The organism is Thioalkalivibrio thiocyanoxidans ARh2, from assembly GCF_000385215.1.
GTDB lineage: Bacteria > Pseudomonadota > Gammaproteobacteria > Ectothiorhodospirales > Ectothiorhodospiraceae > Thioalkalivibrio > Thioalkalivibrio thiocyanoxidans.
Genome location: NZ_ARQK01000036.1, coordinates 1 through 47,288 on the forward strand (window position 1 = coordinate 1; position 47,288 = coordinate 47,288).

At 65.6% G+C, this 47,288-nt stretch carries 42 protein-coding genes and 2 tRNA genes; 1 reads left to right on the forward strand and 43 read right to left on the reverse strand.

Annotation, left to right across the window (positions count from 1 at the left end):
- Positions 1–136: 136 nt before the first annotated feature.
- From G372_RS0102950 to rlmE, 40 genes are all read right to left on the reverse strand, one after another.
- Positions 137–1,339: an aminotransferase class I/II-fold pyridoxal phosphate-dependent enzyme gene (locus G372_RS0102950; protein WP_019623569.1), complete on the reverse strand. Its 1,203-nt coding sequence runs from the start codon at positions 1,337–1,339 to the stop codon at positions 137–139.
- Positions 1,326–2,780: a ribosome biogenesis GTPase Der gene (der, locus tag G372_RS0102955; RefSeq protein WP_019623570.1), complete on the reverse strand. Its 1,455-nt coding sequence runs from the start codon at positions 2,778–2,780 to the stop codon at positions 1,326–1,328. Before der ends, G372_RS0102950 begins: the two co-directional genes overlap by 14 nt.
- A gap of 50 nt (positions 2,781–2,830) precedes the next feature.
- Positions 2,831–4,021, reverse strand: a complete 1,191-nt coding sequence (bamB, locus tag G372_RS0102960; protein WP_020008821.1) for an outer membrane protein assembly factor BamB — start codon at positions 4,019–4,021, stop codon at positions 2,831–2,833.
- A gap of 14 nt (positions 4,022–4,035) precedes the next feature.
- On the reverse strand, positions 4,036–4,650 hold the full coding sequence (locus G372_RS0102965) for a YfgM family protein (RefSeq protein WP_018864995.1): 615 nt from the start codon (positions 4,648–4,650) through the stop codon (positions 4,036–4,038).
- A gap of 42 nt (positions 4,651–4,692) precedes the next feature.
- Positions 4,693–5,976: a histidine--tRNA ligase gene (hisS, locus tag G372_RS0102970; protein ID WP_019623571.1), complete on the reverse strand. Its 1,284-nt coding sequence runs from the start codon at positions 5,974–5,976 to the stop codon at positions 4,693–4,695.
- A gap of 221 nt (positions 5,977–6,197) precedes the next feature.
- The gene (locus tag G372_RS0102975; protein WP_019623572.1) at positions 6,198–7,391 is read right to left on the reverse strand and encodes a helix-turn-helix domain-containing protein; all 1,194 of its coding nucleotides are present in this window, start codon (positions 7,389–7,391) and stop codon (positions 6,198–6,200) included.
- A complete protein-coding gene (gene pilW / locus G372_RS0102980) occupies positions 7,381–8,151 on the reverse strand; it encodes a type IV pilus biogenesis/stability protein PilW (RefSeq protein ID WP_018864992.1) in 771 nt (256 codons plus the stop codon). Before pilW ends, G372_RS0102975 begins: the two co-directional genes overlap by 11 nt.
- Positions 8,151–9,284: a dual-specificity RNA methyltransferase RlmN gene (rlmN, locus tag G372_RS0102985; RefSeq protein WP_019623573.1), complete on the reverse strand. Its 1,134-nt coding sequence runs from the start codon at positions 9,282–9,284 to the stop codon at positions 8,151–8,153. The genes pilW and rlmN overlap by 1 nt, the downstream gene beginning before the upstream one ends.
- A 132-nt stretch (positions 9,285–9,416) precedes the next feature.
- Entirely contained in the window at positions 9,417–9,848 is a 432-nt protein-coding gene (gene ndk / locus G372_RS0102990) for a nucleoside-diphosphate kinase (RefSeq protein WP_018864990.1), read from the reverse strand.
- Positions 9,849–10,020: 172 nt separating this feature from the next.
- Positions 10,021–10,644, reverse strand: coding sequence for a class I SAM-dependent methyltransferase (locus G372_RS0102995; protein WP_018864989.1), 624 nt, complete (start codon positions 10,642–10,644; stop codon positions 10,021–10,023).
- A gap of 65 nt (positions 10,645–10,709) precedes the next feature.
- Entirely contained in the window at positions 10,710–12,797 is a 2,088-nt protein-coding gene (pnp, locus tag G372_RS0103000) for a polyribonucleotide nucleotidyltransferase (protein ID WP_019623574.1), read from the reverse strand.
- 125 nt (positions 12,798–12,922) lie between these two features.
- Positions 12,923–13,192, reverse strand: coding sequence for a 30S ribosomal protein S15 (rpsO, locus tag G372_RS0103005; RefSeq protein WP_012982141.1), 270 nt, complete (start codon positions 13,190–13,192; stop codon positions 12,923–12,925).
- 111 nt (positions 13,193–13,303) lie between these two features.
- Entirely contained in the window at positions 13,304–14,263 is a 960-nt protein-coding gene (gene truB, locus G372_RS0103010; RefSeq protein ID WP_019623575.1) for a tRNA pseudouridine(55) synthase TruB, read from the reverse strand.
- Positions 14,264–14,280: 17 nt separating this feature from the next.
- Positions 14,281–14,724, reverse strand: coding sequence for a 30S ribosome-binding factor RbfA (gene rbfA / locus G372_RS0103015; RefSeq protein WP_019623576.1), 444 nt, complete (start codon positions 14,722–14,724; stop codon positions 14,281–14,283).
- Positions 14,724–17,444 (reverse strand): translation initiation factor IF-2, encoded by a 2,721-nt coding sequence (infB, locus tag G372_RS0103020; protein WP_026340316.1) that lies wholly within the window; start codon positions 17,442–17,444, stop codon positions 14,724–14,726. Before infB ends, rbfA begins: the two co-directional genes overlap by 1 nt.
- Before the next feature lie 81 nt (positions 17,445–17,525).
- Entirely contained in the window at positions 17,526–19,013 is a 1,488-nt protein-coding gene (gene nusA / locus G372_RS0103025) for a transcription termination factor NusA (RefSeq protein WP_019623578.1), read from the reverse strand.
- A 59-nt stretch (positions 19,014–19,072) separates the two neighbouring features.
- A complete protein-coding gene (gene rimP, locus G372_RS0103030) occupies positions 19,073–19,528 on the reverse strand; it encodes a ribosome maturation factor RimP (RefSeq protein WP_018864983.1) in 456 nt (151 codons plus the stop codon).
- A 201-nt stretch (positions 19,529–19,729) separates the two neighbouring features.
- Positions 19,730–19,806: transfer RNA gene (locus G372_RS0103035), tRNA-Met, on the reverse strand.
- A gap of 99 nt (positions 19,807–19,905) precedes the next feature.
- Positions 19,906–20,250 carry a DUF2818 family protein gene (locus G372_RS0103040; RefSeq protein WP_018864982.1) on the reverse strand — a complete coding sequence of 115 codons (345 nt, stop codon included), beginning with the start codon at positions 20,248–20,250 and terminating at the stop codon, positions 19,906–19,908.
- A 3-nt stretch (positions 20,251–20,253) separates the two neighbouring features.
- Complete coding sequence (nuoN, locus tag G372_RS0103045) at positions 20,254–21,702, reverse strand: NADH-quinone oxidoreductase subunit NuoN (protein WP_019623579.1); 1,449 nt, start codon at positions 21,700–21,702, stop codon at positions 20,254–20,256.
- 13 nt (positions 21,703–21,715) lie between these two features.
- Positions 21,716–23,230, reverse strand: coding sequence for an NADH-quinone oxidoreductase subunit M (locus G372_RS0103050; protein ID WP_018864980.1), 1,515 nt, complete (start codon positions 23,228–23,230; stop codon positions 21,716–21,718).
- Between the two features lie 52 nt (positions 23,231–23,282).
- Positions 23,283–25,280 carry an NADH-quinone oxidoreductase subunit L gene (gene nuoL, locus G372_RS0103055; protein ID WP_018864979.1) on the reverse strand — a complete coding sequence of 666 codons (1,998 nt, stop codon included), beginning with the start codon at positions 25,278–25,280 and terminating at the stop codon, positions 23,283–23,285.
- 6 nt (positions 25,281–25,286) lie between these two features.
- Positions 25,287–25,592, reverse strand: coding sequence for an NADH-quinone oxidoreductase subunit NuoK (gene nuoK / locus G372_RS0103060; protein ID WP_012982131.1), 306 nt, complete (start codon positions 25,590–25,592; stop codon positions 25,287–25,289).
- A gap of 89 nt (positions 25,593–25,681) precedes the next feature.
- Entirely contained in the window at positions 25,682–26,335 is a 654-nt protein-coding gene (locus G372_RS0103065; RefSeq protein ID WP_019623580.1) for an NADH-quinone oxidoreductase subunit J, read from the reverse strand.
- A gap of 15 nt (positions 26,336–26,350) precedes the next feature.
- On the reverse strand, positions 26,351–26,839 hold the full coding sequence (gene nuoI, locus G372_RS0103070; RefSeq protein ID WP_018864977.1) for an NADH-quinone oxidoreductase subunit NuoI: 489 nt from the start codon (positions 26,837–26,839) through the stop codon (positions 26,351–26,353).
- Positions 26,840–26,849: 10 nt separating this feature from the next.
- Entirely contained in the window at positions 26,850–27,914 is a 1,065-nt protein-coding gene (gene nuoH, locus G372_RS0103075; protein WP_018864976.1) for an NADH-quinone oxidoreductase subunit NuoH, read from the reverse strand.
- A gap of 13 nt (positions 27,915–27,927) precedes the next feature.
- On the reverse strand, positions 27,928–30,324 hold the full coding sequence (gene nuoG / locus G372_RS0103080; protein WP_019623581.1) for an NADH-quinone oxidoreductase subunit NuoG: 2,397 nt from the start codon (positions 30,322–30,324) through the stop codon (positions 27,928–27,930).
- 32 nt (positions 30,325–30,356) lie between these two features.
- Positions 30,357–31,637, reverse strand: coding sequence for an NADH-quinone oxidoreductase subunit NuoF (nuoF, locus tag G372_RS0103085; RefSeq protein WP_019623582.1), 1,281 nt, complete (start codon positions 31,635–31,637; stop codon positions 30,357–30,359).
- A 1-nt stretch (position 31,638) separates the two neighbouring features.
- The gene (locus tag G372_RS0103090; RefSeq protein ID WP_018864973.1) at positions 31,639–32,169 is read right to left on the reverse strand and encodes an NADH-quinone oxidoreductase subunit NuoE family protein; all 531 of its coding nucleotides are present in this window, start codon (positions 32,167–32,169) and stop codon (positions 31,639–31,641) included.
- Complete coding sequence (locus G372_RS0103095) at positions 32,169–33,422, reverse strand: NADH-quinone oxidoreductase subunit D (RefSeq protein WP_018864972.1); 1,254 nt, start codon at positions 33,420–33,422, stop codon at positions 32,169–32,171. Before G372_RS0103095 ends, G372_RS0103090 begins: the two co-directional genes overlap by 1 nt.
- Positions 33,415–34,134 carry an NADH-quinone oxidoreductase subunit C gene (locus tag G372_RS0103100; protein ID WP_019623583.1) on the reverse strand — a complete coding sequence of 240 codons (720 nt, stop codon included), beginning with the start codon at positions 34,132–34,134 and terminating at the stop codon, positions 33,415–33,417. Before G372_RS0103100 ends, G372_RS0103095 begins: the two co-directional genes overlap by 8 nt.
- A 17-nt stretch (positions 34,135–34,151) precedes the next feature.
- Complete coding sequence (locus G372_RS0103105) at positions 34,152–34,628, reverse strand: NuoB/complex I 20 kDa subunit family protein (RefSeq protein ID WP_012982122.1); 477 nt, start codon at positions 34,626–34,628, stop codon at positions 34,152–34,154.
- Positions 34,619–34,975: an NADH-quinone oxidoreductase subunit A gene (locus G372_RS0103110; protein WP_012982121.1), complete on the reverse strand. Its 357-nt coding sequence runs from the start codon at positions 34,973–34,975 to the stop codon at positions 34,619–34,621. The genes G372_RS0103105 and G372_RS0103110 overlap by 10 nt, the downstream gene beginning before the upstream one ends.
- Positions 34,976–35,241: 266 nt before the next feature.
- Positions 35,242–35,326: transfer RNA gene (locus tag G372_RS0103115), tRNA-Leu, on the reverse strand.
- Between the two features lie 22 nt (positions 35,327–35,348).
- The gene (secG, locus tag G372_RS0103120; RefSeq protein ID WP_018864969.1) at positions 35,349–35,729 is read right to left on the reverse strand and encodes a preprotein translocase subunit SecG; all 381 of its coding nucleotides are present in this window, start codon (positions 35,727–35,729) and stop codon (positions 35,349–35,351) included.
- The gene (gene tpiA, locus G372_RS0103125; RefSeq protein ID WP_019623585.1) at positions 35,726–36,493 is read right to left on the reverse strand and encodes a triose-phosphate isomerase; all 768 of its coding nucleotides are present in this window, start codon (positions 36,491–36,493) and stop codon (positions 35,726–35,728) included. The genes secG and tpiA overlap by 4 nt, the downstream gene beginning before the upstream one ends.
- Before the next feature lie 166 nt (positions 36,494–36,659).
- Positions 36,660–38,000 (reverse strand): phosphoglucosamine mutase, encoded by a 1,341-nt coding sequence (gene glmM, locus G372_RS0103130; RefSeq protein WP_018864967.1) that lies wholly within the window; start codon positions 37,998–38,000, stop codon positions 36,660–36,662.
- Between the two features lie 33 nt (positions 38,001–38,033).
- Positions 38,034–38,927, reverse strand: a complete 894-nt coding sequence (gene folP / locus G372_RS0103135) for a dihydropteroate synthase (protein WP_019623586.1) — start codon at positions 38,925–38,927, stop codon at positions 38,034–38,036.
- A 94-nt stretch (positions 38,928–39,021) separates the two neighbouring features.
- Positions 39,022–40,971, reverse strand: coding sequence for an ATP-dependent zinc metalloprotease FtsH (gene ftsH, locus G372_RS0103140; RefSeq protein ID WP_019623587.1), 1,950 nt, complete (start codon positions 40,969–40,971; stop codon positions 39,022–39,024).
- Between the two features lie 44 nt (positions 40,972–41,015).
- Positions 41,016–41,642, reverse strand: coding sequence for a 23S rRNA (uridine(2552)-2'-O)-methyltransferase RlmE (gene rlmE / locus G372_RS0103145; RefSeq protein ID WP_019623588.1), 627 nt, complete (start codon positions 41,640–41,642; stop codon positions 41,016–41,018).
- Positions 41,643–41,715: 73 nt separating this feature from the next.
- On the opposite strand from rlmE, the gene yhbY reads away from it, so the two are divergent.
- Positions 41,716–42,015 (forward strand): ribosome assembly RNA-binding protein YhbY, encoded by a 300-nt coding sequence (yhbY, locus tag G372_RS0103150; RefSeq protein ID WP_018864963.1) that lies wholly within the window; start codon positions 41,716–41,718, stop codon positions 42,013–42,015.
- Between the two features lie 10 nt (positions 42,016–42,025).
- Here the strand turns inward: yhbY and greA are convergent, their stop codons facing one another.
- From greA to carA, 3 genes are read right to left on the reverse strand one after another with little or no spacing between them, the layout of a single operon-like run.
- The gene (gene greA / locus G372_RS0103155) at positions 42,026–42,505 is read right to left on the reverse strand and encodes a transcription elongation factor GreA (RefSeq protein ID WP_018864962.1); all 480 of its coding nucleotides are present in this window, start codon (positions 42,503–42,505) and stop codon (positions 42,026–42,028) included.
- A complete protein-coding gene (carB, locus tag G372_RS0103160) occupies positions 42,502–45,735 on the reverse strand; it encodes a carbamoyl-phosphate synthase large subunit (RefSeq protein ID WP_018864961.1) in 3,234 nt (1,077 codons plus the stop codon). Before carB ends, greA begins: the two co-directional genes overlap by 4 nt.
- 52 nt (positions 45,736–45,787) lie before the next feature.
- Complete coding sequence (gene carA, locus G372_RS0103165; protein ID WP_019623589.1) at positions 45,788–46,921, reverse strand: glutamine-hydrolyzing carbamoyl-phosphate synthase small subunit; 1,134 nt, start codon at positions 46,919–46,921, stop codon at positions 45,788–45,790.
- Positions 46,922–47,288: the final 367 nt, after the last annotated feature.

Consider the following 47,288-nt stretch of genomic DNA (forward strand, 5'->3'; position numbering starts at 1 on the left):
GTGTTTCTTGGGTACTTCTTTGCACGAGCAAAGAAGTACCTCGCGGCGCGCTCGCGAGTGAGCGCTTGGCAGTATGCAGACCGAAGGCACGTAAACACCGGATGCCGAACTAGGACCAGCCTCAACAAGGCGAGTGTCAGGCGAGGAGCGACGCGAGGCGGTCCAGTGCTTCGCGCAAGCGTGACTCGCGCTGGGTGTAGGCGATGCGCAGGTAGCGCTGGCCCGCGCTGGGGCTGAAGTCCGTGCCCGGCGTGAGCGCCACGCCCGCCTCGTCGAGGATGCGTGCACAAAGCGCCTCGGAGTCGTCCCCGTGTGCCGTGCAGTCGGCGTAGATGTAGAACGCCCCGTCGGGGCGGGCCTGGACCTCGAGGCCCAGTGCCGGCAGGGCCTCCAGCAGCACGTTACGCCGCGTCTGCAGTTCGCGCACCTGGCGTTGCAGGATCTCCTCGGTCTCGGGGGCAAAGGCCTCGACTGCGGCCGTCTGCGCCATGGAGGCCGGGGCCACGAACAGGTTCTGCGCGATCCTGCGAACCGGGTCGATCCATGCCTCCGGGACCAACATCCACCCCAGCCGCCAGCCGGTCATCGCGAAGTATTTGGAAAAGCTGTTGATCACGATGACATCGGGATGGAAGGCCGCGGCACTGCGCTGCGGCTCGTCGAACAGGATCTGGCCGTAGATCTCGTCCACGATCACCAGACCGCCCCGCGCCCGCACGACGTCTACGATCGCCGCGAGACGATCGGCGGACAGCCGCGTACCGGTGGGGTTCGCGGGTGAGCCGAGCAGGATGGCCCGGGTCCGCTCGCCCCAGGCCTGCGCTACCGCCTCGGCCGTGGGCTGGAAGGCATGTTCGGCCGCTACCGACAGCCCAACCGGGACGGCCCCGCGCGCGGCGACAAACTGGCGGTTGCAGGCATAGCCCGGGTCTGGGAGCAGGACTTCCTCGCCGGGGTTTACTCCGGCGGCCAGCGCCAGCAGGATCGCGGCGGAGGCCCCGGCCGTGATCACGACGCGCTCGGGGTCGATGTCGGCCTGATGGCGGCGCCGGTAATCGGCCGCGAGGGCCTCGCGCAGTTCGCGGGTGCCATGCGCGGGGGTGTAGCGGGTATCACCGGCCGCCAGCGCCAGTTCCCCGGCGCGCAGCACCGCGGGAGGCGTGGGAAAGTCCGGTTCGCCCACCTCCAGGTGGATGATGTCGCGCCCGGCACGCTCGGCCGCCTGGGCGCGCGCCAGGATGTCCATCACCCGGAAGGGCTCGACCGCGCGGCCGAACGCGGACAGCGCAGGGGCGCCCGGCGCCTCCACGGATGTCCGGCTCGGATCAGCGCCGGACATGGCGCATCATGCGCTTTCGCTTGCGCTGCTGGCGGAGGGTGAGGATATTGCGACGCCCGGCGTACGGGTTGCGTCCGGAGCGAAACTCCATGCGCAGTGGTGTCCCGACCAGCCCCAGGTGTTTGCGGAAGAAGTTCTCCAGGTAGCGCTTGTAGCTCCCCGGCAGGGCATCCGTCTGGTTGCCGTGGATCACGATGACCGGGGGATTCTGTCCGCCCTGATGGGCATAGCGCAGCTTGATCCGGCGACCGCTGACCAGCGGTGGAGCATGCTCGGCGACTGCACTCTCCAGCAGGCGGGTCAGTTCGGGGGTAGAGACCTTGGCGAACGCACTGGTATGCGCCTCCTGCACGTCTTCGAGCAGGTGGCCCACATTGGTGCCATGCAGGGCGGAGATCAGCCGCAGCCGGGCGAAATTGACGAAGCCGAGGCGCCGGTCCAGGTCGTCGCGCACCCGCTCGCGTTCCTCCGGCGCCATACCGTCCCACTTGTTCACCGCGAGCACCAGCGCGCGACCGGAGTCGATCACCAGGCCCAGCAGGTGGGCATCCTGTTCCGACAGCCCGGCCTGGGCATCCATCACCATGATCACGACATGAGCGGCCTCGATCGCCTGCAACGTCTTGATCACGCTGAACTTCTCGATGGTCTCGTGCACACGCGCCCGCCGCCGCACCCCCGCGGTGTCGATCAGGGTGTAATCCTGTCCGTCGCGCGAGAACGGGACAAAGATCGAGTCACGGGTCGTGCCGGCGACGTCCGTGGCCACCACGCGGTCGTCACCGAGGATACGATTGACCAGCGTGGACTTGCCGACATTCGGGCGCCCGACAATGGCCACGCGGATGCCGGGCCAGTCGTCCAGCGCGGCCTGCTGAGAGGCCTCGTCCAGCCCGTCCTCCGCGGCCTCCTCCCCTGCTCCCTCGGCCGCTTCGGACTCGCGCCGTTCGGCGGCCACGGCCCGCCGGACCTTCTGCATCAGGCCCTTGATGCCGCGACCATGGGCGGCGGCGATCGACGTGATCTCGCCCATGCCCAGGGTATAGAACTCGGCGCTCACAGCATCGGCATCCAGGCCGTCGGTCTTGTTCACCACGACCCGGGCCTTGACCCCGGCCGAGCGCAGCTGGTCGGCAATCGCCTGGTCCTGAGGGGTCAGGCCATCGCGCGCATCCACCAGGAACAGGACATGATCCGCCTCCGCGACGGCGCGCCGGGTCTGCTCGGCCATCGCGCGGTCCATCTCGGCGCCCTCGCCCGACAGACCACCGGTATCCACCACCAGGTAGGGGAAGTCGCCGACCTTGCCGATGCCGTACTGGCGATCGCGGGTGAGGCCCGCAACATCGGCGACGAGCGCATCACGCGAGCGCGTGAGCTGGTTGAACAGGGTCGACTTGCCGACATTCGGCCGGCCAACCAGGGCAATGACAGGGATCATCAGGCAACGCTACCGCAACCGCAGGATCCGGGGGTATGTGCCAGCGACGCTCATTCCCCGGAGTCCAGACGCGGATTGACCGCGGTGAGCCGACCGTTGTCGGTCACCACGTAGAGGATGTCGTCCACCAGCACGGGGCGGGTCACGACCGCGCCGGAACTCGCCCGCAGACGCGCCACGATGCGCCCGTCCTCCAGGTGGAACCAGTGCAGGTAGCCTTCGTAATCCCCGACGATGGCGTAGTCACCGACCACGACCGGGGCGGTGACGCCGCGCAGGCGTAGCTGGTCGCTCTGCCAGAGATCGGCGCCATTGCGCGGGTCCACCCCCCACAGGTGGCTCTCGGCATCGGTGACCGCGAGGACGTTCGCCTCGTTCGTCACGTCCCCACCCTGATAGGACGAAAAGTCGCGGGCCCAGAAGATCTCGCCCGAGTCCAGGTCGATGGCGGCCAGGCGCCCCTGATACCCGGATGCGATCGCCGCACCCTGGTAGATCGGCATGTAGCCGTCGACATCGACCATGCGCTCCACTTCCGAACGCCCGGTCGGGATGCCGAGGGTGGTCTCCCACAGCACGTTGCCGCGCTCCCGCCCGAGCATCACCACACGGCCGTTATCGAAGCCCGTGAGCACGCGTCCGGCTGTCATCTGAGGCCGGTGCGCACCGCGCAGGCTCAGCGAGGGCGTGGTCCGCAGCGCGGTCCATTGCGTGGCCCCGGAGGCCGCATCGAGGGCATGCACGCGACCATCGTTGGTGCGTGCAATCACCACCCCCGAGGCGACATCCGAGACCGCCACGACCTCGCTGGACAGACGCGAGCGCCAGCGCTCGCCATCGCCCTGCAGATCCACCGCTATGGCCTCGCCCTCCAGGGTGCCGATCACGGCGATCTCGTCGCCCACACCGACACCCGCCGACACCCGGGCGTCGTCCAGGCGCAGCCGCCAGCGCTGGCTTCCGCTCTCGGGGTTCATCCCCGAGACGCGGCCATCGGCATCCACCATCACCAGCATGTCGTCCGCCACCCCCGGATAGACCTGCCAGAGAAAGCGTTCACCACCGCTCCCGACCGAACGCGACCACAGCTGTTCCGGCTGCGCCTCCGCCTCGAAATCGGGCAGGTCGGCCGGGGGCTCCGTGGTATCGCGTTGCCACAGGCCACAGGCACTCAGCGACAGCATGAGCGCACCGGCAATCAGCAGGCGCATGGCAGTCTTCGTCGGGGCAGGCACGGACATGGAACAGTAATCCTTTAGGCGGAGAGCTCTTCGTACTTCAGGCTCAGGTATTCGGGTGTGTGGCCATGGTCGAGCGCTTCGCGATAGCGCTCGCGGGCCCGGTCGAGATCCCCGCGCGCCCGCGCGAGGTCGCCTTCCAGTTCCAGGCGCAAGCCACGAAAGGCATCGCGGCGCACGTCGTCGAGGGCCGATTGGGCATCATCATACTGCTCCGCCAGAATCATCTGGCGCGCCATGCGCAGGGTGAGCAGTTCCCGGTAGCCCCGATCCGGCGCGGCATCACGAGCGGCGCTCAGGGCCTCGATCGCCCCCTCGTGGTCGCTCTCGGAAACCGCCAGGTCGGCACGGAACACCCAGGCCAGCGAGCGGTACGGTGTTCCCCGGCCCTGCTCGATCAACTGGTCAGCCAGCTCCATCGCACGGGCATTATCGCCGGCCTGCGCCGCGCCCTGCATGGCGATATACATGTCGGAGGCGCCGGCCGCGCGCTCTTCCTGGTGACCGCTCCACCAGTTCCAGCCGATCAGGCCAGCGACGCCCAGCACCAGGCCGGCGATAATGGCGATCGCATTGTCCGACCACCACTGTTTGATGCGCTCGGCTTTTTCTTCGTCGGTGAGGTAACTCATGGTCCTCTCGATTCTCTAGTTTCGATACGTACTGAACGCGCGTCAGGCGTCGATAGCGTGCAGGGCCTGCTCCAAATGGCGCGCCAGCCCCTCGCGCGGTACGGTACTTTGTTCAGCTCCGGGCGATCTTAACGGCTTCACCGTCACGGTGCCCGCGGCGTGTTCGTCAGTTCCGAGCACCAGGGCAAAATGCGCACCCAGGCGATCCGCCCGTTTCATCTGTGACTTGAAGCTGCCGCCCCCGCAGTGCTGGACCAGCCGCAGCCCGGGCAGTTCGCTGCGCAGCAGCTCGGCCAGCGCCAGCGCCGACCCCACCATTTCGTCACCGCCCACGACCAGGTAGGCATCCGGCCCTGGCGGCTGCGGTGCGTCTTCCCGGGCCTCCAGCAGCGCGACCAGGCGCTCCAGCCCCATGGCCATGCCAATAGCCGGGGTGCCACGTCCACCCAGCTGCTCCACCAGGCCGTCATAACGGCCGCCGGCGCAGACCGTGCCCTGGGCCCCCAGGTCGTCCGTGATCCACTCGAACACGGTGTGCGTATAGTAGTCCAGACCACGTACCAGACGCGGGTTGTGGACGTATTCGATACCCAGCACGTCCAGATGCGACCGCAGGGCGTCGAAATGCGCGCGCGATTCGTCGTCCAGGTGGTCCATCAGGCTGGGCGCGTTCGCGACCACCGCGCGCGTCTCCGGGTGCTTGCTGTCCAGAATGCGCATCGGGTTGTCGTGCAGCCGCCGCAGCGCCTCTTCGTCCAGCGAATCGCGGTGCTGCTCCAGGTAGGCGATCAGCTGTTCCCGATACTGCGCGCGACTCGCGGGCGTGCCCAGGGTATTCAGCTCGAGACGGACATTGTCCAGGCCCAGCATCTGCCAGAGCCGCGCGGTCATGGCGATCATCTCGGCGTCTACATCCGGGCCCTGGAGGCCGAACACCTCCACCCCGACCTGGTGGAACTGGCGATAGCGGCCCTTCTGCGGACGCTCGTGGCGGAACATCGGCCCCAGGTACCAGAGCCGCTGGACCTGATTGTGCAGCAGGCCGTGCTGAATGCCGGCGCGCACGCAGGAGGCCGTCGCCTCTGGCCGCAGACTCAGGCTGTCGCCATTGCGGTCCTCGAAGGTGTACATCTCCTTTTCGACAATATCCGTGACATCGCCGATGGAGCGCTTGAACAGTTCCGTTGCCTCGACCACCGGCATGCGGATCTCCTGGTACCCGTAGCGGCCCAGCAGGTCGCGCAGGCGGTCTTCCAGGTGCTGCCAGACATGGATCGACTCGGGCAGGATGTCATGCATCCCGCGGATGGACTTGATTGCTTTCATGTTGCCTTTGTGGATTCGGGACCGTTCACGCCGCCTAGGGAAACACTGATCAATGTAGACACTCGCTGCTTCGTCGCTCTTGCGTGCGAACAAGGCGCGGTGCGCAGCCGGTAGTGGTTCTACCGGCAAGCGGCGCAACGCAGGATCGGGGAACCTGGGGCGCCAACGCGAGCGTGTACATTGATCGGTGTTTCCCTAGCACGTGGACGGAGTCGAAAAAATCAGGGTTCGAGGTCGAAACGCGCGGTGCGGTCCCCGCGGATGTGCGACTCGAGATCGAAGGGCTCGTCATCCAGGGTCAGCTCGACCCCCTGGGCATTCCCCAGCACCACGCGCCCGGGCAATGTCAGCTCCAGTTCCTCGCGATCGCCTCCGCTCAGCACGCCGGTGAAGACGACCTCGTCGTCGGCATCGCGAATCTCGACCCAGGAGGTCTCGCTGACATCCAGCACCAGCCGGCTCATGCCCTCGCGTTCGGCCTCGCCGGCATCGGATTCCGCCGTTTCCTCCTCCTGTTCTGCGGAAGGCCTGGTCTCGCCCGTCAGAAGGGCCATGTCCGAAACCGGGCCGGGATCCTCGGCCACCTCATGCGCTTCGACGTCATCCGTCGCCGCGTCCTCCGAAGGTACCGGCTCGGTCAGGGTGTCCATCACGGGTTCCGGATCCCGTTCTGCATCCGCCTCGCTGGCCTCGCTCCCGGCTTCGGCTTCGGCCGGTGCCTCGGCCTCGGGTTCCGCCTCCTCGATCAGCGCTGGCGGAGCACCCAATTCATCGTCGGTGGTCGCGGGCGCTGCGTCCTGAGACACAGCCGCTGGATCGTCTTCCGTCCACCCCAGGGACGGAAACGACGGTGTCCCGCCTCCGCGCTCCGTCCAGGCGTACACCCCCAGCCCCAGCAGCCCCAGCAGTAGCAGGAAGGTCAGCCAGTACGGCGCGCTGGAACGCCGCCGTCCCCTGGAACGCGCGGAAGCAGTCGCCACCGCACGCAGCTCCGGCTCCGTCAGCCCGTGGCTCTCGAATGCCCGTAGCCAGGGATCGGCATTCACCCCGAGCTCGCGCGCACAGGCCCGCAGGTAGCCCCGAACATACGCCGGCGCCATATGGTCGAACCGGTTCGCCTCCAGATCCTCCAGTGTGCCCCGGCCAAGGTGGATCCGGTGCGCCAGCGTGGCGGTATCCAGACCGGCGGCCTCGCGCGCCCGGCGCAGGCTGTTGCCGGGCTCGCCTTCGCCGCTCTCGGGATCGGGAGGCGGAGGCTGGTCACGGGTTGTCAGACCACCCGCAGGAGGCACATCCGACGCGCCATGCGGATCATCATCCGTGGTACGCAGCGGCTCCATCTCGGAAACGGAATCGTCGACTTCGTCGACCCGGCCCAGGCCCGGCTCCTTGTCGTCACGCGGCTCAGCCACCATTACGCTCCATGTCTTCCAGGCGGACCAGCTCCATGCTGTCCGGATACTGACGGCGGAGGCGTTCCGCACAATCGTCCGCCGCCCGACGATTGCCGAGCGCCATCTCCGCCTGATAGCACAGGAACAGCGTCTCGGAATTCTCCACGCCCAGCCCTTCCAGGCGCTGGAGGAATGCCCGGGTCTGCATCGGGCGGTCGTCTCCGTAGGTCAGGCTGGCCATTTCCAGAAGGGCCCGCGGATACTGCGGGTTGATGCGCAGCGCCTCGCGGAGCTTCTCTTCCGCGCGCTCGCTGTCGCCGGCATCGGAGAAGCACACCCCGGAGTTCATCAGGGCAATCTCGCGCTGGTCGTAGTCCGGGTTGTCGATCGCCTTGGCGAACAGCTCCTGTGCCTCGTCAAAGGCCTCGCGCCGGCACAACAGTGCCCCGAGGCTCGTTTGCACATACGGGTTGCCATCGTCGCGCCGGAGCGCCCGCCGATAGTGTTCCTCCGCCCGGTCATACGCACCGCGGCGCTCGTAGACGTTCGCCATGCCCAGATTGGCGAGCGGATGGTTGGCGTCAAATTCCAGTGCCCGCTTCAGGTTGCGCTCGGCCTGGTCGACTTCGCCCTCGCGCAGGTACCCGATGCCCAGTTCGGCATTGACCTCCGCCGCTTCTGCACGCTCCCCGGTCACCTCGCGCTCCGCCATCGCGGCACAGCCGCCGAGGGCCACCCCCAGCACCAGCACAGCCAACGGGCGCCCCCATCGCCGCCCCATCAAGAGGCCCTCCGCGGCCGCTCAGGCAATTCGGCGTGCAGACGAATCATGCGCATCCCCCGGTTAGTACGGTCCTCCACCTGCCCCACCAGCTGTCCGCAGGCCGCGTCGATGTCGTCCCCGCGCGTACGTCGCACCGTGGTGACGTAGCCCGCCTTTTGCAGCTGACGCTCGAAACGCTCGATATCCGCTTCGGCGGGGCGGTCGAAGGGCGCACCGGGAAACGGATTGAACGGGATCAGGTTGATCTTGCCCGGGATGCCCCGCAGCACGCCCGCGAGCTGATTGGCATGTTCGGGGCGATCATTCACGCCAGCCAGCAGCACGTATTCAAACGTGACACCGCTGTGGGCGCCCGTCGCCTCGACATAGCGCCGACAGCTCTCCATCAGGCGCGCGATCGGGTACTTGCGGTTGATGGGGACCAGACGGTCACGCAGCGCGTCGTTCGGGGCATGCAGGCTGACCGCCAGGGCCACATCGGTGTCCTCGCTGAGGCGGTCCAGCGCCGGCACCAGTCCGGAGGTCGACAGCGTCACCCGGCGACGGCTGAGGCCATAGGCATTGTCGTCGGTCATCAGCTGGCAGGCAGCGACCACGGCATCGTAGTTGGCCAGGGGCTCGCCCATGCCCATCAACACCACATTGCTGACCGCGCGGGGACGGCCCTCAGGGGCCGGCAGACGCTGCATCGCCAGCCAGACCTGGCCGATGATCTCGGCGGCCGTCAGGTTGCGATTGAAGCCCTGCTGGGCGGTCGAACAGAAGGTACAGTCCAGCGCGCAACCGACCTGCGAGGAGATGCACAGGGTGCCGCGTCCGGATTCGGGGATGAAGACGGTCTCGATCGCGTTGCCATCCGCCAGACGCAGCACCCATTTCACGGTACCGTCGCCAGAGGCCTTCTCCAGCGCGATCTCGGGCAGGGCAACCTCGGTTTCGCGCGACAGGCGCTCGCGCAGCTTGCGCGATACGTCCGTCATCGCGTCGAAGTCCGTGACCCCGCGCTGATGCATCCACTTGACGAGCTGCGTGGCACGGAAACGCGGCTCACCCCACTGCGCCAGCAGCTCGGTGAGCTGGCTGCGACTGTAACCCAGCAGATTCAGAGGTGTAGAGGTTTCCGCTGCCATGCTCGCGACCGGTTGAAAACACCCCCTAGTGTACTGTGCATGGGGGATGCCTGCCTACGGGGCCCGCAAAAGGCGCCGCGGCAGACGAAAAGGGCGCGGGCAGGACGATCCGCGCCCTTCCCGAACCGGTGCTTAACGGGTACGCGGGCAAACGCCGTCGTTGCCGAAGAAGAACTCGATCTCGCGCGCGGCGGTTTCCGCGGCATCCGAGCCATGGACGGCGTTCTCGTCGATGGAGGTCGCGAAGTCCGCACGGATCGTGCCCGGCGCCGCTTCCTTCGGATTGGTGGCACCCATGATTTCGCGGTTCTTGGCAATGGCGTCCTCGCCTTCGAGCACCTGCACCATCACCGGGCCGGAGATCATGAACTCCACCAGATCGTTGAAGAACGGGCGCTCCTTGTGCACGTCATAGAAGCCCTCGGCCTGTTCGCGGCTCAGATGCATCATGCGCGCGGCAACGATCTGCAGCCCGGCTTTTTCAAAGCGGCTGTAGATCTCGCCGATCACATTCTTGGAAACGGCATCCGGCTTGATGATGGACAGGGTACGTTCTGCGGCCATGCTGGCTCTCCTGACTAAGGTTGAAAAAACGGGGGCGATCCTGCTTCGCAAACGCGAGAACCCGCCAGACGGCGGGCTCCAGAGAGGCCCCGGCTAACGCGGGCGCCAGGCAGGAACAGCGTGCGGCGCGTAGTGTAGGCAAACTCGCGCCCGCATGCACGCGCCACCCGCATCAGGCGTGCGCCGGCTTGCGGAACTCCACCTGCTTCCAGTAGCCGAACAGACTGGCCGGGGCCACCATCGCCGGCTCCTGCCCGGTCACGTTCACGAAGTCCTCGAACTCCATATCCGGCCGGAAGCCGACCGCGCGCGACAATGGCCGCAGGCAGCGCTCGAACCCCCGCAGTAGCCACTGCTGCGACGCGAAGTGGTTGATCACCAGGATCTGCCCGCCCGGACGGCAGACGCGCCACATCTCGGCAAACAACCGATCAGGGTTGGGCACCACAGTGGCAACGTACATCGCGACAACCGCGTCGAAGCTCCCGTCGGCAAATCCGAGCTTCTCGGCGTCCATCTCGCACAGGCCCGAGACCGCAGGCAGGCCGCCATTGAGGCGGCCACGCGCCACCTCCAGCATCTCGCGCGAGACGTCGATCCCGACGATCTCGCAGTCGTCCGGATAGTCCGGCAGCGAGAGCCCGGTGCCCACGCCCACCTCGAGCACGCGTTTGCCGGACAGCGGCGCCAGGGTCTCCTGGGCGCGCTCGCGTCCGGTCGCAAACACGCGTCCGAAGGTGGCGTCGTAGTGCCGGGCGTAGCGCTTGTAGCTCTTGCGGATACTGACCAGATCCATGCCGTTACGTCCCGAATACCGATGGCCGGGCGCCCGTGGGCGCCCGCAGCGTGACAGGGCCCAGATCAGGCCTCGGACTCGACCGCCTTCATGCTCAGGCGGATACGCCCCTGCTTGTCCACTTCCAGCACCTTCACGGTGACCGAATCGCCCTCGGAAAGGAAGTCCGCCACGTTCTCCACCCGCTCATCGGAGATCTGCGAGATATGCACCAGACCGTCGCGGCCCGGCAGAATGGAGACAAACGCCCCGAAATCCATGATCTTCGCGACCTTTCCGGTGTACTGACGCCCGACCTCGATATCGGCGGTCAGCTCCTCGATGCGGCGCTTGGCCTCGAGACCCGCGGCCTGATCGGTGGAGGCGACTTTGACGGTACCGTCGTCCTGGATGTCGATCGTCGCACCGGTCTCCTCGGTCAGGGCGCGGATCGTGGCCCCGCCCTTGCCGATCACGTCACGGATCTTGTCCGGGTTGATCTTCATGGTGATAAAGCGTGGCGCGTGCGAAGACATCTCCTCGCGGTGGCTCGGCAGCACCTCGTTCATGCACCCGAGGATATGCATCCGGCCCTCGCGCGCCTGCGCCAACGCCTGTTCCATGATCTCGCGGGTGATCCCGTCGATCTTGATGTCCATCTGCAGCGCGGTCACGCCGTTGCTGGTACCGGCCACCTTGAAATCCATGTCGCCGAGATGGTCCTCGTCACCGAGGATGTCCGACAGCACGGCAAATCGATCGCCTTCCTTGATCAGGCCCATCGCAATCCCCGCGACCGGGGCCTTCAGCGGCACGCCGGCATCCATCAGCGCCAGCGAGGTACCGCAAACAGACGCCATGGAGCTGGAGCCATTCGACTCGGTGATCTCGGAGACCACGCGCACGACATAGGGAAAGTCTTCGGCCGTCGGCATCACCGCCGCCACACCCCGCTTGGCCAGACGGCCATGCCCGATCTCGCGGCGCTTGGGCGAGCCGACGAAACCGGTCTCGCCGGTGCAGTAGGGCGGGAAGTTGTAGTGCAGCATGAAGCGGTCACGGCGCTCGCCCTCGATCGCGTCGATCACCTGGGCATCGCGGTCCGTGCCCAGCGTGGCCACGACCAGGGCCTGGGTCTCGCCGCGCGTGAACACCGCCGAACCGTGCGCACGCGGCAGCACGCCGTTCTGGACACTGATCGGGCGCACGGTCTTGTTGTCGCGCCCGTCGATGCGCGGGTTGCCATCCAGGATGCGGTCGCGCACCAGGCGGTACTCGAGATCGTGGAATGCCGTCTTCACGTCTTCCGCACTCGGCCCGGACTCGTCTTCGCTGGCGATCGCCTCGACGGCCTGGTTGCGCAGCTCGCTGATGCGCTGGGTGCGCGCCTGCTTCTCGGCGATCTGGTACGCCTCGACGAGGTCGTGACCCACGGCCTCCTTGACGCGGTCCTCCAGCGACGCCTCGGACGGCGGTGCCTGCCAGTCCCAGGCCGGCTTTCCGGCCTCCGCGGCCAGTTCCTTGATCGCCTGGATCGCGGCTTGCATCTGCTCGTGGCCGAACATCACCGCGCCGAGCATCACTTCCTCGGAGAGCTCGCTGGCCTCCGATTCGACCATCAGCACGGCCTGTTCCGTACCCGCCACGACCAGGTCGAGGTCGGACTCTTCCAGGGCGCTGTAGGTCGGGTTCAGCAGATATTCGCCGGCCCGATAGCCGACCCGCGCGGCACCGATCGGGCCTGCGAACGGGACGCCGGACAAGGCCAGTGCGGCCGAGGCCCCCAGCAGCGCCGGAATATCCGGATCGACATCCGGATTGATCGACATGACCGTGGCCACGATCTGGGTCTCGTTCTTGAAGCCCTCGGGGAACAGCGGGCGGATCGGGCGATCGATCAGGCGCGAAGTCAGGGTTTCCTTCTCGTTCGGACGCCCTTCGCGCTTGAAGAAGCCGCCCGGGATCTTGCCGGCGGCGTAGGTCCGCTCCTGATAATTCACGGTCAGGGGGAAGAAGTCGCGGCCGGGATCGGCCTCCTTGCGCGCGACGGCGGTCACCAGGACCACGGTCTCGGCCATGTTGACGAGGACGGCGCCACTGGCCTGGCGGGCGATATCACCGGTCTCGAAGGTGACGGTATGGTTTCCGTACTGGAACGACTTCTTGTGTGCCACGTTATATCCCGTTTCCCGTAATGCGTGCATCGGTCTTGCTTGCGACGGGCCGGCCAGCGCCCCTGCGTGGCCGCCCCTGAAACTGAACGGGCCCGCACCAGTGGCGCGGGCCCGTTGTGCCTGCCTTAGCGGCGCAGGCCAAGCTCCTGAACCAGGGCCTGGTAACGGTCCTGGTCATTGCGCTTGAGGTAGGTCAGCAGCTTGCGCCGCTGGCTGACCATCTTCAGCAGCCCGCGACGCGAGTGGTGATCCTGCTTGTGCTTTTCGAAATGCCCCATCAGATGCTGGATGCGGGCGGTGAGCAGCGCGACCTGGACTTCCGGCGAACCGGTGTCGTTGGCATCGCGCTTGTGCTTCTCGACGATGGCCGATTTTTCTTCGGTAGTGAGCGACATGTAAACCTGACTCCTGAGAATTCTGAACCGTTAACCGACCAGTGGCGCTGGCGATAGGCGCGCAATGTTAGCACGACACACAGGCCTTGAATAGGAAGAATCCCGGCCCCTTCAGGGGGCCGAAACAAACAGGCGACGGGGCCGGACCCGGCCGTCCGGTTCGCGCACGCCCACCGCCAGGAACCCACCCTCGGCGTCATACACCCGCACCAGCGGCCAGCCGGTTTCGGGATCCACAGGCGCATCCTTCGCGCCCGGCGCGTACAACTCGATCGCCTCGGCACTCGCCGCATGGCCGTGCCGCATGGCCGCGCTGGCCTGCGCGTCCAGGCTTACGCTGGGCCAGTGCGTCAACGCCGCTTCTGGGGGCTGCAGCATGGCCTCGATCGCGGCCGCGCCCCCGGTCTCGAAGGCGGCCTCGACCTGCTCCATCGTGACCATCGCGGCGGCCTCGAACGGACCGTGCCCGACCCGCCGCAGGCTGTCGACCGCCGCCCCGCAACCCAGCGCATGCCCGATGTCGGCCACCAGGGAGCGGACATAGGTGCCCTTGCTGCAGCGCACATCGATACGCAATCGGTCGGGAGCAACAGGCTCGATCGACAGGGCATGGATCTGCACCGGCCGCGGAGGACGCTCGACCTCCACCCCCTTGCGCGCCAGCTCGTAGAGCCGTTGGCCGTCGTGCTTGAGGGCCGAGACCATCGGCGGCACCTGCTCCTGTGCCCCGCTGAACTGCCGTTCCAGCGCCCACAGCTGCTCCGGCTCGATGGCCGGCACCGGCGCCTCGCGGATCACCTCGCCATCGAGATCCGCACTGTCGGTCTCGATGCCCAGCCGAGCCTCGGCGATGTAGTGCTTGTCAGCGTCCAGCAGCCAGCCCGACACCTTGGTCGCCTGACCGAAACACAACGGCAAAAGGCCGGTCGCACGCGGGTCCAACGCCCCGGTATGACCGGCCTTCTTGGCCTGCAACAGGTACTTCACGCGCCCCAGGACCTGGGTAGAACTCGGCCCGCGGGGCTTGTCCAGCAGCAGAATACCGTCGACCTCGCGACGAATGCGCGCCATCAAGGGTACCGCCGGGATCAGGCCCCGCGGCCCGGGCCCTGCGGGTCCTCGGCCCCGCCCTGGTTATCGCTCCCGGGTCCCTCGGCGTCCTCGTGGTGGGCACGATCCTCGGCCAGGGCCTGGTCGATCAGGGAGGACATGCGGGCCCCGCGCTCCGGTGTGTCGTCATAGACAAACCGCAACTGGGGCACACTGCGCAGCCGCATGCGCTGACCGAGTGCACGACGCAGAAATCCGGCCGCGTGATTCAGCCCCTGCTGTGCCTCGAGCCCCTTCTCCTCGCCGCCCAGCTGGGTGAAGAACACCTTCGCATGGGCGAGGTCCCGCGAGACCTCGACATCCGCCAGCGTGATCATGCCCACGCGCGGGTCCTTGACCTCCAGACGGATCAGTTCCGCCAGCTCGCGCTGGATCTGGTCCCCGACCCGGTCGGAACGATGGAAGTCGCGATTGCCGGGCATCAGAGCGTCCGGGCCACCTCGACGCGCTGGAAGACCTCGATCTGGTCACCGGCCTTCACGTCGTTGTAGTTCTTCACCGCGATACCGCACTCGGTACCGGCCTTGACCTCGTTCACGTCATCCTTGAAGCGACGCAGGCTCTCCAGCTCGCCCTCGTAGATCACCACGTTGTCGCGCAGCACGCGGATCGGGTTGCCCCGCTTGACCGCACCCTCGACCACCAGACAGCCGGCGACCTGACCAAAGCCGGAGGCCTTGAACACATCGCGCACCTCGGCGAGGCCCACGACCTCTTCGCGGATCTCGGCCGACAGCAGACCCGACAGCGCCTGCTTCACGTCGTCAATCGCCTCGTAGATGACCGAGTAGTAGCGCACATCGATGTCGTTCTCGGCAGCCAGACGCTTGGCGCCAGCATCGGCACGCACGTTGAACGCAATCACGATCGCCTCGGAGGCCATCGCCAGGTTCAGGTCGGACTCGGAGATCCCGCCGACCCCGGCGGAGACCACCTTCACGCGCACCTCGTCGGTGGACAGCTTGATCAGCGACTCGCGCAGGGCCTCGGCCGAGCCCTGAACATCCGCCTTGATCAGGATGTTCACCGTGGCGATCTCGCCTTCCTGCATCTGGTTGAAGATATTCTCCAGCTTGGCGGCCTGCTGCGCGGCCAGCTTGCGCTCGCGCTGTTTGGCGTCACGGTGCTCGGCGACCTCACGGGCGGTCTTGTCGTCCGCAACCACCAGCACCTCGTCTCCGGCCTCCGGCACGCCGGACAGACCCAGCACCTCGACCGGCATGGACGGACCGATCTCCTTCACCGACTTTCCGGTGTCGTCGAACATTGCCCGGACGCGACCGTATTCCTTGCCCGAGAGCAGGATATCGCCATGCTTCAGCTTGCCGGACTGGACCAGGATGGTCGCCACCGGGCCACGCCCCTTGTCCAGGCGCGACTCGATCACCACGCCACGCGCGGGTCCCTCGTCCGGGGCCTTCAGTTCCATCACCTCGGCCTGCAGGCCCAGGGCCTCCAGCAGCTGGTCGATGCCCTCGCCGGTATGAGCGGAAACGTTGATGAACTGCGTATCGCCGCCCCAAGCCTCGGGGATCACCTCGTGCTGGGCGAGGTCGTTCATCACCCGCTCGGGCTCGGCCTCCGGCTTGTCGATCTTGTTGACCGCGACCACGATCGGGACGCCCGCCGCCTTCGCGTGCTGGATCGCCTCGAGCGTCTGCGGCATCACGCCGTCGTCCGCCGCGACCACCAGGATCACGATGTCGGTGGACTGCGCGCCACGGGCACGCATCGCGGTAAACGCCGCATGCCCCGGAGTATCCAGGAAGGTCACGCCGTCGTGGCCATTGTCCACGTGGTAGGCACCGATGTGCTGGGTAATACCCCCAGCCTCGCCGGAGGCGACCTTCTCCTTGCGGATGTAGTCCAGCAGCGAGGTCTTGCCGTGATCGACGTGACCCATCACGGTGACGACCGGCGGGCGCGCCTTGGCCTCTGCCGTCTGCTCCAGACCGGTGTCAATCTCGTCCTCAACCGAGGTCTCCTTCGCGGCGACCGGCGTGTGGCCCATCTCCTCGACCACCAGCATCGCGGTGTCCTGGTCGATGGACTGGTTGATGGTCGCCATCACGCCCATACCCATCAGGGCCTTGATCAGCTGTGGCGCCTTGATCGCCATCGCCTGGGCCAGCTCGGAGACCGTGATCGTCTCCGGCACCTCGACCTCGCGGACAACCGGTGCGGTCGGCTTGGCAAAGCCATGCTTGCTGGCAACGGCCTGCGCGGCGGCGGACTGCGCCTTGCGGCCCTCGCCCTTCTTGCGCCGACCACGACGATCGCCAGCGACATGCAGCTCTTTGCGGTCGTCCTTGCGCGTCTTGCGACCCTTGCCCGCGCCGGCCGCGGTCTTGCCGGCTTCGGCCTCGGCGGCGGCCTGACGCTGGGCAGCCTCGCGCTCGAGACGTGCCTGTTCTTCTTTCTCGCGCTTGGCCTCCTGGGCCTCCAGCTCCTTCTGGCGGCGCTTCTGACGCTCGCCGCGCTCGACCTCTTCCTGCTTGCGAGCCTCCAGCGCCTTGCGCTGGGCCTCCCGTTCGGCCTCGACCTGCAGGGCCAGCTGCTCGGTCCGGCTCAACGGGCGTTTTGGCTTGGCCGGGGCCGGCTCGGGTTCGGGCTCGGCCTCGGGTTCAGGCGCTTCGGCCTCTTCGCTGGCCTCAGCCTCAACCGGTTCTTCAGGGGCGGCCTCGGCTTCAGGGGCGGCAGGCTCCTCGACCTCGACTTCCTCCGGCTTGGGCTCCTCGGCCACCGGCTCGGCCGGCACTTCCTTCGGAGTCGGGGTCGGTTCGGCGCTCGGCTCGGGGGTCGGCGCGGCTTCCGTCTCGGCCGGGGCCTCGGCTGGCTCCTCGACCGGCTTGCGCTTGATCGTGCGCTTCTTGCGCACCTCGACGTTCACCGTCTTGGAGCGTCCGGGCCCGGAGCTGACCTTCAGGGTCTGGGCCTGGGAGCGGCGCTTGAGCGTCACGCGCCCGCCTTCGCTCTCGCCATGCGACTGCCGGAGGTGATCGAGCAGCTTGCGCTTCTCGGCATCGGTAATCGCCGCTTCCGGGCCATCCACCTCGACGCCCGCCTCCTTGAGCTGCTCCATGAGGCGGTCCACCGGCTTGCCAACCGATTCCGCGAATTGCTGAACTGTCATTTGCGCCATGGCGCCTTACCTCCATTCCATATTCTTTTCAGGCCAGCCGAAGGCCTGCCACACGGGGTTCGCGATCCGTTCGTCCGGGGCTCAATCCCCGGTTTCGAACCACGGGGCGCGCGCCGTCATGATCAGCTCGGACGCCTCTTCCGTGCTCAATCCAGTCATTTCGACCACGTCGTCGGCTGCCTGCTCCGCGAGGTCCTCCATGGTGCAGACACCATGCGAGGCCAGCTTGTTGGCCACACCCTGGGTCATGCCGTCCATGCTCAGCAGGTCCTCGGCGGGCTGGTAGTTCTCGCCGCCCGCGATCGCGCGGGTCAACAGGGCGTCGCTGGCACGGTTGCGCAGCTCCGCCACGATATCCTCGTCGAACTCCTCGATCGCCAGCAGTTCGGCCTCTTCGACATAGGCCACCTCGTCCAGCGTGCTGAAGCCCTCCTGCACCAGGATGCCGGCCACTTCCTCGTCGACGTCCAGCGCCTCCATGAAGAAGGTGACCAGCTGCTGTGCCTCGGCCTCGCTCTTCTCGGCCGCCTGCTCCTCGGTCATCACGTTCAGTTCCCAGCCGGTCAGCTGGGAGGCCAGACGGATATTCTGCCCGCCGCGGCCGATGGCCAGGGAGAGTTTGTCTTCTTCGACCGCGATGTCCATCGACTGCTTGTCCTCGTCGACCACGATCGACAGGACCTCGGCCGGGGACATCGCGTTGATCACGAACTGGGCCGGATTCTCGTCCCAGACGATGATGTCGATGCGCTCGCCGGCCAGCTCGTTGGACACCGACTGCACACGCGAACCGCGCATGCCGACGCAGGCGCCGACCGGATCCAGGCGCGGGTCGTTGGAGCGCACCGCGATCTTCGCGCGCTGGCCCGGGTCGCGCGCCGCACCCATGATGTCGATAATCTCCTGCCCGACCTCCGGCACCTCGAGCTTGAACAGCTCGATCAGGAACTCCGGCACGGTACGGCTCAGAATCAACTGCGGCCCGCGCGCGTCGGGACGGATCTCCTTGAGATAGCCGCGCAGGCGGTCATTGGTACGTACCGTCTCGCGCGGGATCATGTGCTCGCGCGGGATCAGTGCCTCCGCGTTGTTGCCGAGATCCACGTAGGTGCCGTTGCGGTCGGTGCGCTTGACGATCCCCATCACCAGCGTGCCCACGCGGTCCTGGTATTCCTCGACCACCTTGGCGCGTTCGGCCTCGCGCACCTTCTGCACGATGACCTGCTTCGCGGTCTGCGCGGCGATCCGGCCGAAATCCACGGCCTCCACGGGCTCCTCGATCACGTCACCGATCTGTGCCTCGGGGTTCTTCTGCTGCGCATACGACAGGAGGATCTGGTACTCCGGCGATTCGAACTCGGGGTCCTCGTCATCGACCACGGTCCAGCGACGGAAGGCCTCGTAGTCACCTTCCTCACGGTCGATGCTCACGCGCACGTCCATCTTGCCGCCGTGATACTTGCGGGTCGCCATGGCCAGCGCCGATTCCAGGGCATCGAAGATAATGTCTTTCTCGACACCCTTCTCGTTCGCCACGGCATCCGCGACCAGCAGGATCTCCTTGTTCATCTCTTGTCTCTCCGCACCTCGGCGGTTGCCCGCCGATTCAACAAAAACCGTACGCCGGTCTACAGCTGTTCCAGGACCCGCGCATTGTGGATAGCGTTCAACGGCAGCTCGTAGCCCATGCCGTCGACCTCGACTTCGATCATCTCCTCGTCCACGCCGATCAGCGTGCCGCGATAGTTCCGCCGACCGTGCTCCGGCCAGCTCAACCGCACCTTCACCGGGTGACCGATATAGCCCCGGTACTGATCGGGCGTGAACAGCGGCCGCTCGATGCCCGGACTGGATACTTCCAGGGTGTAGTTGCCCCGGATGGCCTGTTCGACCTCGAGCACCGCGCCGGCCTGTTCGCTCACCAGCGCGCAGTCATCCACCGTCACCCCCTCCGGGCTGTCGATGTAGATGCGCAGCATCACCGGCTTGGAACCGGGGTGATACTCCAGCCCCCAGAACACAAACCCCTGCCCCTCGACCACCGGGGCCAGCAATGCCTTCAGTTGTTCGGCCTTTTCCGCCACCTGATTCCACCCGGAACGATTCGCGCAATGGCCCTTTCCCGGGCCCGGAAACAAAAAAAGGGCGATAAACGCCCCTCGAACACCTCAGCGATGACCGCAGCCAGTCGTGCCGACTGCTTGGCGCGCGGGAGCGCAGCCCGGCAAGACCGCCACAACGGACCTGCCTAACAAAAAGGCCCCATATGGGGCCTCTCTGAAAATTGGTAGCGGGGGCAGGATTTGAACCTGCGACCTTCGGGTTATGAGCCCGACGAGCTGCCAGACTGCTCCACCCCGCATCCGAGACGCAAAACTATAACAAAGAGGGTTGAGACCTGCAAGGATAAATGCGAGTTTTTTCCGGCTCCAGCGACCTCTCGCGCTCCTCGTCGAGTCCCTTACCGCGAGCGGTGCGCACGGCTCCTCAGATGCTGCTTGAGGTCGTAGCGCCAGATGTATCCCGGCAGCGCGAACACGGCGAACATCGACAGGGTAATCACGTAGAACTCCCAGCCCTGCGCATGGATACCACCGGTCGCCTGGTACTCCAGGCCCTTGCCGATCAGCCCCACCAGGAAATAGAGCCCGACCCATTCGAAGATCCGGGTCCAGGGGCCCTTCACGCCGCTGGCCGGCAGGACCATCAGGCCGATGCGCTCGGTCAGCCAGGGCAGGTTCGCCGAAATAAAGGCGACAACGACAAAACCCCAGACCAGAACTTCAAACGGAATCCACTGTGTCACGACTTAGCCCATGATTGCGTAGTGGGTGACAGACAACAGCAGGCCCGGAAAAATTCCAAGAAGCAGCACTGCCAGCCCGTTAATACTGAGCGCGGTGGCCAGCGCGCCGGAGGGCTGGACGGGCTCCTGCGCGTCTTCGCGCGGGTCGTCGAAGAACATCATCTTGACCACACGCAGGTAGTAGAAGGCCCCGATGATCGAGAAGATCACGGCGACCACCGCCAGCCAGACCAGATCCGCGCCCACCGCGGCCTGGATCACCGCGAGCTTGGCGTAGAAGCCGACCGTCGGCGGCACCCCGGCCATCGAGAACATCAGCAGAAGCATGATGAATGCAAACCAGGGGTTGCGCTTGGCCAGGCCCTTGAAGTCGTCGATCTGATCGGCCTCAAAGCCCTTGCGCGACAAGAACACGATCATGCCGAAGCCACCGGCCGCGGTAATCGCGTAGACGATCACGTAGAACATCGCCGAGGCATAGCCGCTGTCGGTACCGGCCAGGATGCCCATGAACACGAAGCCGACATGGGCGATGGTCGAGTAGGCGAGCATGCGCTTGATGCTGGTCTGCGCGATCGCGATCACGTTGCCCACCGCCAGCGACAGCACGGCCAGGATCACGAACATGCCCTGCCAGTCGGCATGCATCGGGCCCATACCCTCCACCAGCAGGCGCATCAGGAAGGCGAACGCGGCGATCTTCGGAGCAGTGGCAATGAACAGCGTGACTGCCGTCGGTGCCCCGTCGTAGACATCCGGTACCCACATGTGGAACGGCACCGCCCCCAGCTTGAACGCGATCGCGACCACCAGGAACACCAGACCGAAGACCAGCGGGATGTTCAGCGTTTCATCGGCCGCCACCAGTTCGGCGGCAATGACCGCGATATCCAGCGAGCCGGTCATGCCATAGATCATCGACATGCCGTAGAGCAGCAGACCGGAGGCCAGCGCGCCCAGCACGAAGTACTTCATCGCCGCCTCGGTCGCGCGGGTGTTGTCGCGCCAGAACGCGACCAGCGCATAGGACGACAGCGACAGCAGCTCCAGACCCAGGTACAGCGTCAGCAGGTTGTGCCCGGAGATCATGATCATCATCCCGAGCACGGCGAACAGGCCGAGGATGTAGAACTCGCCCTTGTGGATCCCGCGCTCCATCAGGTACGGACGCGCATACAGGAACACCAGGAAGCTGGTCACGTAGACCGCAACCTTCAGGATGTCCGCCATCGGATCCTTCACGAAGCTGTCCGAGAAGGTCAGCACCGTCTCCGGACCCATCATCCACAGGGTCAGACCGGCGGCCGCGACCAAGGTCGCCTGCACCAGGCCGTAGGTGATGTCGCGCCGCGAATCCGGCAGGAACGCGTCGATCACCAGGATCAGGCACGCCATCCCGAGCACGAACATCTCGGGCACGGCGGGGAGGAAGTTGGGGATCTCGAAAGTCATGTCAGGCGTCCGTTCAGAGCTTCGAGTGCGCGATATGCGCCACGAGGTGGTCGATGGTCGCGTTCATCACATCCAGCAGCGGCGCCGGCCATACACCCAGCAGCAGGGTGAAGAAGGCCAGCACGCCCATCAGGAAGAACTCGCGGCGGTTCATGTCGGACAGACTGGCCACGTTGTCGTTGGCCACCGCGCCGAAGATCACGCGCTTGACCAGCCACAGGGTGTAGCCCGCGGCCAGGATCAGCGTGGTCGCGGCCAGGAAGGCGATCCAGAAGTCCGCCTTGAACGCCGCCAGGATGACCATGAACTCGCCGACGAAGCCGGAGGTGCCCGGCAGGCCGGTGTTGGCCATCGCGAACAGCACGAAGAACGCGGCGAACCAGGGCATGGTGTTCACCACACCGCCATAGTCCGAGATCTGCCGGCTGTGCAGGCGGTCGTACAGCACGCCGACCGCGAGGAACATCGCCGCGGAGATAAAGCCGTGCGAGATCATCTGCACCATGCCGCCGGCGATACCCAGCGAGGCGCCTTCCCAGTCACCGGTATTGCGGTAGATGTAGAAGGCGAGGAAGAAGCCCAGCGTCACAAAGCCCATGTGCGCGATCGACGAATAGGCGATCAGCTTTTTCATGTCGCTCTGGATCAGGGCGACCAGGCCGATGTACACGATCGCGATCAGCGACAGCACGATCATCAGCGTATCCAGCACCGCCGAGGCATCCGGCGTGATCGGCAGCGAGAAGCGCAGGAAGCCGTAGCCCCCGATCTTCAGCATGATCGCGGCCAGGATCACCGAGCCGCCGGTCGGTGCCTCTACGTGCGCATCCGGCAGCCAGGTATGCACCGGGAACATCGGGATCTTCACCGCGAACGCCATGAAGAAGGCGAGGAAGATCAGTATCTGCGCGGTCATGCCGATCTGCAGGGCATGGAAGTCCTGGATCAGGAAGCTGCCGGACTGGATGTACATCCAGATCAGCGCGACCAGCATGAACACCGAGCCCAGGAAGGTATAGAGGAAGAACTTGATGGTCGCGTAGACGCGCCGCGGACCGCCCCAGATCCCGATCACCAGGAACATCGGAATCAGCATCGCCTCGAAGAACACGTAGAACAGCACCGCGTCCATCGCCGCGAACATGCCGATCATCAGGCCTTCCATCACCAGCATCGCCGACATGTAATAGGCAATGCGGTCCTTCACCGACTCCCAGGCGGCAATGATCACGATCACGGTGATCAGCGTGGTCAGCAGGATCAGCGGCATGGAGATGCCGTCCACGCCCAGGTGGTAGTTCACGTTGAACGCCGGGATCCACGAGGCCAGTTCCTGGAACTGCATCTCCGCGGTACCGCGCTCGAACGCGAACCACAGCGGCAGGCTGGCCACAAAGGTCGCCACGGCCACCGCGAGCCCGAGCCGCCGCGCCACATGGGGCGCATCGCGCCCGGCGGCAAGCACCAGGAAGCCGCCGAGAATCGGCAGCCAGATCAACAGACTCAAGATAGGCCAGTCAGCAAACATGGTCGTTCCTTGAAACAGCGATGGGCTTCGAGCGCATGGGTGTCGAAGCCGCTCAGATGACGAAGGCGAACATCAGGACCAGCAGGCCGATGATCATCACGAACGCGTAGTGGTAGAGGAAACCGGACTGCATGTGGCGGATGCGCGCCGAGATCCAGCCGACCGAGCGCGCCGTGCCGTTGACCAGCAGCCCGTCGATGATCAGCGCGTCCCCGTAGCGCCACAGCGCGCGGCCCAGGCGAACAGTCCCGCCCGCGAAGAACCAGTCATTGAAGCGGTCGAAGCCATACTTGTCCTCGAGGATGCGCACGCCCAGCTTCAGCCGTTCGGCGATCACGCCCGGCAGTTCGGGCCGCTTCATGTACAGGTACCAGGCCGTGCCCAGACCCGCCATCGCCAGCCAGAACGCAGGCAGCATCAGGCCATGCAGCACGAACGCGATCACGCCGGTGTAGGTCTCGCCCTTGGTCGCCAGCACGTCCTGCTCCGGCAGCACGAACAGACTGTCGGCAAAGAAGTCGCCGAACAGCATCGGACCGATGAAGTAGCCGGCCACCACCGAAGGGATTGCCAGCAAAATCAGAGGCACCGTCACCACCCACGGAGACTCCTTCGGGTGCAGCGGGCCATGGTCGTGATGATCATCGTCCTCGTCGCCGTGATCCGGCATGTACTTGTGCGCCTGGTCGTAGCGCTCCTCGCCGTGGAAGACGAGGAAGAACATGCGGAAGGTGTACAGCGCGGTCACGAACACCCCGGCGAGCACCAGCCAGTAGGCAAAGGTGGCTCCCGGGATCTCGGAGTAGCCAACCGCCTCGATGATCGCGTCCTTGGAGAAGAACCCGGAGAAGAACGGGAAGCCGATCAGTGCCAGCGAGCCGATCAGCGCGGTCACGTAGGTGATCGGCATGTGCCGCCGCAGCCCGCCCATCGCGCGCATGTCCTGCAGGTGGTGCATCGCGATGATTACCGAGCCCGCGGCCAGGAACAGCAGCGCCTTGAAGAAGGCATGCGTCATCAGGTGGAACAGTCCAGCGGCATAGGCGGAGGCGCCCAGCGCGACGGTCATGTAGCCCAGCTGCGACAGCGTCGAGTACGCCACCACGCGCTTGATGTCGTTCTGGACCAGCCCGATCAGACCCATGAAGAACGCCGTGATCGCCCCGATGATCAGGATCATCGACAGTGCCGGGACGGAGAACTCGTACAGCGGCGACATGCGCGCCACCATGAAGATGCCCGCGGTCACCATGGTCGCCGCGTGGATCAGCGCGGAGATCGGGGTCGGGCCTTCCATGGAGTCCGGCAGCCAGACGTGCAGCGGCACCTGGGCGGACTTGCCCATCGCGCCGATGAACAGGAAGATCAGCGCCAGGTCCAGCAGGCCGAAGGTCCAGCCCGGCCAGATGGTGATGGTCGCATCACGCATGGACTCCGCTTCGGCGAACACCTCGGTGTAGTTCAGGCTGCCGGCATAGAACACCAGCGCGGCGATCCCGATCAGGAAGCCGAAGTCCCCCACGCGGTTGACGATAAACGCCTTCATGTTGGCGTAGGTCGCGGTCGGACGCTTGTACCAGAAACCGATCAGCAGGTAGGAAACCAGCCCCACGGCCTCCCAGCCAAAGAACAGCTGCATGAAGTTGTTCGCCATCACCAGCATCAGCATGGAGAAGGTGAACAGCGAGATGTAGGCGAAGAAGCGCTGGTAGCCCGGATCGTCCTTCATGTAGCCAATGGTGTAGATGTGCACCATCAGCGAGACGAAGGTGACGACCAGCATCATCAGCGCGGTCAGGTTATCGACCAGGAACCCGACCTCGAACTGGATCCCGTCGGAGACCATCCAGGTGTAGACGGTCTCGTTATAGACCCCGGCGTCACCGAAGACGTGCGCCCAGAAGACCACCACGGACAGGATGAACGAGATCGCCACCCCGAGGATGGTGACGCTGTGCGCCCCGGCCCGGCCGATCTGGCGGCCGAACAGGCCGGCGATGATCGCGCCGAACAGCGGCGCCAGGACGATAAGTAGATAGATCGTATCCATGGCCCGTTATCCCTTCATTGCGTCCAGATCCTGGACGTTGATGGTTCCGCGATTACGGAACAGCAACACCAGGATGGCGAGGCCGATGGCCGCCTCGGCCGCGGCGACGGTCAGGATGAAAAACACGAACACCTGGCCCGCGAGGTCCTGCAGGAAGAACGAAAAGGCAATGAAGTTGATGTTCACCGCGAGCAGCATCAGCTCGATGCACATCAACAGCACGATCACGTTTTTCCGGTTCAGGAAGATCCCGGCCACACTGATCGAAAACAACAGCGCGGCCAGCACCAGGTAGTGCTCTAGCGTAATCATGTTCTAGCCCTGAGTTCTTTCGAGGGCGAAATCCGCCCCCGGTGTCCGGGTCCCGACCTCTGGCCGGAATGCCTAGTTACTCGGATTGCCTATTTCGACTGGTCGTCCTGCTGCCCATCCGCGCCGCCGCCCTGGGCGCCCCGACGCGGGGACTTCTTCTTCTCGGATGCCATGGAGACCATGCGTACCCGACCCTCGCGGGAGACCGCCATCTGCTGGCCCGGGTCGATCGACTTGTTGTCCGGACGCTTGCGCATGGTCAGCGAGATCGCCGCGATGATCGCCACCAGCAGGATCACCGCCGCGATCTCGAACGGATAGACGTATTCGGTGTAGAGGATCGCGCCCAGTGCCTCGGTATTGGCGTACTCCGGCCCAGCGCGCTCCGGCACATCCATCGTGATGTAGCGGGTGATCACGGCCACCAGCACGGTCGCCATCGCCACCGCGACCACGATGCCCACCGGCAGATACTCGGTGAAGCCCTCGCGCAGCTTGGCGAGGTTGATGTCCAGCATCATGACCACGAACAGGAACAACACCATGACCGCGCCGACATAGACCAGCACCAGCACGATGCCGAGGAACTCCGCCTCCGCCAGCAGCCAGATTGCCGCCGCGGCGAAAAAGCACAGCACCAGAAACAGGGCCGCGTGCACCGGGTTGCGGACACTGATCATCGCCAGCGCCCCGCCCAGCAGGATCGCGCCGAAGAGATAGAAAAGAAGCAGCTCGAAGGTCATGGGGCGTTCCCTGCGTTACCGGTACGGGGCGTCGACCGCGCGGGCCTCGGCGATCTCTTTCTCGAAGCGATCACCAATGGCCAGGAGCTTGTCCTTGGTCATGATCTGCTCGCCCCGGTTTTCGAAGTGGTACTCGAAGATGTGCGTCTCGACGATGGAATCCACCGGGCAGGCCTCTTCGCAGAAGCCGCAGAAGATGCACTTGAACAGGTCGATGTCGTAGCGCGTGGTGCGGCGCGTGCCGTCCGCGCGCTCCTCGGAATCGATGGTAATCGCCAGCGCCGGGCAGACCGCCTCGCACAGCTTGCAGGCAATGCAGCGTTCCTCGCCATTCGGGTAGCGGCGCAGCGCATGCAGGCCGCGGAAACGCGGCGACATTGGGGTCTTCTCGTCCGGGTACTGCACGGTGAACTTGCGACTGAGCAGGTAGCGCCCGGTCAGGCGCAGCCCCAGCAGCAGCTCAAAGAACAGAAAACTCTTCAGGTAACGGCGCAACGCTTTCATCACGAACTCCTCAGGCGAACCACGGGCCGACGTTGAACGCGACCAGCACGCCTTCGACAAACAGCCAGAGGATGGTCACCGGGATCAGCACCTTCCAGCCCAGACGCATGATCTGGTCATAGCGATAGCGCGGGAAGGTGGCGCGGAACCACAAGAAGGCGAACAGGAACACCGCCGTCTTGAACAGGAACCAGTGGATGCCGTGACCCAGCAGCGCACCGATCACCGGCAGGTCAAAGGCCGCCTGCGGCAGGATCCCCTGGAACGGCGACAGCCAGCCACCAAGGAACAGGATCGCGACCAGGGCCGAGATCAGGATCATGTTCGCGTACTCGGCCAGGAAGAACACGGCAAAGGCCATGCCCGAGTACTCGACGTGGAAACCGGCGACGATCTCGGACTCGCCCTCGGCCACGTCGAACGGCGCGCGGTTGGTCTCGGCAATGCCCGAGATGAAGTAGACGAAGAACAGCGGCAGCAGCGGCAGCAGGAACCAGTGATACATGCTGCCCGACTGCGCCTCCACGATGCCGCCCACGTTCAGCGTGCCGGCGGCCATCAGCACGCCCACCAGCGCAAAGCCCATCGCGATCTCGTAGGAGACCAGTTGCGCGGCCGAACGCAGCGAGCCCAGCAGCGCGTACTTCGAGTTCGACGCCCAGCCGGCGATGATGATCCCGTACACGCCCAGCGAGGTGAGTGCGAGCAGGTACAGCAGTCCTGCGTTTACGTCGGCGAGCGCCCCGCCCTCGAAGAACGGGATCACCGCCCAGGCGGCCAGCGCCGGGGCAATGGTCAGCACCGGGGCGCTAAGGAACAGGAAGCGGTTGGCGTTGGTCGGAAGGATGACCTCCTTGGTCAGCAGCTTCAGCGCGTCCGCGATCGGCTGCAGCCAGCCGCGCGGGCCCACCCGGTTCGGCCCGACGCGCACGTGGGCATAGCCAATCACCTTGCGTTCGGCAAAGGTCGTATAGGCCACGGCCAGCATCAGCGGGATCACGATCAGCTGAATGCCGATCAGGATCTGGATCACTGTCGGCAGGCCGCTGTAGAAGTTCATCATCCAGTCGAACATGTCTTACGTTCCCTCAGGCACGCGCGAGCGTGACCGTGGCGTTCGGGGCGCCCAACCGGCCCATGGCCGTCGAGCCCGCAAAGGTCACCGCCAGGCCCACCGGCACGGCGTCGTCCAGGATCAGGGTCAGTTCCGTCTCGGCGCCATCCTGGCGCAGCTTCACGCGCGAACCCGTATCCAGTCCGCCCGCGGATTCGGGATGCACGACCACGCACTCGGCCAGCTCGCCCTCGGGGCTGGTCTGCAACGGCTCGGCGCGGCGCACCACGGCATCGGTGCTGTACAGCCCGGCGGCCTGGACCCGATACAGGCCGCCCTGTGCCGGTTCCGGCAGGGAGACCTGGACCTTGTTCATGTTGACCGCGGTGTCGAAACTGGCATCCGTCAGAAGACCCTTCAGTTCGTCGCGCACCGCGCGCGAATCGAGGTAATCCATGCCGCGCTGTTCCAGCAGATTCCCGAGCACGCGCCAGACCTTCCAGCCGGGACGAACGTCTTCCGGCGCACGGGCGGCGGCGCGGTAGCTCTGCCAGCGGCCCTCCACATTCACGAAGGTCCCGGAGTTCTCGAAGCTGGTTGCGACCGGGAGCAGGACGTCGGCCACGGCCTCGAGATCCGTGCTGGCGTAGGCACTCAGTGCGACCACGAACCCGGCCTTGTCCAGCGCGGCGCGGAGCGCCACCGGATCGGCCCCGTCGCGGCCCGGCTCGACACCGGCCAGCACGAAGGCCTCCCGGCCCTCGGTGATCATCTGGACGGCGTTCTTGCCAGCGGCGTCGATCTCGGCCCCGGCAGGTCCCCGGTGCGGCAGCGCGCCGGCCAGCCAGGCACCCGCGGCGCTGGCACCAACCGGCAGATAGCCCAGCCGGGCACCGGTATGCTTGGCGATCCAGCCCGCCAGCGCCCGCAGGGTGGCGAAGGCCGGCCCGTGGATCGCGACCTGGCCCAGCAGTACATGGCCCTGCTCGGCATCCAGCAGCGACTTCGCAATGTGGTCGAACGCCGCACGTGTGTCCGCGTCATCGGACTCGGCGGCCTTGACGATCTTTTCCAGCTTCTTCGGCAGCGACTTGCCGGCGGCGGCGAGTTGCCCGGCGACACCTGCCAGTGCCATCACCTGATCGCGCTCGTGCCCGACCAGCTGGGCCTGAACCGGATAGGTCAGATCCAGCAGCATGTCGTTGATCAGACTGACGCGCGCCCCGCGCGATGCCGCCTTGCGCAGGCGATGTGCCAGCAGCGGCTGCTCGCGCCGTGGATTGGTGCCGACCAGCAGCACGGCGTCTGCGGTCTCCAGCTCGCCGATCGACGAGCCGAGATACGGGAACAACGGTGCGGCCGCCTCGTCGGAGAAATCCACCTGGTCCAGCCGATGGTCGATGTCGGTGACGCCCATGCCACGCAGCACCTTCTGCGCCAGATAGTGCTCCTCCACCGAAAGCGACGGGGAGAGCAGCGCACCAATTCGCTCGGGGGCGGTCTCCTTCAGGCCCTCTACCGCATAGCTCAGGGCGGTCTCCCAGGAGACGTCCTGCCACTGGCCGTCCACCTTCATGCGCGGCCGGGTCAGGCGATCCTCGGCATACAGGCCGGTGTAGCTGAAGCGGTCGCGGTCGGAGATCCAGGTCTCGTTGACCGCCTCGTTGTCGCGCGGCACCACGCGCATCGCACGCCCGTCGTGGGTATGCAGATAGAGGTTGGAACCGACTGCATCGTGCGGGGCGATGGTCGCGGCCTGCGAAAGCTCCCAGGCACGCGCGGTGTAGCGCGACGGCTTGGCGGTCAGCGCACCGACCGGGCACAGGTCGATCACGTTGCCCGACAGCTCGTGGGCCACGGTCTTCTCGACGTAGGTGCCAATGCGCATGTGCTCGCCGCGCCCCGTGGCGCCCAGTTCGCGCACCCCGGCGATCTCTTCGCCAAAGCGCACGCAGCGGGTGCAGTGGATGCAGCGGGTCATCTCGGTCTCGATCAGCGGACCGATGTCCTTGTCCTTCACCACGCGCTTGGCTTCGGTGTACTTGGATACGCTCTCGCCGTAGCCCATGGCCACGTCCTGCAGCTCGCACTCGCCACCCTGATCGCAGATCGGGCAGTCCAGCGGGTGGTTGATCAGCAGGAACTCCATGGTCCCCTTCTGCGCGCGCAGCGCCAGCGGGGACTGGGTGTAGACCTTCATCCCGTCCATGACCGGGGTCGCGCAGGCGGGGAGCGGCTTGGGCGCCTTCTCCACCTCGACCAGACACATACGGCAGTTCGCCGCCACCGACAGCTTCTTGTGGTAGCAAAACCGCGGAATGCGGATATCGGCATCGTCCGCCACGTCGATCAGCATGGCGCCCTTGGGCGCCTCGATCGTGCGGCCGTCAATCTCGATGCTGACCAGATCCTGCTTCTGATCCTGACTCATGCTCGATTCCTGCTGCGGATGCGCGGAGGGCGTCAGGCGGCGTCTGCCACCGGGCTCCGACCGTGCTGGATGTAGTATTCGAATTCGTGGCGGAAGTGCTTGACGAAGCTGCGCACCGGCATCGCGGCGGCATCACCCAGGGCGCAGATGGTATGCCCCTCGATCTTGCTGGCCACATCGTCCAGGCGTTCCAGGTCCTCGGGGCGACCCTGCCCCTCGACGATGCGGGTCAGCATGCGGTAGAGCCAGCCGGTGCCCTCGCGGCAGGGCGTGCACTGGCCGCAGGACTCGGAGAAGTAGAAACGGGAGATGCGCTGCAGGGCCTTGACCATGTCGGCGGTCTCGTCCATCACGATCACCGCGCCGGAGCCCAGCATGGAACCGGCCTGGGCGATGGAGTCGAAGTCCATGTTGGCCTTCAGCATCGCGTCGCCCGGGACCACCGGCACCGATGATCCGCCAGGGATCACGGCCTTGAGCTTCCGCCCGTTCAGCACGCCGCCGGCCATCTCCAGCAGGTCCTTGAACGGCGTGCCCAGCGGGATCTCGTAGTTCCCCGGCTTGTTCACGTGCCCGGACACGGAAAAGAGTTTCTCGCCACCGGATTTGGGCACGCCCAGATCGGCGAACCATTGCCCGCCGTTGCGGATGATCGCCGGGATCGAAGCCAGCGACTCGGTATTGTTGATGGTGGTCGGCTTGCCGTAGAGACCGTAGTTGGCCGGGAACGGCGGCTTGAAGCGCGGCTGGCCCTTCTTGCCTTCCAGCGACTCCAGCAGCGCCGTCTCCTCGCCGCAGATGTAGGCGCCGGCACCCAGCGACGGGTAGAGATCGAAATCGACCCCGGAGCCGAAGATGTCCTTGCCCAGATAACCGTTCGCGTAGGCTTCGTCCAGCGCGGCCATGAAGCGGGTGTTCACCTCGTCCATGAACTCGCCGCGCATGTAGTTGTAGCCCACCGTCGCACCGATCGCGTAGCCGGCGATCGCCATGCCCTCGATCAGGGCATGCGGGTTGTACATCAGGATCTCGCGGTCCTTGCAGGTGCCCGGCTCGGATTCGTCCGAGTTGCAGACGATGTACTTCTGCCCCGGGGTGTTGCGCGGCATGAAGGACCACTTGAGCCCGGTGGGGAAGCCCGCCCCGCCGCGGCCGCGCAGATTGGAGGCCTTGACCTCCTCGATCACGTCCTCGGGGGACATCTTGCCCTTGTAGACCTTCTCCAGGGCCTGGTAACCGCCGACGCTCTGGTAGGTCTCGAGCGAGGCCGGATCGTCCAGGTAGCGGGTCGCAAAGCAGATCTGGTTGGCCATGCTACTTCTCCAGACCGTCGAGAATCTCGTCCACCTTCTCGGGGGTGAGATTCTCGTAGTAGACGTGATCCACCTGCATCATCGGGGCACCACAACAGGCCGCCAGGCACTCCTCTTCCTGCTTCAGGTAGAACTTGCCGTCCGGCGTGCTTTCGCCGAGCTTGATGCCGAGCCGGTTTTCCAGGTGCTCGATAATCTTGTCCGAACCGCGCAGCATGCAGGAGATGTTGTTGCACACCATGATCGTGTGCTTGCCCACCGGCTCCAGCGAATACATGGAGTAGAACGAACCGACCTCGTAGACCGCGATCGGCGGCAGATCCAGGTACTCGGCCACGGCGTCCATCTTCTCGGTGGAGAGATAGCCGTCCTCGTGCTGTACCGCGCGCAGGGCGGCCAGCACCGCGGAGCGCTTCTGGTCGTCCGGATAGCGCGCCAGCCAGGTATCGATCTCCTCGCGCTCGTGGTCGCTGAGCTCGACCTTCTTGCCCGCGGGCTTGTGGAAGGCGACGGTTTTCTGTTCGGCAGCCATCAGCGGTCGATCTCCCCGAATACGATGTCCTGGGTCCCGATGATCGCGACCACATCGGCCAGCATGTGGCCGCGCGCCATCTCGTCCAGCGCGGACAGGTGCACAAAGCCCGGCGGACGGACCTTCAGGCGATAGGGCTTGTTGGAACCATCCGAGACGAGGTACACGCCGAACTCGCCCTTCGGATGCTCCACCGCGGCATAGGCCTCGCCCTCCGGCAGACACATGCCCTCGGTGAACAGCTTGAAGTGGTGGATCAGGGCCTCCATGTCGGCCTTCATCTCCTCGCGCTTGGGCGGGGTGATCTTGTGATCCTCCAGCAGCACCGGGCCCGGGTTCTGGCGCAGCCAGTCCACACACTGGCGGATGATGCGATTGGACTGGCGCATCTCCTCCATGCGGACCAGGTAGCGGTCGTAGCAGTCGCCGTTGGCACCCACCGGGATATCGAAGTCGAGCCGGTCATAGACCTCGTAGGGCTGCTTCTTGCGCAGGTCCCACTCGATGCCGGAGCCGCGCAGCATCGGGCCGGTAAAGCCCAGCTGCATGGCGCGTTCGGGATCGACCACGCCGATCCCCACGGTGCGCTGCTTCCAGATGCGGTTGTCGGTCAGCAGGGTCTCGTACTCGTCCACGCACCCCGGGAAACGCTCGGTAAACGCCTCGATGAAGTCCAGCAGCGAGCCCTGACGAATCCTGTTCAGGTCATCCACGACATCCTGGGACTTCCACGAAGACGGCTGGTACTGCGGCATCGTGCCCGGCAGGTCGCGCGCAACCCCACCCGGGCGATAGTAGGTCGCGTGCATACGCGCGCCGGAGACCGCCTCGTAGCAGTCCATCAGGTCCTCGCGCTCGCGGAAGGCATAAAGGAACACCGCCATCGCGCCGATATCCAGCGCGTGGGCGCCCAGCCACATCAGGTGATTCAGGATGCGGGTGATCTCGTCGAACATCACCCGGATGTACTGCGCGCGCAGCGGGGCCTCGATCTGGAGCAGCTTTTCCATCGCGAGCACATAGCCGTGCTCGTTGGCCATCATCGACACGTAGTCGAGGCGGTCCATGTAGCCAATGGACTGGTTGTAGGGCTTGCTCTCGGCGAGCTTTTCGGTACCGCGATGCAGCAGACCGATATGCGGGTCGGCGCGCTGCACGACCTCGCCGTCCATCTCCAGCACAAGGCGCAGCACGCCATGGGCGGACGGATGCTGCGGCCCGAAGTTCAGGGTGAAGTTGCGAATCTCAGGCATTCTCGGCTCCTTCGCCCGGCTTCTGGCCCTCGCTGTAGCGATGGTCGTCGCGGATCACCTTGGGCACCAGCACGCGCGGCTCGATGGTCACCGGCTGGTACACCACGCGCGCCTGCTCGGCGTCGTAGCGCATCTCCACATGACCGACCAGCGGGAAGTCCTTGCGGAACGGATGGCCGACAAACCCGTAGTCGGTGAGGATGCGGCGCAGGTCCGGATGCCCGGAGAACAGGATCCCGAACAGGTCAAAGGCCTCGCGCTCGAACCAGTTGGCCGAGGCCCAGACCTCCACCAGCGACTCGACCTCGGGGAATTCGTCATCCGCCAGCCAGGCGCGCATGCGCAGGCGGCGATTGTGCTGGATCGACAGCAGCTGCACGGCGACGGTGAAACGCGGACCGTCCCAGAGGCTGTCTTCCGGGGCGTCGTCGAAGGTGAAGCGCCCGGAGGTGGCCGCCTCGACCCCGCGGGAGAAGCCGGTGTTGGTCGCGGACTCGGTGCCCCACTCGTCCTGGCCGTACTCGAGATAGTCCACGCCACACAGGTCGATCAGGATCTCGAAGCCGAACGCGTCACGCAGCTTCTCGGCGGCCTCGCGCCAGGACTCCGGCCGGATATCGACCGTGACCTCGTCATAGGCCTCCGTGACCGTCTCCAGGGCGTCGCCCAGTTCCGCCCGCAGGGCGTCGATCCAGTTGTCTTGTTCAGCCATCTGAAACCCCGGGTGCGTCAGCGCGCGATGGTGTTCGTGCGCCGGATCTTGTTCTGCAGCTGGATGATGCCGTAGAGCAGTGCCTCGGCCGTGGGCGGACAGCCCGGCACGTAGACATCCACCGGCACGATGCGGTCGCACCCGCGCACCACGGCGTAGGAGTAGTGGTAGTAGCCGCCGCCATTCGCGCAGGAACCCATCGAGATCACCCAGCGCGGCTCGGGCATCTGGTCGTACACCTTGCGCAGCGCCGGAGCCATCTTGTTGACCAGCGTGCCGGCGACGATCATCACGTCCGACTGGCGCGGGCTGGGCCGGAAGATGATCCCGAAACGGTCCAGGTCATAGCGCGCAGCACCCGCATGCATCATCTCCACCGCGCAACAAGCCAGGCCGAAAGTCATGGGCCACAGGGAGCCTGTACGCGCCCAGTTGATGAGCTTGTCAGCCGAGGTGGTGACGAAGCCCTTTTCAAGAACGCCTTCTATTCCCATTCCAGCGCCCCCTTCTTCCACTCATAAATGAACCCAACGACCAGAATGAGCAAAAACACGGCCATCGCAAGAAGCCCGAACAGGCCAATGGCATCCAGCGATACCGCCCACGGGAAGAGAAATGCGATCTCGAGATCGAAGATGATGAAGAGGATCGCGACCAGGTAGAAGCGCACGTCGAACTTCAGCCGCGAGTCCTCGAAGGCCTCGAAGCCGCACTCGTATGGCGAGTTCTTCGCGGCGTCCGGCTTGCGTGGCCCGACGGCCATCCCGACCACCAGCGGCACGATGCCGATCACGATGCCCACTGCGATGAACAGCAGGATGGGTAGATAACCTTCCAGCATGTCTCTCTCCCGTACACCGCCCTCGGGCGGGTCGGTTCGCAGGGTGCCGCGTGGATCCGGCGCGTCCGCGAGCCGTTCTAGCGTTGCTGGTTGAATGCGCCGGCAGGTGGCCACCTCGATGGACGAGGCCGGGGCGCATACCGGGCACGGAGTCTAGGTGAACCGCAAAAACGGTGTCAAGTGTCTCTTATTTTATAAGTTACTGATTTTTATTTGTTTTGACTCTCGGCGCCACATTACAGCATGACTCCGAGCGCCGTTAAATATGGTGCAGATGGTGGGACTCGAACCCACACGGCTTTCGCCACTACCCCCTCAAGATAGCGTGTCTACCAATTCCACCACATCTGCTTGATTACGAGGCCGCAACGGCCTACTCAGGTACGTCGGCCGGGCGATCGGGTGCCGGCCTATCCGCCTCTTCCTCCGGCGGGACCGTCCCGGGAACCCCTTCCGGGATGTCGCCCTCTTCCTGAAGCTCTTGCGCCTCCAGCTGGTCCATGAGGCTTTCCGCCTGAGGCGTCGAGGAAGCTAGATAGGCCAGAGTCAGGCTGTTCAGGAAGAACACCACCGCGAGAAAGGCCGTGGAACGGCTCAGGAAATTCGCCGACCCGCGTGCGCCGAACACGGTCGCAGACGCGCCACTGCCAAAGGCCGCACCCGCGTCGGCACCCTTGCCATGCTGCATCAGCACAAGGGCGATCAGGGCGATCGAGACCGCCACCTGAACGACCAGGAGCAACCCGTAGATCATGCCGCGACCCGCTCGCCCGCTGCACGGGCGATCGCGGTAAAGGCGTCGGCATCCAGCGAGGCGCCACCGATCAGGCCGCCGTCGATGTCTTCCAGCGCCAGCAGACCCGCAGCGTTGTCGGCCTTCATGCTGCCGCCGTAGAGGATGCGCAGATCCGCGGCCACGCGGGGATCACGCCCCGCGATGCGGTTGCGGATAAAGGCATGCACTTCCTGCGCCTGCTCGGGCGTGGCAGTCAGACCGGTCCCGATCGCCCAGACCGGCTCGTAGGCGATCACGGCACGGTCGAAGGCCTCGACGCCGGCCGCATCGAGTACCGCGTCCAGCTGTTCGGACACCACCGACTCGGTGCGTCCGTCCTCGCGATCGTTCTTCTGCTCGCCCACACACAGGATTGGAGTCAGGCCGGCGGCCTGGGCGGCGATGAACTTGGCCGCCACCCATTCGCTGGTCTCGTTCTGGCGCTCGCGGCGCTCGGAGTGACCAACGATCACGTAACGGCAGCCCGCCTCGGCCAGCATGGAACCGGCCAGCTCACCGGTATAGGCGCCCTTTTCCTGATCCGAGCAGTCCTGGGCACCCACCTCGATCACACTGCCCGACAGGGTGTCGGCGATCTCGGCGAGATAGACGGCGGGCGGACACACCGCGACGTCGACGCCCTGCAGGTCACCCAGACTACCCTTCAGGGCCGACAGGAGGGCGCGGTTCGCCTCGCGCGAACCGTTCATCTTCCAGTTACCGGCGACCAGCGGCTTGCGCATGCGGATCTTCCTCCTGCGAGAACGGTCGGATCCGGTCAGATACACGGAGTCCGATCATAATGATTAGAGCGGCGGGATGTTACCGGCGCACCCGGCGCAAATCAACCGAGCCCGGCACTTGGTCGGGGGGAAGCACGAACGGGCACCGCGCGCCCGATGATCCGGGTCAAACGACCGTGCGGATACTGTCGGCGATGCGTTCGGCGGCCTGGCGGGTAGTGCTCTCGTCCTCGGCCTCCACCATCACACGCACCAGCGGCTCGGTACCCGACGGACGCAGGAGGACACGCCCGTGCACGCCCAGTTCGGCCTCCACCGCGGCGACCTCGGAACGCACCGCGGGTGCTTCAAGACAGCCATTGGCCTTGCCCGCAAGCGGGACATTCACCAGACACTGCGGCAGCTTCGGGATCTTCACCGCGAGCTGGGCGAGCGAGCGGCCGGTACGATGCATCAAGTGGGCCACCTGCAACGCCGCGACGATTCCATCGCCCGTGGTCGTATGCTCCAGGCAGACAATGTGGCCCGACCCTTCACCGCCCAGCATCCAGTCACGCTGACGCAGCTCCTCGAGCACATAGCGGTCCCCCACCTTCGCACGAACAAACGGAATGCCCTGCTCACTCAGGGCGTTCTCGAGCCCGAGGTTGGTCATCAACGTGCCGACCACCCCTCCGCGGAGGAGGCCGGACTGCTGGCGATCCAGCGCGAGGATCCCCAGGATCTGGTCGCCATCAACGATGTTGCCATTCGCATCCGCCAGGATCACCCGGTCGCCGTCGCCGTCCAGGGCAATGCCGAGGTCAGCTCCGGAGGCCTTTACCTGTTCGGCCATCACCTCGGGGTACAACGCGCCCACACCCGCGTTGATGTTGTAACCATCCGGGCGGGCGCCCAGCACCTCCACCTCGGCCCCGAGCTCCTCGAATACCGGCGGGGCCACGTTGTAGGTCGCCCCATGGGCACAATCAACCACCACGCGCAGGCCGCGCAGCTCCGAGCGTGCCGGAATCGCACTCTTGCAGAACTCGATATAGCGGCCGGCGGCGTCCGCGATGCGCACGGCCTTGCCCAGGTGCTCTCCGTCCACCGAGCGCAGCGGCTCTTCCAGCCGCGCCTCGATGGCCTCCTCCACCTCATCGGCGAGCTTGTCGCCCTCCGGAGTGAAGAACTTGAAGCCATTATCGTGAAACGGATTGTGCGAAGCGCTGATCACCACACCGGCCGTCGCGCGGAAGGTGCGTGTGAGGTAGGCGACCGCGGGCGTCGGCATGGGACCCAGCAGGGCCACATCCAGACCCGCCGCCGACAAGCCGGCCTGCAAGGCCGACTCGAACATGTAACCCGAGACCCGGGTGTCCTTCCCGACAAGCACCGGGCCCTGACGCTGGCATCTCGCGCCCAGTACCTCACCCACCGCATAGCCCAGACGCAGCGCGAACTCGGGCGTCATCGGCCAGTCGCCAGTCCGCCCACGAATCCCGTCGGTGCCGAAATAACGCCCCATGCCGCTTGCTTCTCCCTTAACGTCGAATATGAATCACGGCTGGCGGGAGCCCCGCCATGCCTGTGGTGTCAGTGCGAAGTATAGCGCCAGCGCATCCCGCGTCCCTGCGACATCGTGCACACGCAGGACACGCGCGCCGGCCTGTGCCGCCAGCAGCGCCGCAATCGCGGAACCGGCATCACGTTCCTGTACCGGGCGATCACCCAGCAGGGCACCGATCATCGACTTGCGCGACACCCCCACCAGCAGCGGGGACCCGAGGTCGGCCAGCACGGGCAGTGCGTGGAACAGCGCCAGGTTGTGCTCCAGCGTCTTGCCGAACCCGAAGCCCGGATCCAGCAGCAACTGCTCGCCTGGAACGCCCGCACGCACCAGCGCCTCGCGCCGATCGCGCAAAAACTCGCCGACCTCCCGCGCGACATCTTCGTAGTGCGGGGCCTGCTGCATGGACTGCGGCTCCCCCTGCATGTGCATCGCGCACAGGGCCACACCCTTTTCGCGCGCGGCGGCCACGGCGGCCTCCCAGGCCCCCTCGGCGCGGAACCCGTTGACGTCGTTCAGCAGGGTGGCCCCGGCCGCCACGGCCTCGCGCATCAGTTCCGGTTTCATCGTGTCCACCGACAACGGCACATCCAGTTCCGTGGACAGGGCCTCGATCACGGGCAACACCCGCCGGCGTTCCTCTTCGAGCGCAACCGGCTGCGCCCCCGGGCGCGTCGACTCGCCCCCGATATCGATCAGGTCGGCCCCCTGTTCCACCATCGCGCGGGCGTGCGCCAGGGCCTGCTCCACACGGTGATACGACCCACCATCGGAAAACGAGTCCGGGGTGATGTTCAGGATGCCCATGATTCGAGGACGGTCCAGCGCCAGCTGGTGCCCTCCGCAACGCAGGATCGCGGTCACGCCTTGCGTATCCATGCCCATGTCTTGGTGCTCCCCGCCAAATGAAAAGGCCGCCAGAGAGTCCCTGGCGGCCCATGGTGGCCTGTTGCCTGTTGCCACCCGATTGGTGCGTCGATCAGGACTGCGGAGCAGGTCCGCCGACGACGCCCTTGCTGTCGCCGTCCTCCCGGCCATCGTCGGAGTCGGCGGCGGACTCGTCGCTCGCCTGCGCCGACCCACCGGAACCGCTGTCGCTGTCCCAGTCCGCCGGTTCACGCGGCTCGCGGCCGGCCATGATGTCCTCGATTTGCTTGTCGTCGATGGTCTCGTACCTCATCAACGCCTTGGCCATCGCATGCAACTTGTCGAGATTGTCCAGCAGAATCTGCTTCGCATGCTGGTAGTTGGTGTCGATGATCCGGCGCACTTCGGCATCGATCTGCCGCGCGGTCTCGTCAGACATCGGCTTGGACTTGCCCATCTGACCACCCAGGAACGGCTGCCCTTCCTCTTCTCCGTAATCCAGCGGGCCCAGTTTCTCGGACAGCCCCCACTTGGTCACCATGTTGCGGGCGATCTGGGTGGCACGCTCGATGTCGTTGGAGGCACCGGTGGTCACTTTCTCGTCGCCGAAGATGATCTCTTCCGCCAGGCGCCCGCCGAACAGGCTCGCCAGCTGGCTCTCCAGCCGAGTCTTGGAGTGGCTGTAGCGGTCTTCCTCCGGCAGGAACATGGTCACGCCCAGGGCGCGCCCGCGCGGGATGATGCTGACCTTGTACACCGGGTCGTGCTCGGGGACCGTCAGCCCGACGATCGCATGGCCCGCCTCGTGGTAGGCCGTCAGCTTCTTCTCGTCCTCGGACATCACCATGGACTTGCGCTCGGCGCCCATCATGATCTTGTCCTTGGCGCGCTCGAAGTCGCTCATGTCGACCAGGCGCTTGCCGGCGCGCGCCGCAAACAGCGCCGCCTCGTTGACCAGGTTCGCAAGATCCGCACCGGAGAACCCCGGCGTACCCCGCGCGATCAGATCGGGGCGCACGTCATCCGCCAGCGGCGTCTTTTTCATGTGGACCTTCAGGATCTGCTCGCGGCCCCGCACGTCTGGCGGCGGCACCACCACCTGACGGTCAAATCGGCCCGGGCGCAGCAGCGCCGGATCGAGTACATCCGGGCGGTTGGTCGCGGCAATCACGATGATCCCCTCGGTACCCTCGAAGCCGTCCATCTCGACCAGCAGCTGGTTCAGCGTCTGCTCGCGCTCGTCATGACCACCACCCATGCCGGCGCCACGCTGGCGGCCGACCGCATCGATCTCGTCGATGAAGATGATGCAGGGGGCGTGCTTCTTGGCCTCGGAGAACATGTCACGCACTCGCGAGGCACCCACGCCGACGAACATCTCGACGAAGTCGGAACCGGAGATGCTGAAGAACGGGACCTTGGCCTCGCCGGCGATGGCCTTGGCCAGCAGCGTCTTCCCGGTACCCGGCGAGCCGACCATCAGCACGCCGCGCGGGATCTGTCCGCCCAGCTTCTGGAACTTGGAGGGGTCACGCAGGAAGTCGACCAGCTCGGAGACCTCGTCCTTCGCCTCGTCGCACCCGGCCACGTCGCCAAACGTGACCTTGACCTGGTCCTCGGACATCAGCTTGGCCTTGGACTTGCCGAAGGACATCGCCCCACGACCGGCGCCACCGCCACCCTGCATCTGGCGCATGAAGTAGATCCACACGGCGATCAGCAGCAGCATCGGGAACCAGCTGATCAGAATGCTCATCAGCAACCCGCGCTCGGCATCCTCCTGCGCGTTGATCTCCACATTGTTCTGGAGGAGATCCCCGATCAGCCCGGTGTCGTTGGGATTCACGGTGCTGAAACGCTGACCCTCGATGGTCTGACCGCGAATCTTGTCGCCCTCGATGGTGACGCTGTCGATACGACCGCCCTGTACATCCCGGATGAACTCGGAATAGGTAATACTCCGCACATCCTGCTGCTGTTGCGGGCTGAAGTTATTGAACACCGACATCAGGACGATCGCGATGACCGCCCAGATGATCAAATTCTTGGCCAGACCGTTCAAAACGACACCTCAAGAAACTATAAGAACGTGGATTCCTGCGAGCTTTACACATCCCGGGGGCCGCGCGCCAATACGTACACTTCCCGTGACCGTGGACGCGAGGCCTGCGGCTTGCGCACCTGGACCTTCTCGAACCGGCGCCGCACTTCGGCCAGAAAGGCATCCGATCCCTCGCCCTGAAACAACTTGACCAGCAGCGCACCCCGAGGGTTCAGCACATCGCAGGCCAGCTCCAGTGCCAGTTCGCACAGATGGATCGAGCGTGGCTGGTCAATGGCATCCGTACCCGTCAGGTTGGGGGCCATATCGGAAAGCACAAGATCCGCGCGCTGACCGTCCAGCGCCTCCAGGATCGCCTCCAGGACCGCGTCCTCGCGAAAGTCACCGGTGATAATCGTGGCACCGGGTACTGGATCCATCGGCAGGATATCGGAGGCCACCAGCACCCCCTTGCGACCGATCCTTTGCGCGGCGTACTGCGTCCAGCCGCCCGGCGCAGCGCCCAGGTCGACCACACGCATGCCCGGTTTGAGAAGCCGGTCACGTTCGTCGATCTCCTGCAGCTTGTACACGGCTCGACCGCGCCAGCCCTCCTGCTGGGCCCGCTGCACGTACGGGTCGTCGAAGTGCTCCTTCAGCCAGCGCTGACTGGAACGGCTACGCTTGGGCACCGCAGTTCTCCAGGATCAAACACGCGATCCGCGTGCTACAATTTCCGTGTTCCAATACCGAATCGAATCCCACGTGAATCTGACCGACGCGCAACGCCGCCATCTGCGCAGCCTCGCCCACCCGCGCAAGCCCATCGTGACCATCGGCCGCAATGGCCTGACGGACGCCGTGGTCAAGGAGCTGGAACAGGCACTGGCGCATCACGAACTGGTCAAGATCAAGGTCAATATCGGCGACCGCGAGGCCCGCAATGGCACCGTCGAGGCCTTGTGCGAACGCACGGGTGCGGCACTGGTCCAGCGCATTGGCTACGTGGCAACCCTGTTCCGCCGAAACCCGGACGAACCGAAGGTGACCCTGGACCCGGCGTGATCCGGCTACGTCAGTTTACGTAGCGGACCTCCAGAATCTCGTATTCCGTCTCGCCACCGGGGGCCTGCACCGTCACGACATCGCCCTCTTCCTTCCCGATCAGCGCCCGTGCAATCGGCGAGGACACCGAGATCATGTTCTGCTTGATGTCGGCCTCGTCGTCACCGACGATCTTGTAGGTCACCTGGCGCCCGTCTTCGGTAGCCTCGAGCACGACGGTCACGCCGAACACGACCTTGCCCGTCTGCGGCAGGGTGGTCACGTCGATGATCTGGGCATTCGCAAGCGTGGCCTCCAGCTCACGAATTCGTCCTTCAATGAAGCTCTGCTGCTCGCGCGCGGCGTGGTATTCGGCGTTCTCCTTCAGGTCGCCGTGTTCGCGCGCCTCGGCAATCGCATTCACCACCCGCGGGCGATCCTCGGCCTTGAGCTTTTTCAGCTCCGCCTTCATCTTCTCGGCGCCGGTTACGGTCAGCGGGGTCTTGTTCATGCGCGCTTCCCTCCAAGATTTTCCTGGTGGAGGTCCTGCAGCCGGAAGACGTCATTCGCTCCCAGGTGGTCCAGGGCCTGCACCGTAGCGCGGGCGCCAGCGATGGTCGTGGTGTACCCCACCTTGTGCATCAGCGCCTCGCGGCGAATGGTGTAGGAGTCGGAGGTCGACTGCTTGCCCTCCACGGTGTTGATGATGAAGCTGATCTCGTCGTTCTTGATCATGTCGACAATATGCGGGCGGCCCTCGGTGACCTTGTTCACGCGCGTCACCGCGATATCGGCCTCTTCCAGAATCTTCGCCGTGCCCCGGGTCGCCAGCACCTCGAAGCCCAGCTCGACCAGGCGGCGGGCCACCTCGCCCACCAGTGGCTTGTCGATCTCGCGCACCGACACGAAGGCCTTGCCGGCCGACGGCAGCAACACGCCCGCGCCCAGCTGGCTCTTGGCGAAGGCCTCGGCGAAACTGCGCCCGACCCCCATCACCTCGCCGGTGGACTTCATCTCCGGCCCCAGGATCGGGTCCACGCCCTGGAACTTGGCAAACGGGAATACCGATTCCTTCACCGAGTAGTAGTCCGGGTACACGGCATCGCCCACGCCCTGTTCGGGCAGGGTCTGGCCGGCCATGCAGCGCGCGGCGATCTTGGCCAGCGGCCGTCCGACGGCCTTGGACACGTATGGCACGGTGCGCGAGGCGCGCGGATTGACCTCCAGCACGTAGATGTCGTCGCCCTTGATCGCGAACTGGGTGTTCATCAGGCCCACGACCTTGAGTCCCAGCGCCATCTTGCGCACCTGCTCGACCATCTCGTCCTGCAGCGCCATCGACAGCGAGAACGGCGGCAGCGAGCAGGCGGAGTCGCCCGAGTGCACGCCGGCCTGCTCAATGTGCTCCATGATCCCGCCGATGATCACGTTCTCGCCGTCCGAGATCGCATCGACATCGACCTCGATCGCGTCATCCAGGAAGCGGTCCAGCAGCACCGGGGCATCGTTGGAGACGGAGACCGCGTGCTGCATGTAGCTGCGCAGGTCCTCGCGGTCGCGCACGATCTCCATCGCGCGTCCGCCGAGCACGTAGGACGGGCGCACCACCAGCGGGTAGCCGATCTCGTCGGCCAGCTTCTCCGCCTCTTCCTCGCTGCGCGCGGTGCGGTTCGGCGGCTGCTTGAGCCCCAGCTTGTTCAGCAGGGCCTGGAAGCGCTCGCGGTCCTCGGCCAGGTCGATCGAGTCCGGGCTGGTGCCGATGATCGGCACGCCCGCCGCCTCGAGATCCCGCGCGAGCTTCAGCGGGGTCTGGCCGCCGTACTGCACGATCACACCGGCCGGGTTCTCGGTCGCGACAACCTCCAGCACGTCCTCCAGGGTCAGCGGCTCGAAATACAGCCGGTCGGAGGTGTCGTAGTCGGTGGAGACGGTCTCCGGGTTGCAGTTGACCATGATGGTCTCGTAGCCGTCCTCGCGCATCGCGAGGGCGGCATGCACGCAGCAGTAATCGAACTCGATGCCCTGGCCGATCCGGTTCGGCCCGCCACCCAGGACCATGATCTTCTGCTTGTCGGTCGGCTCCGCCTCATTCTCCTCTTCATAGGAGGAGTACATGTAGGCGGTGGTGGTCGCGAACTCGGCCGCACAGGTATCCACCCGCTTGTACACCGGGCGCACGCCGAGGGCGTGGCGGTGCTTGCGCACGGCCTTCTCGGTCTCGTTGAGGATCGTCGCCAGGCGCAGGTCGGAGAAGCCGCGCTGCTTCAGGCGGTACATCTCCTCGGCCTTGATGTCACCCAGGATGCGGTCGCGCAGGCCCTTCTCGACATCGACCAGTTCCTGGATCTGGGCCAGGAACCAGGGATCGATCGCGGTCAGGTCGAAGATGTCCTGGATCGAGAAGCCGGCGCGGAAGGCATCCGCCACGTACAGCACCTGCTCCGGGCTGGGGTTGGCGAGCTTCGTGCGCAGCTGGTCGACGACGTCGTCGGCTTCCAGGTCAATGCGCTCGTCAAGGCCGTCCATGCCGGTCTCCATCGAGCGCAGCGCCTTCTGGAACGACTCCTGGAAGGTGCGGCCGATGGCCATGGCCTCGCCCACCGCCTTCATCTGCGTGGTCAGCCGCGCCTCGGCCTGCGGGAACTTCTCGAAGGTGAAGCGCGGGATCTTGGTGACCACGTAGTCGATGGACGGCTCGAACGAGGCCGGGGTCAGCCCGCCGGTGATCTCGTTTTTCAGCTCGTCGAGGGTGTAGCCCACCGCCAGCTTGGCCGCGACCTTGGCGATCGGGAAGCCGGTCGCCTTGGAGGCCAGCGCGGAGGAACGCGACACCCGCGGGTTCATCTCGATCACGATCATGCGCCCGTTCTCCGGGTTGATCGCGAACTGCACGTTGGAGCCGCCGGTCTCCACGCCGATCTTGCGCAGCACCGCCAGCGAGGCGTCGCGCATGATCTGGTATTCCTTGTCGGTCAGGGTCTGCGCCGGCGCCACGGTGATCGAGTCCCCGGTGTGGATGCCCATCGGGTCCAGGTTCTCGATGGAGCAGATGATGATGCAGTTGTCCGCCTTGTCGCGGACCACCTCCATCTCGAACTCCTTCCAGCCCAGCGCGGACTCCTCCAGCAGCACCTGGTTCACCGGCGAGAGGTCGAGCCCATTCTTGACGATGTACTCGAACTCCTCGCGGTTGTAGGCGATACCGCCGCCCGAGCCGCCGAGGGTGAACGACGGCCGGATGATCACCGGGAAGCCGATCTTCGGCTGGATCTCCTGTGCCTCTTCCCAGGAATGCGCGAGCATCGCGGTCGGCGTATCCAGGCCGATGTCGGCCATCGCCGCCTTGAAGTGGTCGCGGTCCTCGGCCATGTCGATCGCCGCCTCGTTGGCACCGATCATCTCCACCCCGAACTTCTTGAGCACGCCTTCGTTTGACAGGTCCAGCGCGCAGTTCAGCGCGGTCTGCCCGCCCATGGTCGGCAGGATCGCATCCGGGCGCTCCTTCTCGATGATCTGGGCGACGGTTTGCCATTCCACCGGCTCGATGTAGGTGGCATCCGCCATCTCCGGATCAGTCATGATGGTCGCCGGGTTGGAGTTCACCAGGATCACCCGGTAGCCCTCCTCGCGCAGGGCCTTGCAGGCCTGGGCGCCGGAGTAGTCGAACTCGCAGGCCTGACCGATCACGATCGGGCCGGCCCCGAGGATCAGGATGCTCTGGATGTCGGTACGCTTGGGCATGTGACGGCTCTCGCAGGCTGTCGAAATCGGAAATTCTGGAGTAGGGAGGGCGCTAGCGGCGCGCGGCGCGCATCATCTCGACGAAGTCGTCGAACGCCGGGGACACATCGTGCGGGCCCGGGCTGGCCTCGGGGTGCCCCTGCAGGCTGAAGGCCGGGCAGTCGGTGCGGGCGATCCCCTGCAGCGTGCCGTCGAACAGCGACCGGTAGGTCGGCGTCAGCGTATCGGGCAGGCTGTCCTCGTCGATCGCAAAGCCGTGGTTCTGCGACGAGATCATCACCCGCCCGCTTTCCTCGTGCCGGATCGGGTGGTTGGCCCCGTGGTGGCCGAACTTCATCTTCACGCTCTTGCCGCCACTGGCGATCCCCAGCAGCTGGTGCCCGAGACAGATACCGAACAGCGGCAGCTTGCGCTCGCAGAACTCGCGGATCGCCTCGATCGCATAGGTGCAGGGTTCCGGGTCGCCCGGGCCGTTGGACAGGAACACCCCGTCGGGTTTCAGCTCCATGACCTCGTCTACCGGCGTCTCGGCGGGCACCACGGTCACGCGACAGCCGCGCTCGGCGAGCATGCGCAGGATGTTCCGCTTCATGCCGAAGTCGTAGGCCACCACATGGTATTCGGCCTTCTCCGGATCCACCCGGGCCGGCTCCTCGCCGAGCTGCCAGGTGCCCTCCAGCCATTCGTAGCGGTTGCGCGTGGTGACCTCGCGCGCCAGGTCCATGCCCTTGATACCGGGGAACTCGCGCGCGGCCGCCAGGGCCGCTTGCTCGTCCACCTCGCCGGCCTGGATGCAGCCGTTCAGCGCGCCCTTCTCGCGCAGGATGCGGGTCAGCTTGCGGGTATCGATCCCGCTGATCGCCACAATGCCGTGACGCAGCAGGTAATCCGGCAGCGACTCGCGCGAACGCCAGTTCGACACCAGCGGCGGCAGGTCGCGGATGATCAGGCCGGCGGCATGGGCGCGCGCGGACTCGTCGTCCTCCGGGTTGGTGCCGGTGTTGCCGATATGCGGATAGGTCAGCGTGACCAGCTGCCGGTGGTAGGAGGGGTCCGTCAGGATCTCCTGATAGCCGGTCATCGCGGTGTTGAACACCACCTCGCCGACCGTCTGGCCCTGGGCGCCAATCGCCTGACCATGAAACACAGTGCCATCTTCCAGGACGAGCAGAGCAGGCGCGGACACGGGGACCTCCGGATGGTCTGGGTCGGGGCCGCCAGGCCCTTTGCCGGCGGCGGTACTGCGATTCATTCGGGATCTTCGACCCGACCTCGCCCGCACCGTTCTGCCGGGGCTGGACCCCGCATTCGGGCAACGGTTCGGCGGCTGAGTGACGGGTGCGGTTACGCCTGCAAGTGTACGCGAGCGCCGCGCGCGACGTCCAACGAACACGCCTACAGCGCTCTCGTGGAACACCTTCGAATACAGCCCTTGCCGGGGGCAACAGATACCTGCCCTCGGGGGCCAGACATGCGAAAGGGGCCACTCGGGCCCCTTTGCTTGAATCTGGCGGAGAGGGAGGGATTACTCGGCACTGCGTGCCTCGCCCTTC

Excerpts from the sequence above, each read along its gene's own strand:
- G372_RS0102975 (WP_019623572.1), bottom strand. The coding sequence starts at position 7,391 with ATGGTGGCTGAGCCGCGTGACGACAAGGAGCCGGGCCTGGGCCGGGTC.
- rbfA (WP_019623576.1), bottom strand. The coding sequence starts at position 14,724 with ATGCCCGGCAATCGCGACTTCCATCGTTCCGACCGGGTCGGGGACCAG.
- G372_RS0103095 (WP_018864972.1), bottom strand. The coding sequence starts at position 33,422 with ATGCCTGAGATTCGCAACTTCACCCTGAACTTCGGGCCGCAGCATCCG.
- nuoL (WP_018864979.1), bottom strand. The coding sequence starts at position 25,280 with ATGGATACGATCTATCTACTTATCGTCCTGGCGCCGCTGTTCGGCGCG.
- rpsO (WP_012982141.1), bottom strand. The coding sequence starts at position 13,192 with ATGTCGCTCACTACCGAAGAAAAATCGGCCATCGTCGAGAAGCACAAG.
- ndk (WP_018864990.1), bottom strand. The coding sequence starts at position 9,848 with ATGGCCGCAGAACGTACCCTGTCCATCATCAAGCCGGATGCCGTTTCC.
- infB (WP_026340316.1), bottom strand. The coding sequence starts at position 17,444 with ATGGCGCAAATGACAGTTCAGCAATTCGCGGAATCGGTTGGCAAGCCG.
- pilW (WP_018864992.1), bottom strand. The coding sequence starts at position 8,151 with ATGGGGCGGCGATGGGGGCGCCCGTTGGCTGTGCTGGTGCTGGGGGTG.
- hisS (WP_019623571.1), bottom strand. The coding sequence starts at position 5,976 with ATGAAAGCAATCAAGTCCATCCGCGGGATGCATGACATCCTGCCCGAG.
- folP (WP_019623586.1), bottom strand. The coding sequence starts at position 38,927 with ATGGGCATGGATACGCAAGGCGTGACCGCGATCCTGCGTTGCGGAGGG.
- G372_RS0103050 (WP_018864980.1), bottom strand. The coding sequence starts at position 23,230 with ATGTTTGCTGACTGGCCTATCTTGAGTCTGTTGATCTGGCTGCCGATT.
- nusA (WP_019623578.1), bottom strand. The coding sequence starts at position 19,013 with ATGAACAAGGAGATCCTGCTGGTCGCGGATGCCGTGGCGAACGAGAAG.
- G372_RS0103100 (WP_019623583.1), bottom strand. The coding sequence starts at position 34,134 with ATGGCTGAACAAGACAACTGGATCGACGCCCTGCGGGCGGAACTGGGC.
- nuoF (WP_019623582.1), bottom strand. The coding sequence starts at position 31,637 with ATGGCCAACCAGATCTGCTTTGCGACCCGCTACCTGGACGATCCGGCC.
- der (WP_019623570.1), bottom strand. The coding sequence starts at position 2,780 with ATGATCCCTGTCATTGCCCTGGTTGGCCGGCCGAATGTCGGCAAGTCG.
- nuoI (WP_018864977.1), bottom strand. The coding sequence starts at position 26,839 with ATGAAAGCGTTGCGCCGTTACCTGAAGAGTTTTCTGTTCTTTGAGCTG.
- G372_RS0102950 (WP_019623569.1), bottom strand. The coding sequence starts at position 1,339 with ATGTCCGGCGCTGATCCGAGCCGGACATCCGTGGAGGCGCCGGGCGCC.
- rlmN (WP_019623573.1), bottom strand. The coding sequence starts at position 9,284 with ATGGCAGCGGAAACCTCTACACCTCTGAATCTGCTGGGTTACAGTCGC.
- G372_RS0103110 (WP_012982121.1), bottom strand. The coding sequence starts at position 34,975 with ATGCTGGAAGGTTATCTACCCATCCTGCTGTTCATCGCAGTGGGCATC.
- secG (WP_018864969.1), bottom strand. The coding sequence starts at position 35,729 with ATGATCTACGGGTTGCTCCTGGTCGTTCAGGTGGCGGTCTCGATCGCC.
- greA (WP_018864962.1), bottom strand. The coding sequence starts at position 42,505 with ATGAACAAGACCCCGCTGACCGTAACCGGCGCCGAGAAGATGAAGGCG.
- nuoG (WP_019623581.1), bottom strand. The coding sequence starts at position 30,324 with ATGAGTCAGGATCAGAAGCAGGATCTGGTCAGCATCGAGATTGACGGC.
- carB (WP_018864961.1), bottom strand. The coding sequence starts at position 45,735 with ATGCCCAAGCGTACCGACATCCAGAGCATCCTGATCCTCGGGGCCGGC.
- G372_RS0103065 (WP_019623580.1), bottom strand. The coding sequence starts at position 26,335 with ATGACCTTCGAGCTGCTTCTTTTCTATCTCTTCGGCGCGATCCTGCTG.
- G372_RS0103090 (WP_018864973.1), bottom strand. The coding sequence starts at position 32,169 with ATGGCTGCCGAACAGAAAACCGTCGCCTTCCACAAGCCCGCGGGCAAG.
- nuoN (WP_019623579.1), bottom strand. The coding sequence starts at position 21,702 with ATGACTTTCGAGATCCCCAACTTCCTCCCCGCCGTGCCCGAGATGTTC.
- G372_RS0103105 (WP_012982122.1), bottom strand. The coding sequence starts at position 34,628 with ATGGGAATAGAAGGCGTTCTTGAAAAGGGCTTCGTCACCACCTCGGCT.
- truB (WP_019623575.1), bottom strand. The coding sequence starts at position 14,263 with ATGGCGCGCATTCGTCGCGAGGTCGACGGTATTCTGCTGCTGGACAAG.
- tpiA (WP_019623585.1), bottom strand. The coding sequence starts at position 36,493 with ATGCGCAAGCCGCTGGTCGCCGGTAACTGGAAGATGAACGGTTCGCGC.
- nuoH (WP_018864976.1), bottom strand. The coding sequence starts at position 27,914 with ATGTTCGACTGGATGATGAACTTCTACAGCGGCCTGCCGACAGTGATC.
- G372_RS0102995 (WP_018864989.1), bottom strand. The coding sequence starts at position 10,644 with ATGGATCTGGTCAGTATCCGCAAGAGCTACAAGCGCTACGCCCGGCAC.
- nuoK (WP_012982131.1), bottom strand. The coding sequence starts at position 25,592 with ATGATTACGCTAGAGCACTACCTGGTGCTGGCCGCGCTGTTGTTTTCG.
- glmM (WP_018864967.1), bottom strand. The coding sequence starts at position 38,000 with ATGGGGCGTTATTTCGGCACCGACGGGATTCGTGGGCGGACTGGCGAC.
- bamB (WP_020008821.1), bottom strand. The coding sequence starts at position 4,021 with ATGTCCGTGCCTGCCCCGACGAAGACTGCCATGCGCCTGCTGATTGCC.
- G372_RS0102965 (WP_018864995.1), bottom strand. The coding sequence starts at position 4,650 with ATGAGTTACCTCACCGACGAAGAAAAAGCCGAGCGCATCAAACAGTGG.